Below are 55489 nucleotides of genomic sequence, written 5' to 3' on the forward strand. Positions count from 1 at the left end.
CAGGGGGGACCCTGTGGGAGAGTAGGACGCCGCCGAACAATTATTGGCCTCAGGCCCTGGACTTCGTGTCCGGGGCCTGAGGCTTTTTTGCGTTCCAAGGACGGTGGTCACCCCCTGTGCGCCGGCCCGAGTCGGCTGACGGTAAAGTCAGGGGGCATCGTTGGCACGTTTCCACAGGAGGCCCCCGGGTGGAGGTTCAGGAGACTCGCGTTCAGACGGACCGGGTCCTCACCATCCCCAACATCCTCAGCATGGCCCGCCTCGCAGGCGTGCCGCTGTTCCTGTGGCTGATCCTTCGCCCCGAGTTCGGCGGGCCGAACAGTGACGGCTGGGCGTTGCTCGTACTCATGCTCAGTGGTGTCAGCGACTACCTCGACGGCAAGCTGGCCCGGCGCTGGAACCAGATCAGCAGCTTGGGGCGCCTCCTGGACCCGGCCGCCGACCGCCTGTACATCCTTTCCACCCTTGTCGGTCTGACATGGCGTGAGATCCTGCCGCTCTGGCTGACCGTGGCCCTATTGGCTCGCGAGCTGATGCTGCTGGTGATGGTGGGAATCCTCCGCCGGCACGGGTATCCGCCTCCGCAGGTGAACTTCCTGGGCAAGGCGGCGACGTTCAACTTGATGTACGCCTTCCCGCTCCTGCTGCTCAGTGACGGCCGCGGTTGGCTTTCGTCACTCGCTGAAGTTTTCGGGTGGGCCTTCGCCGGATGGGGTACAACTCTGTATTGGTGGGCAGGGATCCTCTATGTGGTCCAGGTCCGCCGACTTGTCAAGGCGGATACCGCGGCCGATTGAGCCCGTCTGTCCGGTGCCGTGCAGTGATTGCCGGCGCCTGCGCCTGTTTGTCCAAAGAGGGACGCTGTCCCGGACGGGTGAAGTCGGCTTGACCGTCGTCTCTGCAAGGAGGACGCTTCCGACATGAAGGCCGTCGTTATGGCCGGTGGCGAAGGAACTCGACTTCGCCCCATGACCTCGAGCATGCCCAAGCCGCTCCTGCCGGTGGCCAACCGGCCGATCATGGAGCATGTGCTGCGGCTGCTCAAGCGGCACGGGCTCAATGAGACCGTCGTGACCGTGCAGTTCCTCGCCTCACTCGTTAAGAACTACTTTGGTGACGGCGAAGAACTCGGCATGGAACTGACCTATGCCAACGAGGAGAAGCCCCTCGGTACTGCGGGAAGTGTCAAGAATGCCGAGGAGGCACTGAAGGACGACGCCTTCCTCGTCATCTCCGGTGATGCGCTCACGGATTTTGATCTGACCGACCTCATCGCGTTCCACAAGGAAAAGGGCGCGATGGTCACGGTGTGTCTGACCAGGGTGCCGAATCCGCTGGAATTCGGCATCACCATCGTGGACGAGGAAGGGAAGGTCGAGCGCTTCCTGGAGAAGCCCACCTGGGGGCAGGTCTTCTCCGACACGGTGAACACCGGCATCTACGTGATGGAGCCCGAGGTCTTCGACTACGTCGAGGCGGATGTTCCGGTGGACTGGTCCGGGGACGTTTTTCCGCAGCTCATGAAGGAAGGCAAGCCGATCTACGGCTATGTCGCCGAGGGCTACTGGGAGGACGTCGGCACCCACGAGAGCTACGTAAAGGCGCAGGCCGACGTGCTCGAGGGGAAGGTCGATGTCGAACTCGACGGGTTCGAGATCTCGCCGGGTGTGTGGGTCGCGGAGGGTGCCGAGGTGCATCCGGACGCGGTGCTGCGTGGCCCCCTCTACATCGGGGACTACGCCAAGGTCGAGGCGGGCGTGGAGATCCGCGAGCACACGGTCGTCGGCTCGAACGTGGTCGTGAAGAGCGGCGCTTTCCTGCACAAGGCGGTTGTTCACGACAACGTCTACATCGGGCAGCACAGCAACCTTCGCGGCTGCGTGATCGGCAAGAACACCGACATCATGCGGGCGGCGCGGATCGAGGACGGGGCCGTCATCGGCGACGAGTGCCTCGTCGGTGAAGAATCGATCGTCCAGGGCAACGTCCGGGTCTATCCCTTCAAGACCATCGAGGCCGGTGCCTTCGTCAACACGTCGGTGATCTGGGAGTCCCGTGGGCAGGCGCACCTCTTCGGGGCGCGCGGTGTCTCCGGGATCCTGAACGTCGAGATCACGCCGGAGCTGGCGGTACGGCTGGCAGGTGCGTACGCGACGACGCTCAAGAAGGGGGCGACGGTCACCACTGCCCGTGACCACTCCCGGGGCGCGCGGGCGCTCAAGCGGGCGGTGATCTCCGCGCTCCAGGCCAGCGCCATCGACGTACGCGACCTGGAGAACGTGCCCCTGCCCGTCGCGCGCCAGCAGACGGCTCGGGGAAGCGCCGGCGGCATCATGATCCGGACGACGCCCGGCGTGCCCGACTCGGTGGACATCATGTTCTTCGACGAGCGGGGCGCCGACCTGTCGCAGGCGGGGCAGCGGAAGCTGGACCGGGTGTACGCGCGCCAGGAGTACCGTCGTGCGTTCCCGGGCGAGATCGGCGACCTGAGCTTCCCGTCCAGCGTCTTCGACTCGTACACCGGGTCCCTGCTGCGGAACGTCGACACGACCGGCATCTCGGAAGCCGGGCTGAAGGTCGTCGTGGACGCGTCCAACGGAAGCGCCGGGCTCGTTCTGCCCAGCCTCTTGGGGCGGCTCGGGGTGGACTCGCTGACGATCAACCCCGGTCTGGACGAGTCGCGGCCCACCGAGTCCGCCGAGTCGCGGCGGGCCGGGCTGGTGCGGCTCGGCGAGATAGTGGCGTCGGCGCGCGCGGCGTTCGGGGTGCGGTTCGACACGGTCGGTGAGCGGCTGTCGCTCGTCGACGAGCGGGGCCGGATCATCGAGGACGACCGGGCGCTGCTGGTGATGCTGGATCTGGTGGCCGCTGAGCGGCGCAGCGGGCGCGTGGCGTTGCCGGTGACGACCACGAGGATCGCCGAGCAGGTCGCGGCGTACCACGGCACGCAGGTGGACTGGACGACGACGTCTCCCGACGACCTGACCCGGGTCGGGCGTGAGGAGTCGACGATCTTCGGCGGGGACGGCCGCGGTGGTTTCATCGTTCCCGAGTTCAGCAGCGTCTTCGACGGTACGGCGGCGTTCGTGCGGTTGATCGGGCTCGTGGCGCGTACCCAGCTCACGCTCAGCCAGATCGACGCGCGCATTCCGCGGGCGCATGTGCTGAAGCGGGACCTGGCGACGCCGTGGGCGGTCAAGGGCCTGGTGATGCGCCGGGTCGTGGAGGCGGCCGGGGACCGGCACGTGGACACCACCGACGGCGTGCGCGTCGTCGAGGCCGACGGCCGGTGGGTGATGGTGCTGCCCGACCCCGCCGAGGCCGTCACCCACCTGTGGGCGGAGGGCCCGGACGACGCGTCCGCGCAGGCACTGCTGGACGAGTGGGCCGCCGTGGTGGACAGCGCGGGCCGCTGAGCCGCTGAGCCGCTCAGCACGGCGGCCGTGGAACGGTGTGCCGGGAGGCGTCGTCGGGCGCCTTCCGGCAACACCGGTGGGGCCATTCGGCGGTAGCCGCTCCGACGTGCGACGATGTGCGGCATGTCGCAGCAGCCCCCCGTTCGGAGCACCGGCTCCCCGCCTCCGCGTCCCGATGCGTCCATGTCGCTGCTGACCAATGTGATGGACCACGCGCTCGACGACGGGTACGCGGAGGCGTCCGCCCGCCGCGCCGCCGAGGGCGGCGGCCTGCCCCGCACACTGCGCGCCAAGCTCGGGCTGGCGGCCGGACTGGTGCTGGCCGCCCTGGTGGTCACGCTCGGTGCCGCGCAGGCGCAGATATCGGCACCGGTGGTGGCGAAGGAGCGCGAGGAGCTCATTGACCGCATCGAGTCGGAGACCTCGGCGGCGGACGCGCTGGAGAAGCAGATCGAGGTGCTGCGTACCGAGGTGGGGGAGCGGCAGCGCAAGGCGCTGGAGCAGCACGGCGGGGACCAGGGGCAGCTCGTGGCGCTGCTGTCGGGGGCGACGCCGGTGCGGGGGCCGGGCGTCAAGCTCGTCGTCGATGACGCCAAGGACACCGACGAGGGCGGCGGCGGGCCACGGGAGAGCAGCGGGTTCGCCGATACGGGGCGGGTCCGGGACCGTGACATGCAGCGGGTGGTGAACGGGCTGTGGCAGTCCGGTGCGGAAGCCATCGCCATCAATGGACAGCGTCTGACCGCCCTGTCGGCGATCCGTGCGGCGGGCGACGCCATACTGGTCGACAACAAGCCGCTGGTGCCGCCGTACACGGTGCTGGCGGTGGGGGACGGAAAGAAGCTGAGCACGACGTTCCAGGACAGCGCCGACGGGCAGTACCTGCACGTGTTGCAGGAGAACTTCGGTATCCGCACCAGCATTTCGGATCAGGCCGAGGTGCGCCTGCCGGCCGCGCCGAGCCTGATCGTACGTACAGCACAGCCGAGCAACGCCGGCACCGGAACCGGAACGGGTGACGGGCAGGGCGGGGCCGACACAGGGAAGGGCACATCTTGATCGCCGTACTGGGCCTCGTCGTGGGAGTCGTGGTCGGACTGTTCATCCGGCCCGAGGTGCCGGCGGTGGTCGAGCCGTATCTGCCCATCGCCGTCGTGGCGGCCCTGGACGCGGTCTTCGGCGGGTTGCGGGCGATGCTCGACGGGATCTTCGTGGACAAGGTCTTCGTCGTCTCCTTCCTGTCGAACGTCGTCGTGGCCGCGTTGATCGTGTTCCTCGGCGACAAGCTGGGCGTCGGCGCGCAGCTCTCCACGGGTGTGGTGGTCGTGCTCGGCATCCGGATCTTCTCCAACGCCGCCGCGATCCGGCGGCATGTGTTCCGGGCGTGAGGCCGATGAGCAACGAAGAGACACCGAACCCGGCCCCCGAGCCGGAGCAGGGGCGAGAGCCCGAGCAGCGGCCTGAGCCGGAACGGCACGGGCCCGAGCAGCAGACCGGGCGGCAGCGGTTGATGGCCGGCCTGTGGCCGCCGCGCGTCACACGGGCGCAACTCATCGTGGCCGTGCTGCTGTTCGGGCTGGGCCTGGGCCTCGCGATCCAGGTCCGTTCGACCAGCGACACCGGCGCCCTGCGCGGTGCGCGTCAGGAGGACCTGGTGCGCATCCTCGACGAGCTGGACGACCGTACGCAGCGCCTGGAGGACGAGAAGGCGCGCCTGGAGGACCAGCGCACGGAGCTGGAGAACAGCTCCGACCAGGCGGAAGAGGCGCGCAAGCAGACGCTGGAAAAGGAGCGGCAGCTCGGCATCCTGGCCGGTACGGTGGCGGCGCAGGGGCCCGGCATCACGCTGACCATCGACGACGGCGCCGGCGCGGTCGAGTCCGACATGCTGCTCGACGCGATCCAGGAGCTGCGGGCGGCCGGCGCCGAGGCGATCCAGGTCAATGGCGTCCGGGTCGTCGCCGACTCTTACTTCTCCGGTGACGCCGGTGACATAGAGGTGGACGGGCGGAAGATCAAGGCCCCGTACCGCTTCAAGGTCATCGGCAAGCCCCAGGACCTCGAACCGGCGCTGAACATCCCGGGAGGCGTCGTACAGACGCTGGAGAAGGAGCAGGCCACCGCCACGGTGACCCGGTCGCAGAAGATCGTCGTGGACGCCTTGCGACCGGCGGAGCGGCCTGACTACGCTCGGTCGTCATCGCAGTGAGGCGGGGGTACATGGGGGTTGCGGGGGGTCGACGCATCAGACAGGTGGTGCGTGATGGAAACTGTCCGGAGGATACGGACGTTGTGATGATGTCCGGGTCGGCAGGTGTGGTCATTCAGGGTTCGTCCTGCCCCACGGGCGGGTCTGTTTCGTTCAAGGGGAATCGCCCGTGAAGTTGTTTGCGAAGTTGTTCGGCAAGAGCGCACGCGAGGACGGCGGCAACGCCGCCAGGCACCGCGCGCCGCGCCATGGCGAGAGTGAGGAGCAGGGCGGCGAGCGCCCGCTCTTCCGTGATGAGGTCGCGGGTCCGGGCGGTGACATTCCGGGGGGCCAGGGCGCGTCTGTTGACCCTGCCGGTCCCGGCCGCATAGGTTTCGGGGAACCATCAACCTCGAGTACGGGTGGAGGGTTTACGCCCGACCCGTACGCGACGAGCGCCCACGCGGGCCAGCCGCGGCAGGAGGATTCGTCCATGCCGGTGTGTACGAGGTGCGGGCACCGCAACGCCGAGGCGAGCCGGTTCTGCTCCAACTGCGGTGCGCCGCTGCGGGCGGGCGTCCCCGCCGAGCGCGCGTCCGAGACGACGTCGACGATCTCCATCTCCGGCCTGGAGGCGTACGACTCCGAGGTCACCGGCCAGACGCAGTTGCCGTCGCTGTCTCCCGAGGCACAGGCGGCCGTCGAGGCGCTGCCGCTCGGTTCGGCGCTCCTGGTGGTGCGGCGCGGTCCGAACTCGGGCAGCCGTTTCCTGCTGGACAGTGACCTGACCACGGCGGGTCGGCACCCGCAGAGCGACATCTTCCTCGACGATGTGACCGTGTCGCGCCGTCACGTGGAGTTCCGCAGGTCGCCCGACGGGACGTTCACCGTCTCGGACGTCGGCAGCCTGAACGGCACCTACGTCAACCGTGAGCGGATCGACTCGGTTCCGCTGGCGAACGGCGACGAGGTGCAGATCGGCAAGTACCGGCTGGTCTTCTACGCGAGCCAGCGGGGCGTGTGACCCGGCAGGGGAGGCCCATGCTGCGAACCACGACGGGCGGTGCCGGCGACGGCACCGCCGGCGCGGGCGGTCGGCTGGTGAGCATCGGGACGGTGCTCAACCAACTGCGCGAAGAGTTTCCCGAGGTCACGATCTCCAAGATCAGGTTCCTGGAGGCGGAGGGGCTCGTCGAGCCGCAGCGGACGGCTTCCGGATACCGGAAGTTCAGCCCCGGGGACGTGGAGCGGCTGGCGCGCATCCTGCGGATGCAGCGGGATCACTATCTGCCGCTGAAGGTGATCCGCGAGCACCTGGACGCGGTCGAGCGGGGCGAGCAGGTGGAGCTGCCGCCCGCCCCGGGGCCGCAGCGCGACCCCCTGGACGGCGAGCCGTGGGAGCCGGCCGGGCAGGACCGTCCGACGGCCGCCCGGGTCGGCAGGGCGGAGCTGCTCGCGGCCGCGGGGGCCGGCGAGGAGGAGCTCGCCGAGTGGGAGTCGTACGGGCTGGTCGTGCAGCGCGTGGACGGCGGGTACGACGCCGAGGCGGTGACGGTCGCGAAACTTGTCGCGGATCTGGGGAGATTCGGTCTGGAGCCGCGACATCTGCGGGCGGTGAAAGCCGCCGCCGAGCGGGAGGCGGGACTGGTCGAGCAGGTCGTCGCGCCGCTGCGCAGGCACCGTAATCCGCAGACCAGGGCGCATGCCGAGGCGACCGCGAAGGAGCTGGCGGCACTGTCCGTACGGCTGCATGCCGCGCTGGTGCAGACGGCCCTCGGCATCCGCTTGCACTGATCTTGACACGGGCCCGACTATCCAAACCGGTCCGGCACGTCCTAGGGTTGCAATGTGAACGAGCTCGATGTTGTCGGTGTCCGGGTGGAAATGCCGTCCAACCAGCCGATCGTGCTCCTGCGTGAAGTGGGAGGCGACCGGTACCTCCCGATCTGGATCGGTCCGGGGGAGGCGACGGCGATCGCCTTCGCGCAGCAGGGCATGGCTCCCGCCCGGCCGCTCACTCATGACCTTTTCAAGGATGTGCTCGAGGCCGTGGGCCAGGAGCTGACCGAGGTCCGCATCACGGACCTGCGGGAAGGGGTCTTCTACGCGGAGCTGGTCTTCGCCAGCGGAGTCGAGGTGAGCGCCAGGCCCTCCGACGCCATAGCGCTGGCCTTGCGCACCGGGACCCCGATCTACGGGAGTGACGGCGTGCTCGATGACGCGGGAATCGCCATCCCCGACGAGCAGGAGGACGAGGTGGAGAAGTTCCGCGAGTTCCTCGACCAGATCTCTCCCGAGGACTTCGGCACCAGCAGCCAGTGAGGCCGGTGGGACATCGCAGCCGGCTCGGTGTGAGCCGGCTGGTGATGCCCGTCGGCCGTTCGCTGACGCCCGCCGGCGGGCCGCCGGGCTTCGGGCCGCCGGGGCCGGCCGCCGGGGCGGCGGCGAGGGGCGTTGTTCAGAGGCGCGGCTGAGGGCTTTGGGCCCATTCGAGTAGCCTTTCCCGGTTTCTGGATACGGGAAACCACTCTCAGGGTGATTATCACTCGGCGTGCCGAGTGTGGCGATCGTTGACGCACCCCGGGTGACTGCCTACCGTCGAGATGGCAGGTCAAGGACGGAGGGTCGGCGTGATGAGCAGCGGCGACGGTGCGACTGGGGGCCTCCCCGGACGAAGTCTGGGGAAGAGCGGGCCGTATCCGCTTCACGGCAGTGCGGCCGACCCGGCTCACGCGGGTGTGACCGGCGCGGGTGTCGGCGCGGGGCAGGGGCAGCCGGTCGATCCGGCCGACCCGGTCGCCGAAACGATCGGCTATCGCGGGCCGACGGCGTGCGCGGCCGCCGGGATCACGTACCGGCAGCTCGACTACTGGGCCCGTACCGGGCTGGTCGAGCCGAGTGTGCGGCCGGCGTACGGGTCGGGAACGCAGCGGCTCTACAGCTTTCGCGACGTGGTCGTCCTCAAGATCGTCAAGCGCTTCCTGGACACGGGCGTCGCCCTCCAGAACATCCGCACGGCCGTCCAGCACCTGCGTGCGCGGGGCTTTCGGGACCTGGAGCGCATGACGCTCATGAGCGACGGTGCGACGGTCTACGAGTGCTCGTCGCCGGACGAGGTCGTCGATCTGCTCCAGGGCGGCCAGGGGGTCTTCGGGATCGCCGTGGGCGTGGTGTGGCGGGACGTCGAGGCGGCGTTGTCGCAACTGCACGGCGAGCGCATCGACACCGGCGAGACGCTGGTCGGGCACAACCCGTCGGACGAGCTGGCGCGGCGGCGGCGGGACAGGGCCGTCTGAGCCGCGTTCCGTACGTGTGTGCGGGCGATTGTCAGTGGCGTAGGGCAGCATCGTTGGTGTGAGAGCCGCGCCGACGATCCTGCATCTGGACATGGATGCCTTCTTCGCCGCCGCCGAGCAGGCGGCGAAGCCGAGTCTGCGCGGAAAGCCGGTGGTCGTCGGGGGGCTGGGGCCGCGTGGGGTGGTCGCCACGGCGTCGTACGAGGCGAGGCGGTTCGGGGTGCATTCGGCGATGCCGATGGCGCAGGCGCGGCGGCTGGCGCCGAACGCCGCGTATCTGGTGCCGCGGTTCTCGTTGTACCGCGCGGTCAGTGAGCAGGTCATGGAGCTGCTGCGCGGGCTGTCGCCCCTCGTCGAGCCACTGAGCCTGGACGAGGCCTTCGTGGACCTGGAGGCTGGGGACGCGGCGCATGACGCGGCCACCGCGCGGGCGGCCGGGGAGCGGCTGCGCAGGGACATCCACGCGGTCACGGGGCTGACTGGGTCGGTGGGTCTGGCCGGCTCCAAGATGCTCGCGAAGATCGCCTCGGAGGAGGCCAAGCCCGACGGGCTGGTGCTGATCGAGCCCGGTACGGAGCGGGAGCTGCTGGGTCCGAAGTCGGTGCGGATCCTGCCGGGGGTGGGGCCGGCGACCGGGGAGCACCTGCGGCGGGCCGGGATGACCACGGTGGCGGACCTGGCGGCCGCGGGCGAGGACGAGCTCGTACGGCTGCTGGGGAAGGCGCACGGGGAGTCGCTGTACCGGATGGCCATGGGGTACGACGACCGGCCCGTGGTGGCGGAGCGCGACGCCAAGTCGGTGTCGGTGGAGGACACCTTCGACGTGGACCTGCACGACCGGGTGCGGGTGCGGATGGAGGTGGAGCGGCTGGCCGAGCGGTGCGTGCAGCGGCTGCGGGGTGCGGGGCGGTCGGGGCGGACGGTGGTCCTGAAGGTACGGCGGTACGACTTCTCGACGCTGACCAGGTCCGAGACGCTGCGTGGCCCTACGGACGATCCCGTGGTGGTGCGGGAGGCCGCGGCGCGGCTGCTGGAAGGCGTGGACACCACGGGCGGGGTGCGGCTCCTCGGCGTGGGCGTCTCGGGGCTCGCGGACTACACCCAGGAAGACCTGTTCGCCCAGGCCGCCGCGGAGGGGGTGGCGGGCGTGGACGGTACGTCGGCCGGCCCGGCTCCCGGCTCCGGGCAGGGGTACGTGGTCGGCGCAGGCGAACCCGCGGCGGGGCCGGGCACCCATGCCCCTGTGCGGGACGCGGCCGGGACGGCCGGGCCTGAGGTGGCGGGAGCCGTCGGGGGCGGTGGCTCGATGGGCGGTGCGGGCGTTTTGCGTGGCGGTGATTCAGTGGGTGGTACGGGTGCCCCGGGCGGTGGTGGCCCCGCCGGTGGTGCGGGCCCCGCCTCTGGGGTGGGCGCCCTCGGCGGCGGTGGCGTCCGTGGTGGCGCTGGCGGAGACGCCGGTGCGGGGGTGGCGGATGGTGCGGGGGTAGCCAGGGGCGGCGGCGTACCCGTCGCGGGCGCACGCGGTGGCGGTGGCCTGGCCGGGCGTGTCGGCCCAGCCGGTGGTGGGGGCGTACCTGGGGGTGCCGACCTGGCCGACGGTGGTGGCCCTGCCGGTGGCGCGGGCATCCCGGGCGGTGGTGGACCGGCGTCTGGCGTGGGCGTCCCGGGCGGTGGCCCAGCGGACGGTGGTGGACCGGCGTCTGGCGCGGGCGTCCCGGGCGGTGGCCCAGTGGCTGGTCCGGGCGCACGTGGTGGTGGCACGGCTGGGGGTGCGGGTTCGGCAGGGGGGCCTGGGGGTGGGGGTGAAGGGCGGCGGTGGTTGGCGGGGGAGGACGTGCGGCACGCCGCGTATGGGGCCGGGTGGGTGCAGGGCAGTGGGGTGGGGAGGGTGACCGTGCGGTTCGAGGTGCCCGGGTCGGCGCCGGGGCGGGTGCGGACGTTCTGGGCGGACGACCCCGACCTGGAGCCGTCGGAGCCGTTGCCGCTCGTACCGGGTCAGTCGTCCTGGCCGGCGACCTTGCCGAAGTCGCGGTCGGGGGACTCAGCGGAGGGAGGTGGCGGGAGCGCGAGACCGTAGTGGTGGTAGAGCTGGAGCTCCTGCTCGGGTGAGAGGTGGCGGCCGACGCCGAAGTCGGGGGCGTCCTTGATCAGGGCGCGGTCGTACGGGATGTGCAGGCCGTCGTCCGCGAGGTCGCTCGGCTCCAGGGGTACGAAGGCGTCGCGGCTGAACAGGCCCGTGCGGACGGCGGCCCACTCGGGAACGCCCGTCGCGTCGTCCAGGTACACCTCGTCGATGGTGCCGATCTTGTGGCCGTTGCGGTCGAAGGCCTTGCGGCCGATCAGGCTGCGCGGATCGATATCGGTCTGCACGGTCCCTCCAACTGGTCGCAACCGCTCTGTAAACACTACGAAAGTGCACATCGGTGACGTCGGCCACTCGAGGGATCGGGCGGGGACCGCGCTGGTAGGCTGGCAGACGGCCGCTGACCCCGTGCGGGAGAGTCCTCCGGAGAAACCTTTCGGAGGCGCCGAAGGAGCAAATCCTCCCCGGAATCTCTCAGGCACCCGGTACCGCACGGACGAGGTCACTCTGGAAAGCAGGGCGGGCGTTCGACGGCATCCGCTCTCACCGACGGTGAAAGCCGGTCCGCCCCGACCCGGGGAGGTCCGGTGAAGCTCTCAGGTTGAGATGACAGAGGGGGAGGCCGTCCGGGCACCCGCGCCGTGGTGCCCCTCGCAGGTCGTATCGACCAGGAGGCCTCCGCAATGACCGCCAACCGCATTCCGCTCTCCGTACTCGAACAGGGAACCCCGTTCGAGCAGCGGCACATCGGGCCCGACGACGAGGCCCGCGCCAAGATGCTCGCGCAGGTCGGCTACGGTTCGCTCGACGAGCTCACGGCTGCCGCGGTGCCGGATGTGATCAAGAGCGCCGAGGCTCTCGGGCTGCCCGACGCCCGCACCGAGGCCGAGGTCCTGGCCGAGCTGCGCTCGCTCGCCGAGCGCAACCAGGTGCTCGCCCCGATGATCGGCCTCGGCTACTACGGCACGTTCACGCCGCCGGTCATCCTGCGGAACGTCATGGAGAACCCCGCCTGGTACACCGCGTACACGCCGTACCAGCCGGAGATCTCGCAGGGCCGCCTGGAGGCGCTGCTCAACTTCCAGACCATGGTCGCCGACCTGACCGGCCTGCCCACCTCCGGCGCCTCGCTGCTCGACGAGGGCACCGCCGCCGCCGAGGCCATGTCGCTGGCCCGCCGCGTCGGCAAGGTCAAGGGCGGCGTCTTCCTGGTCGACGCCGACGCCCTGCCGCAGACCATCGCCGTCATCGAGACCCGCGCCGAGCCGACCGGTGTAGAGGTCGTCGTCGCCGACCTGAGCGGCGGCATCCCGGCCGAGGTCGCCGAGCGCGGCGTGTTCGGCGTGCTGCTCCAGTACCCCGGTGCCTCGGGTGCCGTACGGGACATCAAGCCGGTCATCGACCAGGCCCACGAGCTCGGCGCGATCGTCACCGTCGCCGCCGACCTGCTGGCGCTGACCCTGCTGACCTCGCCCGGCGAGCTGGGCGCCGACATCGCGGTCGGCACGACCCAGCGCTTCGGTGTGCCCATGGGCTTCGGCGGCCCGCACGCCGGCTACATGGCCGTGCGCGACAAGTTCGCCCGCTCCCTGCCGGGCCGGCTCGTCGGCGTCTCCGTCGACGCCGACGGCAACAAGGCGTACCGGCTCGCCCTCCAGACCCGCGAGCAGCACATCCGCCGCGAGAAGGCCACCAGCAACATCTGCACCGCGCAGGTGCTGCTCGCCGTCATGGCCGGCATGTACGCCGTCTACCACGGCCCCGAGGGGCTCAAGCAGATCGCCCAGCGCGTCCACCGGTACGCGGTCGTCCTCGCCGAGGGCCTGCGCGCCGGCGGCGTCGACGTCGTCCACGGCACGTTCTTCGACACCGTGACCGTCCGGGTGCCCGGCAAGGCCGCCGAGGCCGTCGCCGCCGCCCGCGAGAACGGCGTCAACCTCCGCCTCGTCGACGCCGACCACGTCTCGGCCGCCTGCGACGAGACGACCGGCCGCGCCCAGATCGTCGCCGTGTGGGACGCCTTCGGCGTGCGCGGCGACATCGAGGAGCTGGACGCCGCCACCGCCGACGTCCTGCCCGAGGCGATGCTGCGCTCCGACGCCTACCTCACCCACCCCGTCTTCCACGCGCACCGCTCCGAGACGTCGATGCTGCGCTACCTGCGCAAGCTCGCCGACCGCGACTACGCGCTGGACCGGGGCATGATCCCGCTCGGCTCCTGCACCATGAAGCTGAACGCGACGACCGAGATGGAGCCGGTGACCTGGCCCGAGTTCGGGCAGATCCACCCCTTCGCGCCGGTCGACCAGGCGCAGGGCTACCTCACCCTGATCCGTGAGCTGGAGGAGCGCCTCGCCGAGGTCACCGGCTACGACAAGGTGTCCATCCAGCCCAACGCCGGTTCGCAGGGCGAGCTGGCCGGTCTGCTCGCGGTGCGCGCGTACCACCGCGCCAACGGTGACACGCAGCGCACGGTCTGCCTGATCCCGTCGTCCGCGCACGGCACCAACGCCGCCAGCGCCGTGATGGCCGGGATGAAGGTCGTGGTCGTCAAGACCGCCGACGACGGCGAGATCGACGTCGAGGACCTGCGCGCCAAGATCGAGCAGTACCGCGACGAGCTGTCCGTGCTGATGATCACCTACCCGTCCACGCACGGCGTGTTCGAGGAGCACGTCGCCGACATCTGCGCCCAGGTGCACGAGGCGGGCGGCCAGGTGTACGTGGACGGCGCCAACCTCAACGCGCTGGTGGGCCTGGCGAAGCCGGGCGAGTTCGGCGGTGACGTCTCGCACCTGAACCTGCACAAGACCTTCTGCATCCCGCACGGCGGCGGCGGCCCCGGCGTCGGCCCGGTCGGTGTCCGGGCGCACCTCGCCCCGTACCTGCCCAACCACCCGCTCCAGCCGAGCGCCGGCCCCGACACGGGCGTCGGCCCGATCTCGGCCGCGCCGTGGGGTTCGGCCGGCATCCTGCCGATCTCCTGGGCGTACGTCCGCCTCATGGGCGGCGAGGGCCTCAAGCGCGCCACGCAGGTCGCCGTCCTCGCGGCCAACTACATCGCCAAGCGCCTGGAGCCGCACTACCCGGTGCTGTACACCGGCCCGGCCGGGCTCGTCGCCCACGAGTGCATCGTGGACCTGCGCCCGATCTCCAAGGCGACCGGCGTCAGCGTCGACGACATCGCCAAGCGGCTGATCGACTACGGCTTCCACGCCCCGACCATGTCCTTCCCGGTGGCCGGCACGCTGATGATCGAGCCGACCGAGAGCGAGGACCTGACCGAACTCGACCGCTTCTGCGACACGATGATCGCGATCCGCGCCGAGATCGAGAAGGTCGCGTCGGGCGAGTGGCCCTCCGACGACAACCCGCTGTGCAACGCCCCGCACACGGCGGCCGCGCTGGGCGGCGAGTGGACGCACGCGTACAGCCGTGAGGAGGCGGTCTTCCCGGCCGGCGTCTCGGCCGCGGACAAGTACTGGCCGCCGGTTCGCCGCATCGACGGCGCGTTCGGCGACCGGAACCTGGTCTGCTCCTGCCCGCCGCTGGACGAGTACGACAACTGAGTACCACAACCGAGTACGACAACTGAGTACGGCCACTGAGTACGACCACTGACGGTCATGACGAAGGGCCGGTACGGAGGTGATCTCCGTACCGGCCCTTCGTCGTGCGGTTGTGTGCCGTGCCTCAGGCGGCCGTCACGACCTTCGAGGCGCTCAGCGGCCGGTGCGGCGCGATGATCTGGCCGTCCGGCAGCAGCTCACCGGTGTCCTCGAAGAGCAGGACGCCGTTGCACAGCAGGCTCCAGCCCTGTTCCGGGTGGTGAGCCACCAGGCGGGCCGCCTCCCTGTCGGCGGAGTCGGCGGTCGGACAGGCTGGCTGGTGCTGGCACATGGGTCGGTTCTTTCGCTGCGGTGTGGTGTGTGTCCTGCGGCTCGATGCGGTGTTCATGGCCGCCCCCCGTTTGTCGGTCGGTCCGTTCCCAGTGTTGCCCCACGGGCGTCAATCCGCAGGGATTTCGCGGCAGCGCTTCCTACTGCTTAATGACGTGTCACCCGCGCGGATGGTTCAGCTCAACCGCACTGTCCCTTCGGGTGGTTCGTGGTGGCCGCACCGGGCTAGTCCGATCGGACCGGGGGAGTCATCAGGCCGTTGACTCCAGCAACGGTGGCGGCACCAGTCGCAGCGTCAGCACAGGCAACAGATCGGCGACCCGGTACGGCAGGTGCGAGGCGATTCCCGGCGGCGCGGGGGCCAGCGGGATCAGCAGGTCCGTGGGGGCCGGGGCGCCGGTCGCCGGGTCGGCCTCGGTGTCCCCGTGCAGCCACAGCGTCAGCATGTACAGATCGGGTACGGACAGCAGACGCGGCTGGTGGCGGGTGGCCATGGCGTCGGCCTGCCGCAGCGCGCGCTCCGTCGAGGCCAGATAGGGGCCCTCGAAGAAGTGCGAGAACGCCCAGCCGTCCGGGGTGAGGATGGTGTCCGCGGCGGCGACCGGGCGGTCGCCGCCGCGGATCAGGAACCGCCAGCCGGCCAGTCGGGTACGCGGTGCACCGGCGGGCGGAACGACGTGATCGCGGACGTCCAGCACGTGGACGGGGAGCGGGACTTCGGGGCTCAGCGGTCCCTGGACGGACCGGAGAGCGGGCGTGTGTGCCTCGCGGACGGCGGGGGAACCGAGCGCCGCGAGGACACTGCGCAAGGCAGGCGCGGGGGCGGGGGAGACGTGGAGCGGCATGGTGGGTCGCCTCTCAGTCAAGAGACAGGGTGATGCGAGGGAAGGTGCGGACGACAGTGTCAGCTTCGGGGTCAGAGGGGGCCGGAGGGGGCCGCTGGGCCGTGGCCGGGCGCGACTCTCTGCCTCGTTCGCGGAGTTTATACGACACGTGTTCACGTAATGTTTCCGCTAGCCGTCGGCGATATTACCGGCAAGGCCGAATCAGGTCTTTGGTTTGCGGAGTTTCTGTGGATTTCCCGCGCACGCGAGGCCGCTGCCTGCGGTGTTGTCCGGCGTGCGGTAGGCCGAATGCCGCCGCTGTTTCGACCGGCCCACGCCGCCCCTGCCGTTCGGTCGTGTCGGGCACTGGCACCCGGTAACTGCCCGGTGTCCCATGCCTGCGGAATGTGCCGCGCAAACAACGTATCCAGCCTACCGTCCAAGCACTGTCCATGGGGGAGTTACAGATCAGCCCGACTGGGCATTATCGTCCGTGACGCGAGCGACGATGCCGCGCGCCACCCACTCGAGGAGGGACGCTTCGATGGGGGAGAAGATCGCGGCAGGCGGCTTCGACCTGTCCGATCGGCAGAGGTACCGCAGGAAACTTCAGCAGTGCCTGACAGGACTGGAGCGACTCCTTGCCGACAAGAGGTTCGACCGGCCACGCAATCTCGTGGGGCTGGAGATCGAGCTGAATCTCGCGGGTGCGGACGGCATGCCGCGGATGATGAATGCCGAGGTGCTGGAGCGCATCGCAAGCCGGGATTTCCAGACGGAACTCGGAATGTTCAACCTCGAAGTGAACATTGCCCCGCACCGGCTCGGCGGGCGCGTCTTCGACCAGCTCGCCGAGGAGTTGCGCACCGGGCTGGCGTACGCGCACCGCAAGGCCCAGGAGGTCGACGCCGGCATTGTGATGATCGGAATTCTTCCGACCCTCTCCCAGGACGATCTGGTGTCCGGGAACCTCTCGGACGTCGACCGGTACATGCTGCTCAACGACCAGATCGTCGCGGCCCGGGGCGAGGAGTTCACCCTCGACATCGACGGCGTCGAGCGGCTCGACTGCACCGCGAGCTCCATCGCGCCCGAGGCGGCCTGCACCTCCGTACAACTGCACCTCCAGGTGACGCCCGAGCGCTTCGCGGACGTGTGGAACGCCGCCCAGGCCATCGCCGCCGTACAGATCGCGGTGGGCGCCAACGCCCCCTTCCTCTTCGGTCGCGAGCTGTGGCGCGAGTCCCGCCCGCCGCTGTTCACCCAGGCCACGGACACCCGCCCGCCCGAGCTCCAGGCGCAGGGCGTGCGGCCGCGCACCTGGTTCGGGGAGCGGTGGGTCTCCTCGGCGTACGAGCTCTTCGAGGAGAACGTCCGCTACTTCCCCGCCCTGCTGCCCATCTGCGACGAGCAGGACCCGCTGCGGGTCCTCGACGAGGGCGGCGTGCCGTCCCTCCAGGAACTCGTCCTGCACAACGGCACGATCTACCGCTGGAACCGGCCGGTGTACGGCGTCGTGGACGGTGTGCCCCACTTGCGGGTGGAGAACCGGGTGCTGCCGGCCGGGCCGACCGTCGACGACGTGCTCGCCAACGCCGCCTTCTACTACGGCCTGGTGCGCGCGCTCGCCGAGGAGGCCCGGCCCGTGTGGCGCCGGCTGCCGTTCGAGGACGCCGCCGCGAACTTCGACGCCGCCTGCCGCTACGGCATCGACGCCGAGCTGCGCTGGCCGCGGCCCGGGCGGAGCGGCGGGGTCACCACCGTGCCGGCGGTGAAGCTGGTACGGGACGAGCTGCTGCCGCTCGCCGCGGCGGGCCTGGACGCGTGGGGCGTGGAGCGCACAGACCGCGAGCGGTACCTGGGGATCATCGAGGAGCGGTGCAGGCGCCGGGTGAACGGCGCGTCGTGGCAGGTGGAAACGTTCCACCGGGCACTGGAGGCGGGACTGGGACGCGAGGCGGCGCTGGCCGCCACCACCCGCCAGTACTGCCGGCTGATGCGTCAGGGGCAGCCGGTGCACACCTGGCCGGTCGGCTTCCCGGGGCGGCCGTCGGAACAGCGGCGGGGGTGATGCCCGGGCGGCCGGTGTGCCGCCCCGGCTGGGTTCCTGGTGCGATCGTCGGGCAAGCTGTGACGTCCCAGGGCGGTCGAACCGAGGCAGGTGTGCGCGTACGTGGCTGGAACTCTTCCCGCGGAGGGCGTTGGGCGCAGGACCTTGCGGTCCGAGACGCTGCTCGTCCTGGCGCTGTCCCTGGGCGCGAGCGGCGTCTCCGCGCTGATCAGCTTCGTGGGCTCGCTGACCAAGCCGGGCGGGCTGAAGGAGCAGGCGGCGACGCTCAACGGCTCGTACGCGCCGGGGCGGCCATGGCTCGACCTGGCCTGGCAACTGTTCGGGATCGCGACCGCGCTGGTGCCCGTCGCACTGGTGGCGCACCTGCTGATCCGGGAGGGCGCGGGGCTGCGGGCGATCGGCTTCGACCGCCGCCGGCCCTGGCCGGACCTGGGGCGCGGGGCGCTGGTCGCGGCCGGTATCGGCAGCGCGGGCCTCGCCTTCTACCTCGTGGCGCGGGCCGTGGGGGCCAACCTGACGGTGGTGCCCGAGGCGTTGCCCGAGGTGTGGTGGAAGTACCCGGTGCTGATCCTGTCGGCGGTGCAGAACTCCGTGGTGGAGGAGGTCATCGTCGTCGGCTATCTGCTGCGCAGGCTGGACCAGTTGGGCTGGAGCCCGATGGCGGCGCTGGCGACCAGCTCGGTGCTGCGCGGTTCGTACCACCTGTACCAGGGCATCGGCGGGTTCATCGGCAACATGGTGATGGGCGTGGTGTTCGTCCTGCTCTACCGGCGGTGGGGGCGGGTGGGGCCGCTGGTCGTGGCGCACGCGCTGCTCGACATCGTCGCGTTCGTCGGGTACGCGCTGCTCGCGGGCCGGGTGGGGTGGCTGCCCACGCCGTGAGGCGGTCGGGGCGGAGCTGAGGCGGAGTCGGGCCGGAGTCGGGGGTGGAGTCGGGCCGGAGTCGGGGGTGGTGGAGTCCGTGTGAAGGGGCGTACGGAGGGTTCCGTACGCCCCTTCGTCGTGCCTGCCGGCGTCACGCCAGCAGGTCGCCCTCGATGACCGTCACCGCGTGACCGGTCAGCAGCGTCCGCTCGCCGCGCAGGGCGGTACGCACCAGGCCGGTGCGGGCACCGCCTTGCAGACCGGTCAGCTCGTCGCGGCCGAGGCGGGCCGACCAGAACGGTGCCAGGGCGGTGTGCGCGCTGCCGGTCACGGGGTCCTCGTCGATACCGAGGGCGGGGAAGAAGCAGCGGGAGACGAAGTCGTACCCGCGCCCGGGCTCTCCGGCGGCGGCGGTGGTGATGACGCCCCGGTCCGACATCGTCGCCAGGGCCGCGAAGTCCGGCGCGAGGGACCGCACGGCCTGCTCGTCCGCCAGCTCGACCAGCAGGTCACCGATGTGCGCGGCGGTGTCGTGCACGGAGACGACGTCTGCGCCGAGCGCCTTCGCGAGCCCGTCCGGCACCGGGACGGGTGCCAGTGAGGAGGTCGGGAAGTCCAGCGTGATGGAGCCGTCCTCGGCAGCGCTGGCCGACAGGATGCCGCACCGCGCGGCGAAGCGGACCGTGCCGGCCGCGCGGCCCGTGGTGTGCAGGACGTGCGCGGTGGCGAGGGTGGCGTGGCCGCACATGTCGACCTCGGCGACCGGCGTGAGCCAGCGCAGCGCCCAGTCGGCCTCGCCGCCCGGCGGCAACGGGTGGGCGAAGGCCGTCTCGGAGAGGTTGACCTCCGCGGCGACCTTCTGGAGCCAGTGGTCGTCCGGGAAGGCGTCCAGGAGCAGGACCCCCGCCGGGTTGCCGGAGAAGGGGCGGTCGGTGAAGGCGTCGACGATTCGAATCCGCATGGCACCGACCGTAGGCGCGGCGTCACGCCCCGGGCCAAGGCCAATTCGGTGCCTCTGGCCTGGGCTCGGATCGGACGATTGCTCAACGAGCGGTTCCGATATATCGTTGAAGCATCGCGACCGATCAACGATGGAAGGAGCGTGCGGGATGCGTGCGCATGGGAACTGCGGACCCGGCCATCGCGGCTGGGGCGGCGAGCGACAGGGGGACTTCGAGGGGCGGCGAGGCGCCTTCGGCCCGTTCGGGCCGGGATTCGGCGGCGGACCGTTCGGTGGTGGGCCGTTCGGGGGAGGGCCCTTCGGCGGTGGGCGTGGACGCGGAGGCGGCCGGGGGCGGGCGCGGCGCGGTGACGTGCGCGCCTCGATCCTCGCGCTGCTGAAGGACCGGCCGATGCACGGCTACGAGATGATCCAGGAGATCGCCGAGCGCAGTGGCGGTGCCTGGCGGCCCAGCCCCGGCTCGGTCTACCCGACCCTCCAGTTGCTGGAGGACGAGGGTCTGATCGCCAGCAGGAGCGAGGGCGGCAAGAAGCTCTTCACGCTCACCGACGCCGGACGCGCCGAGGCCGACGCGGGACCGGACGCCCCGTGGGAAGAGGCGGGGCGCGGGGTCGACTGGGAGGCCATGAACGAGATCCGGCAGGCCGGTTTCGGACTGCTGGAGGCCTTTGGGCAGGTGTGGAAGACCGGGGACGCCGACCAGCGGCAGAAGGCGCTGGCCGTCATCAACGACGCCCGCAAGAAGCTCTATCTGATCCTCGCCGACGAGCACTGAGTCGACGCGCATCGTGTCGGCCGGGGTTGAGTCGACGCGCGCTGAGTCGACCACGGCTGAGCCGACGAGGACCGCGTCGACGAGGGCCGCGACCGCGTCGGCCAGGGCTGAGATACGGGACCTGGGCGGTCCGGTGGCGTCACGTCACCAGGCCGGCCAGTCTGCGCAGCGACTCGTCGAGCGCGATGGTCGCCGAGTCCCTGAGCTTGCCCGCCATCAGGGACACGGCCGCGCCGGTGAACTCGCCGTCGACGCGGACGGTCGTGGCGCCCCCGTCCGGCGTGAGCGTGTAGCGCATGCCGAGCGTCACGCCCATCGGGCCCTTCCCCCGGGTGGCCAGCAGCCGCTCGGGGGTCAGCTCGTCCACGGTCCAGGTGACCTCGGCCGGGAACCCCATGAGCTTCATGTTCTCCTGGTACGCCGTGCCCACCGCAAGGGGTTCCGGGCCGCCGCCGGGGAAGCTGGTGTGGGTGGCGTTCCATCGGCCGTACGACGTGAAGTCCGTCAACTGCGCCCAGACCTTTCCGGCCGGTGCCTCGATGCGTGCCTCCGCGCTGACCTCGGCCATGCGACCACCCCTTCTCGGCGGGTTACGGTGTCGCGGAACGTAGTCGCGAGGTCATGAACAAGCAATACTGACGGGCCATCAGGTCTTGGTGTCCCTCTCATCCGTGAGGAGGAGAAGGCGGCCGTCCGTGCCCACCTTCCGTGGGATGCGCGAATGCTCCTGGGCGGGGATGTTCCGGCCCCCGGCGGCTGATGAGGTGGAAGGGTGCGAAGCCCCACCCCGCGAGTGCCCCGGCAGGCCGGCCGTCCGGACATTGAGGCCGGACTCACCGTCGAACTGGCCTCCGTCGTCGCGGGCGCGCGGCGCAGGGCACTGCGGGACGGTGACCGGCAGATCGACACGGCCCACCTGCTGCACTCACTGCTCGAATCCGATCCGGACGTCCGGGCCGCCTTCGACGGCGGCGAGCAGGTCGCGCGGGTGCTCGGCTACCTCGTGCAGCGGAGCATCGGGTACGGGCTGCGCTGGCAGGGCTCCGTCGAGGACACCGGCGCCATGCCCCTGCCGGCGCGGGCCGGTGTACCGGGGTGGTCGCCCGCCGCCGTCGCCGCGATGGAGGGTGCCCGCGAACGGGCCGGACGGCGCAGTGCCCCACGGGCGGGCGGGCTCGACCTGCTCGCCGGGCTGGCCGCCGACCGCGAGTGCCGCGCCGTCGAGGTACTGACCCGCGCCGGGGTCGACGCGGCATCGCTGGCCGCGCGGATCGGCGAGCCGTCTCAACAGGTGTAACGGCTCTTACGCTCCTGACGTGGTGCTGTCATGATGTGCCGATGCACGCGTCTCAGGGGAGAAGCGCCGGCCTGGGACTCGCCCTGGCCTCGGCCTTCGCATTCGGTGGATCAGGTGTCGCGGCCAAGCCGCTGATCGAGGCGGGGCTCGACCCGCTGCACGTGGTGTGGCTACGGGTGACCGGCGCCGCGCTCGTCATGCTGCCCGTCGCCTGGCGCCACCGTGATCTGCTGCGCCGCAAGCCCGCCCTGCTCGCCGGCTTCGGCCTGCTCGCCGTCGCGGGCGTCCAGGCCTGCTACTTCGCGGCCATCTCCCGCATCCCCGTCGGGGTCGCGCTGCTCATCGAGTACCTCGCCCCGGCGCTGGTCCTCGGCTGGGTGCGGTTCGTGCAGCGCAGGCCGGTGACGCGGGCCGCCGCGCTCGGGGTGGTGCTCGCGGTCGGCGGACTCGCGTGTGTCGTGGAGGTGTGGTCGGGGCTGAGCTTCGACCTCGTCGGACTGGTGCTCGCCCTGGGCGCCGCCTGCTGCCAGGTGGGCTACTTCGTGCTCTCCGACCAGGGCAGCGACGAGGCACGGCCGGCCGATCCGCTCGGCGTCATCGCGTACGGCCTGCTCTTCGGTTCCGTCGTCCTCACCGTCGTCGCGCGCCCCTGGGGCATGGACTGGTCGGTGCTGGGCGGCAGTGCCGACCTGGGCGGAACGACGGCCCCGGCGTGGCTGCTGCTCTCGTGGGTGGTCCTGATCGCCACCGTCCTCGCGTACGTCACCGGTGTCATCTCCGTGCGCAGGCTGTCCCCGCAGGTGGCCGGTGTGGTCGCCTGCCTGGAGGCGGTCATCGCGACCGTACTGGCGTGGGTGCTGCTGAAGGAGCACCTGTCCGGGCCTCAGATCCTGGGCGGGGCGGTGGTGCTCGTCGGGGCCTTCATCGCCCAGTCGTCGGCGCCCAAGGCGCCGTCGGGGCCGGTGGCCGGGTCGGAACCGGCACTTCCGGAAGAGCGGTTGTCGTCCGGACAGGCCGCAACGTAAGGTGACGATCATGCATTCGACCGTACTTCCGCCGCCCGCCGCGTAACGCGGGCGGCACCCCACTCCTGACGAAGACCGGCCCGGGCAGTCCCCGGGCGGTTCGTCGCTGCCCGCGTGCGGAGTCGAGCGGCCAACCATCTGTCTGTCTTCGTGCGGAGAAGTCACGTGTCGAATTCCCCTGTTCCGTCCGCTGTGCCCGGTGCGTCCGGCGTGCCCATCGGGCGGAGCCTCTTCTATCTGATCGTCGCCGGGATCGCCTGGGGTACTGCCGGGGCGGCCGCCTCGCTGGTGTTCCTGGTCAGCGACCTCGGCCCACTGGCCCTGTCGTTCTGGCGCTGCGCCGGCGGCCTCGTGCTGCTGCTCGGCGCGCTGGCGGTGCGGCGCCGTCGCACCTCGCGGGCGGTGGAGCCCCGGCGGCGGCGGTTGCTGCGCATCCTCGGTACGGGCGTCGGGCTCACCGTCTTCCAGAGCGCCTACTTCGCCGCCGTCGAGCTGACCGGCCTCGCGGTCGGCACGGTCGTCACGCTGGGCGCCGGACCCGTGCTGATCGCGCTGGGCGCGCGGCTGACCATGGGGGAGCGGCTCGGGCGCGGCGGAGTCGTCGCGGTCGCGGGCGCGCTGGCCGGACTCGCCGTGCTGGTGCTCGGCGGCGGGGGCGCGGCGGTGCACCCCGCGGGGGTGGCCCTCGCGGTGCTGTCCGCCGCCGCGTACGCCGCGCTCACCCTGCTGACGCGGTGGCTCGGGCGGGACGGTGGCGGCGCGGCCGCGCTGACCACGACCACCTGGGCCTTCGCGGTCGGCGCGGTGGGCCTGCTGCCGATGGCGGTGGCCGAGGGACTGGTCCCGCACACCGCCGAACTCGCGAAGGTGGCGGGGCTGATGCTGTACGTGGCGGCCGTCCCGACCGCGCTGGCGTACGCGCTGTACTTCGCGGGCGCGGCCGTCGTCCGGGCCGCGACCGTCTCCGTGATCATGCTCCTGGAGCCGGTCAGCGCGGCGGTCATCGCGGTCACGGTGCTCGGTGAGCGGCTGACCGGCGCGACGGTGGCCGGGACGCTGCTGCTGCTCGGCGCCGTCGCGGGGCTGGCTGCCGCGGAGGCGCGGGTCGCGGTGGGGCGGCGCCGGGTGACGGCACCGGCCGCCTGAGGGGTGTGGGGCGGGGAAGCGTCCCCGCCCCACCTCTCGGGCTGCCGGGCGTCTGGCTCCTCGACTCAGAGCTCGGTGACGTAGTCGGGGACCGGGACGGTCGGGGCCAGGTCGGATGCCGGGACGGGGGTGCCGTAGGTGGTACGGACCGGGACGACGCCCGTCCAGTGGGGGAGGGCGAGGTCCTCCGGGTCGTCGTTGGGGCCGCCCGTGCGGAGCTTGGCGGACACCTCGGCGAGGTCCAGGCGCAGGACGGCGGTCGCCGCGAGCTCCTTGGCGTTGGCCGGGCGGGAGTCGGCGGAGCGCCCCGGGACCACGTGGTCGACGAGGGCGTCGAGCGCGGTGCGCTTCTCCTCCGGGTCGGTGACCTGGTGGGCGATGCCGTGGACGACGACCGAGCGGTAGTTGATCGAGTGGTGGAACGCCGAGCGGGCCAGGACCAGGCCGTCGACGTGCGTGACGGTCAGGCAGACAGGAAGCCCCGGGTCGGCCTGGCCCGCCATGCGCAGCGGGCGCGAGCCGGTGGAGCCGTGGACGTAGAGGCGGTCGCCGACCCGGCCGTACAGCGTGGGCAGGACCACGGGCGCGCCGTCGCGGACGAAACCGAGGTGGCAGACGTACGCCTCGTCGAGTATCGCGTGCACCAGCTCGCGGTCGTAGGAGGCGCGTTCCCGGGAGCGGGTGGGGACGGTGCGCTCGGTCGGCTGGTACTCCGTGGCGTCCTGCGACGTCGAGTCCTGCGGCATTGCGTACTCCATTGCACTAGTGCATAATCTGGTTTGTGCTAGGAGAGTATCGGATCGTCGGTCGGCGTGCATCGGAGATTGCCGCGAGCGTGGAGCGGGGCGTCGGCTCGGGAGAGCTGGAGCCGGGCCAACTGCTGCCGCCCATGCGGGAGTTGGCGGCACGCCTGGGCGTCAATCCCAATACGGTCGCGGCCGCCTACCGGACCTTGCGCGAGCGCGGGGTGATCGAGACGGCCGGGCGCAGGGGCAGCCGGGTGCGCCACCGCCCGGCGACCACCGCGCGCGGGTCCATCCGGATCGAGGCGCCCGAAGGCGTACGGGACGTCGGGAAGGGCAACCCCGACCCGGCCCTGCTGCCGCCGCTCGGCGAGGCGCTGGCGGCCGCGGCGCACCGGGATGCCGAGGAGCGGGGGCTCTACGGGCAGGCCCCCGTGGACGAGGACTTCGCACGGCTCGCCCGAGCGGCGCTGGACGCCGACGGCGTGCCGGACGGGCCGGTCGCCGTCACGTCCGGTTCGCTGGACGCCATCGAGCGCGTGCTCTCCGCCCACCTGCGCCCCGGTGACGCCGTGGCCGTCGAGGACCCCGGCTGGGGCGCCCTCCTCGATCTCGTACCGGCCCTGGGGCTGAAGCCCGTGCCGGTCGCCCTCGACGACGACGGGCCGCTGCCGGATGAGGTGGAACGGGCGCTCGGCGACCTCGGGGCGCGGGCTCTCATCGTGACCGACCGGGCGCAGAACCCGACCGGCGCGGTGGTGGGCGCCGAGCGGGCGGCGGAGCTGCGGCGGGTGCTGGCCGCGCACCCGGGTGTGCTGGTCATCGAGGACGACCACGGGAACGGGTTCGTGGACGAGCCGCTGCACCCGCTCGCGGGCGTGACGGACCACTGGGTGCTGATCCGGTCGGTCGCCAAGGCGTACGGCCCCGATCTGCGGGTCGCGGCGCTGACCGGCGACCCGGTCACCGTCGACCGGGTGCTGGGCCGGCAGCGCCTGGGGCCGGGCTGGGTGAGCCGCCTGTTGCAGCGTGCCGTCGCGCACCTGTGGCGGACCGGCGCGGTGGACGCGCGGGCGGTCGCCGCGGCGTACGCCGAGCGGCGCGACGCGCTGGTGGCGGCCCTGGCGCGGCGGGGCGTGGAGGCGCACGGGCGAAGCGGCCTGAACGTGTGGGTGCCGGTGGCCGACGAGACCGGGGCGGTGGCGCGGCTGCTGCACGCGGGGTGGGCGGTGGCGCCCGGAGCCCGGTTCCGGATGGCGACCGGACCGGGCGTGCGGATCACCATCTCGGGCCTGGCGACGGCGGACCTGGAGCCGCTCGCCGACGCGATCGCCGCAGCGGCCGGCCCCCTGGAGGCGCGCAGCTACGGCTGAGGGGTTTCGGGGGCGGGGCCGGGCCGGGTTACGGCTGGCGGGGCGTTCCGGGGCGGGGGCGGCTGCGGCGGGTCCGGCGGGTCCAGCGGCGCTGGGTCCCGGAGCGCTGGGTCCCGCGGCGGTTCTGGCGGGTCTGGCGGGCCTGGCGGCTTTGGGTGAGGGCCGCGCCGGCCAGGACGATCAGGGCTCCGACGGGGGTGTTCCAGGTCAGGGCCTCGCCCAGGAGTGTGACGCCCGCGGCGGTGGCGATGACCGGGATGAAGTAGGTGACCATCTGGCCGGTCGTCGGGCCGACCTCGGCGACGATCCCGTACTGGATCAGGACCGCGAACCCCGTGCCCAGCGCGCCGAGCGCGACCACCGCGAGCACCGGTACGACCGGGAAGGCGGTCGGCCACGTGGTGAACAGCGGGGTGACCACGGCGAGTTGCAACGTGGCGAGGAAGAGCTGCGCACCGGTCAGGGACAGGTGCGAGTCACCGTGGCCCGCGAGCGTACGGCGGACGTAGATCCAGCCGATGGGATAGCTGAGCGAGGCCAGCAGTGCCATCGCGGTGCCCGTGACGTCCAGCCCGGAGAACCCCTGCCAGGCCCCGAGCACGGTCAGCACGCCGATGAAGCCGATGCCGAGGCCCGCCACCCGGCGGCGCGTGGGACGGTCCTCCGACAGGGCGACCAGGGACAGGGCCATGCCCCACAACGGGGAGGTGGCGTTGCAGATGCCGGCGAGCGTCGAGGGGATCGTCAGCTCGGCGTACGCGAAGAGCGAGAACGGCAGGGCGTTGAGGAGGAACGCCGCCACCGCCAGATGGCCCCACGTCCGGACGCCGCGCGGCAGTCGCGCGCGTCTGACCGCCATGGCGACGGCGAGCACCGCGGTGCCGAACAGCAGCCGGCCGAAGGTGACCTGGAAGGGGGCGAAGGCATGGGTGCCCACCTTGATCAGCAGGAAGCTGAAGCCCCACACGAGGGAGAGCAGCGCGAAGCGGAGGCGCCAGTCGAGGGTGCGGCGGGGTGCGGGGGGTGCCGTCGACGTGGTGGACGGCGTGGGCAGCGAGCGGCGGGAGGTCGGGGTTGCGGTGCTCATGACGGACACGATGGCCGACGCGACCTCGTAGGACAAGCGAGATTTCGTGGTCCGGTTCGCTTAGCATTGCTTACATGTTGAACCTGGAGCGCCTGCGTACCCTCGACGCCCTCGCCCGCCACGGCTCCGTCAGTGGCGCGGCGGACGGGCTGCACGTGACGACATCGGCGGTCTCGCAGCAACTGGCCAAGCTGGAACGGGAGGTCGGGCAGCAGCTCGTCGCCAAGAACGGGCGCGGTGTGCGGCTGACCGACGCGGGCCTGCTGCTGGCCGATCACGCGGCGCGCATCCTGTCCCAGGTGGAGCTGGCCCAGGCGGACATCGAGGCGCAGCGCGGCCAGGTGGTGGGCGAGGTGCGGCTGGCCGGGTTCCCGACGGCGGCGCGCGGGCTGTTCCCGGCGGCGATCTCCGCGCTGCGGCGGGACCACCCCGACCTGGTCGTACGCACCAGCGAGCTGGAGCCGGAACACGGCATACGCCACGTGATGCGCGGCGACATGGACCTCGCCGTGGTGCTCGACTGGAACAACAAGCGGCTGCCCGTCCCGGCGGGGCTGGCCAGGGCGCAGTTGCTGGACGACGCCGCCGACGTGGCGCTTCCGGCCGGTCATCCGCTCGCCGGGCGGGCGGAGCTGGACCTGGAGGACCTCGCGGACGAGGACTGGGTGTCCTGGCCGGAGGGCGAATTCTGCTACGAGTGGCTGATGTTCACGCTGCGCGCCAAGGGCGTCGAGCCCCGTATCGCCCACCTGGCGGGGGAGCACCACACGCAGCTCGCGCTCATCCAGGCGGGCCTCGGCGTGTGCGTCACGCCCCGCCTGGGGCGCGGTTCCGTGCCGGAGGGCGTCGTCCTCGTGCCCGTACGCCACCGGATGCTGCGGCACATCTACGCGGTGTGGCGCTCGGACGCGGACCGGCGGCCCTCGATCAGGGCGGCGGTGGAGGCGCTGCGAGAGGTGGGGCGCGCGGTGAGTAGTTGACGGTCAGGGGTTGTGGCTTTGCTTGGGGCTCGGGCCGGGGCCGGCTTGGGGCTCGGGTCGGGCCTCACCCGGGGGCCGGCTCGGGGCTCGGCTTGGGGCTCGGGTGGGGGCTTCACTCGGGGTCGGCTCGGGGGCTCGGCTCGGGGCTCGGCTTGGGGCTCGGGTCGGGGCTTCACTCGGGGCCCGGCTCGTGGCTCAGCTTGCGGAAGTCCCAGGACGCGACGGCGTCCGGGGTCAGCCGCAGCCAGGCGTGACGGCCGTCGTGGGGCATCGCGTCCAGGCCGAAGTTCTTGGCGGCGAACAGCCGCTCGGCCGCCTCCAGTTCGGGGCACGGCTCTCCCGTGCGCGGCGCCTCGCCGACGAAGACCGCCGTGCCGGACAGCTCGACGCCCCGCAGCTCGCCGTACTCCTCGCCGTCGTCGACCACGACGGCGATCCGCGGGTCGCGGCGCAGGTCCGCCCAGCGCCGGCTGCGGGTGAGGGAGTACAGCCACAGCGACGTCCCGTCCCATGCGAACCACAGGGCGCCGACGTGCGGCCGGCCGTCGGGCGAGACGGTCGCCACCCGGCAGGTGCGCTGCTCGGTGAGGTACGCGTCGAGCTCGGACTCCGACATCATGATGCGCCGGCCCCGGCGCTGGGTGACCGCCATGGCGCTCGCCTCGCTTCCTGATGGAGTGTCAGAAAGCATGGAGTGTCTTCCCCGTCCGCGCAATGGGTCTCTTCCGTCCCCGTCCAATGGGGGCTACCCTCCCGCCGCATGCCGACGTTCGAACAGCTCCGCGAGCAGCTCGACCCCGCCCGTACGGTGCTGCTCACCGTCGAGTGCCAGCGCGGCGTCGTGGGCCCCGGCAGCGCCCTGCCCGAACTCGCTGCCGAGGCCCGGTCGTCGGGCACCCTGCACCGGGTGGCCCGGCTGGTCGCCGCCGCGCACGAGGCCTCCGTGCAGGTGCTGCACGCGGTGGCGGAGCGGCGCCCCGACGGGCGGGGAGCGAGCCGCAACGCCCGGCTCTTCCGGGCGGCCGAACGGCTCCCCGTACAGCAGCACACCGGGTCCACCGCCGTCCGGATCGCCGAACCCATCGAGGTGGCCGACGAGGACATCGTCGTACGCCGACTGCACGGACTGTCGCCGATCGCGGGCACGGACGTCGACGCGCTGCTGCGCAACCTGGGCTGCCGGACCCTGCTCGTCACCGGCGTCTCCGCGAACGTCGCGATACCGAACGCCGTCTTCGACGCCGTGAACCTCGGCTACACGGCCGTGGTTCCGGCGGACGCCATCGCGGGGCTCCCCTCCGACTACACCTCCGCGATGGTCCGGCACACGCTCGCGCTGGTCGCCACGGTCACCACCACCGACGACGTGCTCGCCTGCTGGAAGCGGCCCTGGCGTGGCGGCGCCGGCGGCACCGGCTACCTCGGCGGCAACGGCACCGGCGTCGGCACCGGCGGAAGCGGCACCGGCGGCGTCACGCGAGCGTGATCGAGTCGCCCTGGACCGTGATCGACGCGGTGGGCAGCGGGGTGGTGGCCGGGCCCGCCTTGACGCTGCCGTCCGTCGCGTCGAACTTGCTGCCGTGGCACGGGCAGTTGATGATGCCGTCGGCCACGTCCTTGACCGCGCATCCCGCGTGCGTGCACTTCGACGAGAACGCCTTGAACTCGCCCGCCTTCGGCTGGGTCACCACGACGTCGCCGAAGACCTTGCCGCCGCCCTCCGGGATGTCCGTCGTCTTGGCCAGCACCTTGCCCCCGGAACCGGAACCGGAACCGGAGCCCGAACCGGAACCGGCTGCGCCGCCGGTCGTCGCTCCGGTGGTGCCACTGCCCGCGGGGGCGTCGCCGGCGGACCCGGCCGGGCTGTCCGATCCTCCGCACGCGGTGAGTACGGCGGCCAGGCCGGCCCCGCTCGCCGCCGCGACGACGGTACGGCGCGCCACTGCCTTGCTGGTCCCCTGCGATCCGGTCATTCCGGCATCCCTTCCGTGGAGGTCACGTGGAGGTCATGACGACGTCAACGCGTCACCGGGGAGTACGACGGGACGGCACGGGGTGTTCAGTCGCCCAACGACCTTTTCAGGAACTCCACTTCCGCCACCAACTGGCTGCTCGCCACATCCTCCCTGGTCACCGTGTGTGTCGCGCCCGGCAGGGACAGCACACTGTGGGGCCGCCCGGCCGCCAGCAGCGCGGCGGAGAACCGCAGGGTGTGGGCCACCACCACATTGTCGTCGGCGAACCCGTGCATCAGCAGCAGCGGCCGGGTCAGCAGATGCGCGTACGACAGGTGGGAGGACCGTTCGTAGTTCTCCGGCCGGACGTCCGGGTGGCCAAGGAAGCGTTCCTCCCAGTGCGTGTCGTAGAGCCGCCGGTCGGTCGGCGCGGCGCCCGCGACGGCCGCGTGGAACACGTCGGGGCGGTGCAGTACGGCACCGATGGCGAGGTAACCGCCGTACGACCAGCCCCGGATGCCGACCCGGTCCGTATCCAGGTCCGGGTACCGCTCGGCGGCCGCGTGCAGCGCGTCCACCTGGTCCTCCAGCGGAGCGGTCAGCCGGTCGCCGTGGATCGCCGTCTCCCACGCCCGGCCGCGCCCCGGTGTGCCGCGTCCGTCCGTGACCAGCACCGCGAAGCCCTGCTCGGCGAACCACTGGGCCACCGCGCCGTACCAGCCGGCCGCCCGCACGGCGAGCTGGATGCCGTAGCCCGCGTACGGGCTGAGCAGCACGGGCAGTCGGCCGGAGCCCGGTTCGTACCAGGACGGCAGGTGGAGGTGGCTGCGCAGTTCGCGGGCGCCCAGCGACAGATGGACGGGCCGTGCTGTCACGAGGGGCGTCTCGGCCAGTACGGCGATGCTCCCGGCGGGCTTTCCGCCGCGCAGGACGGTCACCGTCCGTCCGCTCTCCGTCCGGCTGTCCAGGACGACCGTGTCGCCGCCGACCGCGGCCGCGTGGACGCCCGGCTCCCGGCTCACCCGGTTGAACCCGTCCGCCGGGTCGTACGCCCACACATGGACCTCGGTGGGCTCCTCGCCCGCGGTGAAGTACACCCGCTCGCCGGCCGTGCCGAGGACGGCGCGCACCTCGAGCCCGGGCGGGCTCGCCACCCGCCCGACGCGCAGGCCGCGGACGTCGTCGCGTACGACGGTCACGACCGGCGTCCCGGCGGCGGTGCGGGCCGGGACGCCCGGTGTGAGCTCCACCCAGGCCCGGTCGCGGCGGTGGACCAGCGCGCGGGTCGCACCCGTGTCCGGATCGATCGCCAGCAGCTCGGCCGACCGCTGGTCCCGCGTCTGGACCTCGACGAAGGGCCCGCACCCGTCCCAGCCGGCGGCGGTGACGTACTCGAACCGGGTGTCGGTCCACGCGCCCGACGGATGGGCATCCGGATCGGTCCGCGCCGGTGTGCGCACCGGTATCCGGACGGGTGTCCGGCCGCCGTCCAGGCGCAGGACGTGAAGCGACACCTCCGCGTTGGCCGTACCGGCCGCCGGGTAGCGCACCGCGCGCGGCGGCTTCGACGGATCGGCCGGGTCGGCGAGGTACCACCGCCCCACGCGCGCGTGATCCGTCCGTGCCACCAGCAGGGCGTCCCCGTCCGGCGACCACCAGTGGCCGCGAGGCCGCCCGATCGACTCGGCCGACACGTGGTCCGACAGCCCGTAGGCGACGTCCGGCCCTTCCGGTGCGGCCAGCAGCCGGTCCTCGGTGCCGTCCTCGGCGCGTACGACCCGGAGGGCACCCCCCGTCACGTAGGCGACGAGCGAACCGTCCGGCGACGGCCTCGGGTCCACGGCCGGCCCCGCCGTCGGGACGCGCCACGGGGCGCCGCCATCGGTCCGTACCGCCCACACCGCACCGCCCAGCGCGAACACCGCCACGCGAGCGTGCCGGTCGGTGGCGTAACCGACCACCCCGGTCGCCGTCACCCGGTCGCGCTCCCGGCGCACCCGCTCCGCCTCCGGAACGTCCTCCTCCCGGTCACCGCCCAGCCCGGACGGATCGGCCAGGAGCCGTTCCTCGCCATCCTCGTACAGCCACAGCCGCGCGACCGTGTCGGAGCCCGAACCCGTCCGCACGAACAGCACCCGGTCGCCGTCCGGGGAGACGGTGAACGCACCCGGAACGCCGAGCGAGAAGCGGCGCGTACGGGCGAACTGGCGGGGAAAACCGGGCACATGGAGGCGGGGGTGGATATTCATGGGGCAGATCATGACAGGCACGTAATGTGGGGGGATGCTCCCCGAAGTCACAGCGACCCGCTATGTCACGCCCTTGCGTGAGGGCGGCTCCCTCCCCGGCATCGTCGAGGCCGACGATCTGGGCACGTACGTCATGAAGTTCACCGGCGCCGGGCAGGGCCGCAAGACCCTCGTCGCCGAGGTCATCTGCGGGCAGCTCGCCCGCCGGCTCGGCCTGCGCGTCCCCGAGCTGGTCACCATCCAGCTCGATCCCGTCATCGGACTGGGCGAGCCCGACCAGGAGGTGCAGGAGCTGCTCAAGGCGAGCGGCGGGCTGAACCTCGGCATGGACTACCTCCCCGGATCGATCGGGTTCGACCCGCTCGCCTACGCGATGGACCCGGAGGAGGCGGGGCGGGTCGTCTGGTTCGACGCGCTCATCAACAACGTCGACCGTTCCTGGCGCAACCCCAACATGCTCGTCTGGCACGGCGAGCCGTGGCTGATCGACCACGGCGCCACCATGATCTGGCACCACAACTGGCCGGGCGCCCGGGCCTCCGCCGCCAAACCCTACGACGCCTCCGACCACGTCCTCGCGACCTTCGCGCCCGACGTCGCGGCCGCGGCGGCCGAACTGGCCCCGCTGGTCACCGAGGAGCTCCTGACCGAGGTGGCCGCCGACGTGCCCGACGAGTGGCTGGTCGACGAGCCGGGCTTCGACACGTCCGACGCACTGCGCCGCGCCTACGTGGACGCCCTGCTGCCGCGCGCCGCGACCATCCACGAGCGGATCACGCTGGGGGAGCGTACGGGGGACAAGCCGTCCCAGGCCCCCGGGTGGCTGACCCACCACCTGGCACCCTGGCCGCACCCCACCAAGCACGACCGCACGAAGGACAGCAGCGAGTGACCGACCGGGACGTCTTCGAGTACGCGCTGCTGCGCGTCGTACCGCGTGTCGAGCGCGGCGAGTGCTTCAACGCGGGCGTGGTGGTCTACTGCCGCGCCAAGGCCTTCGTGTGCGCCCGCACGCACCTGGACGAGGCGAAGCTGCTGGCGCTGGACCCGGAGGCCGACGTGACCGGCGTACGGGCCGCCCTGCGCGCCGTGGAGGGCGTGTGCGAGGGCGGCGAGCACGCGGGCCAGGCGGCCCGCGACGACGCCGGGCGCCGCTTCCGGTGGCTGATCGCGCCGCGCTCCACGGTCGTCCAGCCCGGGCCCGTGCACACCGGGCTGACCGCCGATCCGGAGGGCGAGGCACAGCGGCTGCTCGACCTGCTGGTGCGCTGAGTGACCTGGTGCACCCGGTCGGCCGTTGACACCGGGTGCCAGGGTCTCTAGCGTCTCGTCTGCTGAAGGTACTAAGCGGTCGCTCACCGGCATGGACGTGTCGGCCGAGCCGCTTATCCGGGATCCAAGGGCGAGGAGAACCAGCATGTCCACCACCGAGCAGCGCGTCGCCGTCGTGACCGGGGCCGCGCGGGGCATTGGCGCCGCCACCGCGGTCCGGCTCGCGGCCGAGGGCCGCGCCGTCGCCGTACTCGACCTCGACGAGGCGGCCTGCAAGGACACCGTCGAGAAGATCACCGCGGCGGGCGGCAGGGCCATCGCCGTCGGCTGCGACGTCTCCGACAGCGCCCAGGTGGAGGCCGCCGTCGCGCGCGTCGCCACCGAGCTCGGCGCGCCGACGATCCTCGTCAACAACGCGGGCGTGCTGCGCGACAACCTGCTCTTCAAGATGAGCGAGTCCGACTGGGACATCGTGATGAACGTGCACCTCAAGGGCGCGTTCCTGATGGCCAAGGCCTGCCAGAAGCACATGGTCGACGCGGGCTTCGGCCGGATCGTCAGCCTCTCCTCGTCCTCGGCGCTCGGCAACCGCGGCCAGGCCAACTACTCCGCCGTCAAGGCCGGACTCCAGGGCTTCACCAAGACCCTCGCCAAGGAGCTCGGCAAGTTCGGCATCACGGCCAACGCCGTGGCGCCCGGCTTCATCGTTACCGAGATGACCGCGCAGACCGCCGCGCGCGTGGGCATGGGCTTCGAGGAGTTCCAGGCCGCCGCCGCCACCCAGATCCCCGTCCAGCGCGTCGGCCGGCCGGAGGACGTCGCCAACGCCATCGCCTTCTTTGCGGGTGACGACGCCGGGTTCATCTCCGGCCAGGTCATGTACGTGGCCGGCGGCCCGCTCAACTGAGGACCGAGGCGAGAGGAACGACGGACATGACCACCGAGGAACTTCCCCCACTGTCCGGCAAGGTCGCCCTCGTCACGGGCGGCAGCCGGGGCATCGGCTACGGCGTCGCGGAGGCGCTCGTGGCCCGCGGCGACCGGGTGTGCATCACCGGCCGCGGCGAGGACGCGCTCAAGGAGGCCGTGGAGCGACTGGGCGCCGACCGCGTGATCGGCGTCGCCGGCAAGGCACACGACGAGGCGCACCAGGCGCTCGCCGTGGAGCGCACCATGGAGGCGTTCGGCCGCGTCGACTTCCTGATCAACAACGCGGGCACGAACCCGGTCTTCGGCCCGATGGCCGACATGGACCTGAACGTCGCGCGCAAGGTGTTCGAGACCAACGTCATCTCGGCGCTCGGGTTCGCCCAGCTCACCTGGAAGGCGTGGCAGAAGGAGAACGGCGGTGCGATCGTGAACATCGCGTCGGTCGCCGCCCTCGCCCCCTCGCCCTTCATCGGCGCCTACGGCATGAGCAAGGCCGCCATGGTCAATCTGACCCTCCAGCTCGCCCATGAATTCGCCCCGGTGGTGAGGGTCAACGCCATCGCCCCTGCCGTCGTGAAGACGAAATTCGCCCAGGCCCTCTACGAGGGCCGGGAAGCGGAGGCCGCGGCCGCGTATCCGCTGGGCAGGCTCGGCGTGCCCGAGGACATCGGCGGAGCCGCCGCATTTCTCACCTCCGGCCAGTCGGACTGGATCACGGGCCAGACCCTGGTCGTCGACGGCGGAATTTTCCTCAATGCCGGAGTCGGCTGATCCCGATTTTCCCGATTGACCGCTGATTGCCGCAAGCGCCCCGCCCGGCCACCACATTGACCCGGCGGGGCGCTGCGGTATGGTCGGCCGACCCATGGCTGAACGAGGAGCGTGCGCACGTGTTCAACCGGACCAGTCTGCAGGCGGCTGCAGCCCTTGCGTCCATATCCCTGCTGGCGGGATGCAGTCTCTTTTCGGGGGATGACGCCGATGGGGAGAACAAGATCGTAGTCGGTACGACGAGCGCCCCCAGCACGCTCGACCCCGCCGCTGCTTGGGACGGCTCCTGGGAGCTGTACCGGAATGTCTTCCAGACCCTTCTGAGCTTCCCGACCGGGAGCGCGGCGCCCCAGCCGGACGCGGCGGAGTGCAAATTCACGGACACCGTGAGCAAAGTCTTCGAATGCCGGCTCAAGGAAGGGCTGGCCTTCTCCGACGGCGGGAAGCTCGACGCCCGGGCCGTGAAGCATTCGATCGACCGGATCCGGACGATCAACGCCAAGGGTGGCCCCGCTCCTCTGCTCGGTTCCCTCGACAAGATCGTGACCACCGGCGACAGGGTCGTCACGTTCCACCTGAAGGAATCGGACGCCACCTTCCCGTTCATCCTGGCCACCCCTGCCATGTCCATCGTCCCGCCCGAGAAGTACCCGGCGGACGCGCTGCGCGAGGACGGCAAGCTCACCGGCTCCGGCCCGTACGTGCTCAACTCGTACGAGGAGGGCGCCAAGGCCGAGCTCACCAAGAACCCCACCTACAAGGGTTTCGCCAACCGCAAGAACGACGGCGTCACCATCCGGTACTTCCAGGACTCCGAGGCGATGGTCGGCGCGCTGCGGGAGAAGGAGATCGACGCCACCTACCGAGGTCTGACCGCGGAGGAAGTCGTCCAGCTCCGGGAGAAGAAGCCGGAGAACGAGGGGCTCCAGGTCGTCGACTCGACCGGCGCGGACATCCGCTACCTGGTGTTCAACGCCCAGGACCCGTCCGTGAGCAAGCTCGCGGTACGGCAGGCGATCGCCCAGGTCGTCGACCGTGAGGCGCTGGTCGCCAAGGTGTACCAGGGCACCGCCGAGCCGCTGTACTCGATGGTCCCGAAGGGCATCGCCGGGCACACCACCGCCTTCTTCGACCGGTACGGCGAGCCGGACGTCGACAAGGCCAGGAAGCTGCTGAGCGAGGCGGGCGTCGACGGCCCGGTGGCGCTGACGCTGTGGTACACCACCGACCGTTACGGCTCCTCCACCGAGGCCGAGTTCAAGGAGCTCAAGCGGCAGCTCGACGCGTCGGGGCTGTTCAAGGTCACGCTGAACGGCAAGCCCTGGAAGGAGTTCCAGGCGGGCTACCAGAAGGGCCAGTACCCGGTCTTCGGGCGAGGCTGGTTCCCCGACTTCCCGGACCCCGACAACTTCATCGCCCCGTTCGTCGGCAAGGAGAACGTGCTCTCCACGCCGTACGTGCGGCCGGAGATCACCGACCAGCTCCTGCCCAAGTCCCGCAAGGTCAGCGACCGGGGGGCGGTCACGGAGGAGTTCGAGCGGGCGCAGGAGATCCTCGTGGACGACGTGCGGCTGCTGCCGCTGTGGCAGGGCAAGCTCTACGTCGCGGCGAGTGAGGAGATCGCCGGCGGTGAGCGGGCGCTGGACCCGCAGACGGTCATGCAGATGTGGGAGTTGCAGCGCAAGACCAGTTGGTGAGGACCGGATCGGTCTTCGTCGGACCGGCTCGTCTTCGTCGGGCCGGATGTTCTTCGTCGGGTCGGCCGGTCCTCATCGGGCCGCATGGTCTTCGTCGGGCCGGCTCGTCTTCGTCGGACCAGTTCGTCTTCGTCGGGCCGGCCGGTCCTCATCGGGCCGGCCGGTGAAGACCGGGTGTGATCGGTTCGACGATCGGTTGGAAGATCGGCTGGTAGGGCCGGTTGTCAGTGGTCACCGGTAAGTTCTGGGAACAGAAAAGGCGATCACCCACCGGAGGTTGTTCACGTGACCGACACCGACATGCTGCCCGAGTCCTGGCGCGGCGTCCTCGGCGACGAGCTGCAGAAGCCGTACTTCAAGCTGCTCACCGAGTTCGTCGAGGAGGAGCGGGCCAAGGGGCCGGTCTACCCGCCGCGCGAGGAGGTGTTCGCCGCCCTCGACGCCACTCCGTACGACAAGGTCAAGGTCCTCATCCTGGGCCAGGACCCGTACCACGGGGAGGGCCAGGGACACGGCCTGTGCTTCTCGGTGCGGCCGGGCGTCAAGACCCCGCCCTCCCTGCGCAACATCTACAAGGAGATGCAGGAGGAGCTCGGGCACCCGGTGCCGGACAACGGGTACCTGATGCCGTGGGCGCAGCAGGGTGTCCTGCTCCTCAACGCGGTGCTGACAGTCCGGGCCGGCGAGCCGAACTCGCACAAGGGCAAGGGCTGGGAGAAGTTCACGGACGCGGTGATCAGCGCGGTGGCCTCCCGGCCCGACCCGGCCGTCTTCGTGCTGTGGGGCAACTACGCGCAGAAGAAGCTGCCGCTGATCGACGAGACGCGGCACGTGGTGGTCAAGGGTGCGCACCCCTCGCCGCTCTCCGCGAAGAAGTTCTTCGGCTCCCGCCCCTTCACGCAGATCGACAAGGCCGTCGCCGACCAGGGTCACGCCCCCATCGACTGGCGCATCCCGAACCTGGGCTGACGCGGGGCTCGGCGGGCCGACGAGGGGGCGGGGTCGCGGGCCCGGGCCGCCCGATGGGGTGGCGGCCTCGGGGCCTCCCGGCGGTGCTCCGGAGCGGGCACGTGGTTGCCGCGCCATCGAGCCTGACCGGGAATGCCGGTGAGTGCGGCTAGCGTCGGAACACCGGCCCGGGGACCTCGCCGGTCCCGGGGCCGGGACGCCGACGGACGAGTGGAGGCCGCAGTGTGGGAGCACCAGCAGGACGTGTCCGGGGACGCCGTGATGACCAGGATCGGGCAGACGAGGATGCTCCTCCACGGAGGGGACCGGGAGGAGGCCCGCAACCGGTTCGGTGAGCTGTGGGAGCGGCTCGGGGCGGACGGCGACCCGCTCCACCGCTGCACGCTCGCGCACTACATGGCCGACGCCCAGGACGACCCCTACGACGAGCTCGCCTGGGACCTGCGGGCCCTGACCGCCGCGGAAGGTGCGGACGGCCGCCACGTGGCGCTGCGCGCCCTGTACCCGTCCCTCCACCTGAACCTCGCCGCCGACTACGTCAAGCTCCGGCGCCCGGACGCCGCGCGGATGCACCTGGACCGCGCCCGCGCCGCCTCGGACGCCCTCGACGACGACGGGTACGGAAACGGCGTCCGCGCGGCCATCGCCCACCTGGCCGAGCGCCTCGGCGCGGAGTGACGCCGGGGCGCCCGGACCGGGCCCCGCTGACGGGTCAGTGCCCGTAGGCCTCGCGGCAGATCCTGGCCTGGCGGCTGTCGGGGTTCCAGTCGCCGTAGCTGCGGCCGAGCGCGCATACGTCGGGGACGGTGTCCGGGAGGGGCGGCACGGCGGGGCGCTCGATACGGGGGAGCCGTTCGCGGATCCGTTCCGACGAGGGCAGCCGTACCGGCTGGTCGGCGCGCGGCGCGGTGGGCGGGGTGGCGGGCGGCGCGGGGGCCGGTGCGCGCCCGGCGTCGTCGCCCGGGACCGGGGACGAGGGGGGCGCTGACGGGGATCGGGGGGCGGGCGCCGTGGTGGGCGGCAGGGCGGCCTCCAAGGCCTCCCGCGCGGGGCCCTCGAGGATCTGCGGTACGACGTCCTGGCCGGCCGGGTGGCTCGCCTCCGGGGCGGTCGGTACGGGGGCGGCGCCCGGGTCCACCGACACGCAGCCGGAGACGGCCGCCACGGCCACGGTGGCCAGGACCTTCGCTGTGATTCTCGTTCGATGCACCCCGTAACTCTGGTCGTTGACCGGCCCTTTGGGGATTGCTACCCGCGGTTATTGGTCCGCACGGGTGATGGGTGTGACCGCCTGATGATCACTCCGGGGCCGTGGGGCGGGTGCCGAGCATCCCGCTCAGCAACTCCCCGAAACCGGCACGCAGTTCCTCACGGCTCGGTACGGCGGAGTGGAACGCCCCCACCGCGCAGGAGAACATCAGCCCCTCGCACCAGGCCACGAGGGACAAGGTGTGCCATTCGGGCCGCGCCGAACCGGCCCCCCTCATCAGTGCCGTCAGCGGCTCCCGGAACCGCCGCCCCGTCTCGTCGTAGAAGGTGCGCAGCTCGGGGCGGCGGGTGGCCTCCAGCCCCAGTTCGTACCGCGCGACGAGCAGGTCGCGGTGGCTCGTCAGGTAGCGGTGCAGCGCCAGGGACAGGGCGTCCACCAGTGCGTCGAGGCCATCACCCGGCGCCGGCATCTCCTCCATGGCCAGGACCTGCGCCTCTCGGTCCGCGAGCCGCCGCACCGCCGTCTCCAGCAGTGCCTGCCGGGTGCGGGCGTAGTTGGACGTCGAGCCCTGGGGGAGCCCGGCGGCCTCGTCCACCGCGCGGTGGGTCAGTCCTCGCATGCCCCGCTCGACGAGCAGGGTCAGCGCGGTGTCGGCGATCAGCTCGGCACGTGCGGTCATGGGGACCAACCTACCGGCCCCACTACATCCGTAGTACGGTAAAAGTGTCACTACAGATGTAGTTCGGCTTCCCGGAGGAGTCATGGACAACCGCACCGCCGCGCCCCGAGCCGTCGTCATCGGGAGCGGAATCGGCGGACTGACCGCCGCCGTCGCCCTGCACCGGAGCGGCTGGCACGTCACCGTCCTGGAACGCGCCCCTTCGCTCCAGCCCGTCGGCGCCGGCATCGGCCTCGCCCCCAACTCGCTGCGGGCCCTCGACGTCATCGGCCTCGGCGACGAGATCCGCGCCCTCGCGACCTGGCAGGGCGACGGAGGCATGCGCACGCCCGACGGCCGCTGGCTGTCCCGTACGGACGCGCAGGCCGCCGCCGACCGGTTCGGCGACCCGCTCGTCCCCGTCCACCGGGCCACCCTCATCGACGCCCTCGCCGCCCGGCTCCCGGACGGAGCCGTCCGCACCGGCTCACCCGCCACCCTCGCCGACCCGGGATCCCCCACAGGGCACCGCCCCGCCGTGGTCACCACCCCGGACGGCGACATCGAGGCCGACCTCGTCATCGGCGCCGACGGCATCAACTCCGCCGTCCGCCGCGCCCTGTTCCCGCGGCACCCGGAGCCCGAGTACGCCGGTTTCACCACCTGGCGCGTACTCATCCCGGCCCCCGAACAGCCCTTCCAGCCCCACGAGACCTGGGGCCGGGGCGCCCTGTGGGGCACGCAGCCGCTCAAGGACGGCCGCGTCTACGCGTACGCCGCGGCCGCCGCCCCGCCCGGAGGCCGCGCCGCCGACGACGAACGCGCCGAACTCCAGCGCCGCTTCGGGACCTGGCACGACCCCATCCCCACGATCATCGCCGCCGTCGCCCCCGACCAGGTCCTCCGGCACGACGTCCGCCACCTGACCACCCCGCTGCCCGCCTTCCACCGCGGCCGGACCGTCCTGCTGGGCGACGCCGCCCACCCCATGGCACCCAACCTCGGGCAGGGCGGCAACCAGGCCATCGAGGACGGCGTCGTCCTCGCCCACCACCTGCCACCGCACCACGACCTGGGCGCCGGCCTCGCCGCGTACTCCGCCGCCCGCCTGCCGCGCACCACCCGCATCGTCCGCAAGTCCGCGCGCGTGGCCAGGCTGCTGACGCTCACCAGCGCACCCGCCGTCGCCGTCCGCGACACTCTGATGGCCCTCTCCCGCTTCGGCCCCGGCCTCGCGCTGCGCACCTTCGACGGAATCGCCGACTGGCGGCCGCCCCAGCACACGTATTCTGACCGGGCACACCAGCGCGACGAGGGTGGCGCCCGGCGATAGGGAGAGCGTTGTGAAGATCGGCTGCATCGGACTCGGCGACATCGCGCAGAAGGCGTACCTGCCGGTGCTCGCCACCATCCCGGGCGCCGAACTGCACCTCCAGACCCGGACCCCGGCGACCCTCAACCGGGTCGCGGCGACCTACCACGTGCCCGCCGACCGGTGCCACACCGACCTGGACGCGCTGCTCGCCACCGGCCTCGACGCCGCGTTCGTGCACGCCCCGACGTCCGTGCACGCCGAGATCGTCGGACAACTGCTGGCGGCGGGCGTGCCGACGTACGTGGACAAGCCCCTCGCGTACGAACTCGACGACTCCCGCCGCCTCGTGGAGCTCGCCGAACTGCGCGGCGTCAGCCTCGCCGTCGGCTTCAACCGCCGCCTCGCTCCCGGTTACGCCCAGTGCCTGGACCACCCGCGCGACCTGATCCTGATGCAGAAGAACCGGATCGGCCTGCCCGAGGACCCGCGCACCCTCGTGCTGGACGACTTCATCCACGTCGTCGACACCCTGCGCTTCCTCCTGCCCGGGCAGGTCGAGCACACCGACGTACGCGCCCGGGTCCAAGGCGGCCTCCTGCACCACGTCGTGCTCCAGCTCTCCGGCGACGGCTTCACCGCCATCGGCATGATGAACCGGATGAACGGCTCCACCGAGGAGATCCTCGAAGTGTCCGGACAGGAGACCAAGCGCCAGGTCCTCAACCTCGCCGACGTCATCGACCACAAGGGCCAGCCCAGCATCCGGCGGCGCGGCGACTGGGTGCCGGTCGCCCGCCAGCGCGGCATCGAACAGACCGTGCACGCCTTCCTCGACGCCGTACGGGCCGGGAAGACGCTCAGCGCCCGGGACGCACTCGCGACCCACGAACTGTGCGAACGGGTGGTACGGGAGTGCCTGGAGCAGAGCGCCGCCTGACCGTCCGTACGCCCTCAAGGGCACCGAGCACGGCCAGCACCGCCACGGCCCCGTACACCGGCCAGTCACCGAACCGGACGTACGGGGTCGTCCCGCCGGCCAGCGGAACCTCGTACACGGCGGCCGTACTCGCCTCCGTACCGAGCGGGGAACCGACGCGGCCGCCGTCCGGGCCGTAGACCGCGCTCACGCCGGTCAGCGTCGCGTGCACCATCGGCCGCCCCGTCTCGGCCGCCCGCAGTGCCGCCAGCGACGCGTGCTGCCCCGGCGCCCAACTGTCCTGGAACGTCGACGTCGCCGACTGCGCCACCAGCACCTGCGCCCCCTCCCCGGCCAGGTACCGGCTCATGTCGGGAAACGCCGACTCGAAGCAGACCAGCGGGCCCAGCCGCAGCCCCCGCTCCCCGACGGTCATCACCACCGGGCCCTCGCCGCGCCGGCGGTCCTCCGTCGCCGCCTTGCCGACCGAGGTGGCCCAGCCCAGCACCGACCGGAACGGGACGTACTCGCCGAACGGCACCAGCCGCATCTTGTCGTAACGGTCACCCGTCGTGCCCTCGGGCCCGACGAGCACGCTGCTCTTGTAGATGCCCGGCCGGTCCGAGCGGCGCGCGTCCACGTTGACCAGCACCTCGGCGCCGACGTCCCGGGACAGCGCCGCGAGCCGCCGCGTGAACTCGGGCCGAGCCGTCAGGTCCGCCCCGACGCTGCTCTCGCCCCACACCACCAGGTCCACGTCCTCCCGGCCGGCCAGCTCCCGGGTCAGCTCCACGCCCCGCGCGAACCGCCGTTCCGCCCCGCCCACCCCGTTGATGACCCCCGGCTGTACGACGGCCACACGGACGTGCCCGGTCGGCTGTGGGGCCTGCACCCACCACGCCGCCGCCCCGATGGCGACCGCGCACACCGCGAGGCCCGCCACCGCCGTCGTACGCAGGGAGCGCACCGACACCAGGAGGGTCACCACGGTGTTGACCGCCACCACGAGCAGCGTCACCAGCCACACGCCGCCGAGCGACGCCACCCGCAGCGCGGGCGACACCTGCCACTGGCTGGCCCCCAACAGCCCCCATGGTCCGCCCAACCCCTCCCAGGAGCGGACCAGTTCGACCATCAGCCAGCCCGACGGCACGACGACGAGAGCGCCCGCGGCACGCGCGCGTGACGGTGTCCCCGCCAGCATCCGCCGCACCAGCGGCCCCCACGGCGCCCACAACAGCCCCACCAACGCGGCCAGCAGCAGGATGAACACATGGAGGCTCGGCATCAGCCAGTGATGGACCGCGAGCATGAACCCGAGGCCGCCCAGCCAACCGTCCAGCACCGCCCGGCGACCCGTGCGTGCCGTACGGATCAGCAGCATCCACGGCACCAGCGCGACGTACGCCCACCACCACAGGGACGGCGCCGGAAAGGCGAGCGCGGGCAGCGCCCCGGCCGCGACCGCGGCGGCGCCCCGCCACCACGGGGACGTCAGCAGGGGCCTTCCGTCACCCCGCCGGCCGACCGGAATCCGCATACCGCGCCTCCTCGCACTGGGGCCCTCATGACGCCTCCAGTGTGCTGGAGCGGGTCATTCCGCCGACAGTACGCCGCCCGGAGCGCGCCGCCACTTCTCGTGCACCACCACCGTGCGCAATCGCCAGCCGCCGTCCGTGCGCGACAGCGCGAACGCGTACCGCCCGCCCGAGACGAAGTCGTCCCCCGCCGCCATCCGCATCGGGTTCACATAGTCGGCCAGCGCCTCCGCGCTGTCGCCCGGATACCCGCCCAGATCCTCGATCCGGACCCGCCGGTTGACGATCAGGTGCTGGCGCACGGGAAACAGCTTCATCGTCTCCGCCAGCCAGCCGGCGACCTCGCCCGCCGCGCCGGCGACTCCGCCCGCGCCCCGGTAGTCGGCCTGCCCGTCCGCTGTGAACAGCTCCCGGTACGCGGCCCAGTCCGCGTCGTCCACCGCCACCGCGTACCGGGTGATCAGCTCGTCGATGGCCAGCCGGTCCATCACGGTCGCGAGGTCCACGCGCTGCGTCATCGCTTCAGTGTCGGGCAGCGGGAGCCGCGGGCCAAGAGCCCTGCACGCACCGCCCCCGCCCACCCGTCCCTCATGCCCGTCCGCATGCCCGTCCTCAGGCCTGCCCCCAGGCCTGTCCTCACGTTCGTCCTCACGTCCGCCCTCGTTCCGGCCCTCACGCGGCTTCCCACTGGTGGGCCCGGCCGCCGCGCCACTCCACCAGATGCGGGTCGTCCAGTGAGATGTCGGCCTCGTCCAGCCCCGCCCGACGCAGGAACTCGATGAGGTCCGCGTCGTTGTGGGCGAGCCCCACAATCTGCCCGCGTATGGTCACGCGCCGCCCGCCGCCGGGGGAGGGGCGGTGCACGACGATGGGTGCCTGCCAAGCCATGGGACCAGGGTGCGCCGCCCGCCGCGTGATCGCAGCCGGGGCCCGCCCGAGCCAGGCTGGGAGCCGATTCACACGGGGTGTGAATGGAATACGTGCATATATGCGTCGCGCGCCCTCGCGCCGAGCCGCCCGGCGCGGGAGGCTCTCAGTGCGTGTTCGGGACGGAGGACCCGGGCATCGGGCCGCCGGTCACCCCCCCTGCCGGCGGCCCCCGCCCATGCCCCGAGCCCGGAGGACCGGGCCAGCCCGGTGCGCCAGGGCGGGCCGGGTGCGCCAGGTGATGCGCCAGGGGTGGGGTTTACCCCCGTATGAGGACGCCTGTCAGCCGGATACCGGGCCGAGGTCATGCCGGAGATCATGGTTGGTCGGAGTTCACACGCGCCCGCAACCACCCCGCGGACCCCAGCCGTTTCACCCGCCCCCAGTCGATACGTGTCCAGCCCGCACCGGGCCGGTTCCGGTACACCGGCCCGGTCGCGGTCCTCACCGGCGGCGAGACGTACAGCGCCGGCGAGACCCTCACCCAGGCGCATCCGCACGGGCAACTTCATCTGGGAGGTCACGGAGGGCACCCACAACTCGGCCTTCACGCAGGCGCTGCGGTCCCTACGGCGCCACGCCCGGTGAGGCCGAGACAACAGCGGGCGGACGCCAGGAAGCCGGTCACGTCGCAGTTCCCCACGCCGAAGGTCGGCGTCCGGGCCTGGGGGCCAAGGCCCGAAGGGCCGATTGGCGAAGGCCCAGGCCTGAGGGCGCGCGGCCGGCCAGGCCCCGGTCCTGAGGGCGCGCGCCGAGGACGCCGGGGCGCCGGGGATGCCGGGGCGCCAGGGACGGGGGGTGCCGAGGACGCCAGACGCGCCGGGGACGGGCGCGCGCCGAGGACGCCGGGGCGCCAGGGACGCCACGCCAGGGGTGGCGAGGACGCCGGGGTGCCGGGGACGCGGGGGACCGGTGGTGCCGGGGGTGCCTAGGACGTCGGGCCGCTAGGGGTACTGGGACGGGTGGGCGCCGGTGACGCCATGCCGGGCTCCGGGCACTGGGGCCGCCGAGGATGCCGGGCCGCCGACGACGTCGGGGCTCCGGCGCCGGGGGCGCCAAGGGCGGCGGGGCGTGCCCGCCTGGGCTTACGCGGCCCTCTCGACGTCGCCCTGCTGGGAGGTCCGGGCCCACTGGAGAACCAGGGCGCTGTAGATCCGCTGTTCGTCCGCCGAGAGCTGCCCGCCGGAGCGCACCCACAATTCACGGATCGCCGCGTTGAGAGCGTCGGCGTCCGGGGTGGGCAGCTCGGCAGGGGGTCTGGTCATGGCAACCAGCGTAGGCGGACGGGTCGACGATCCGGCTACTCATCGGGCCGTTTTGTGACGAAGCTCCCCCGGCCCGCGCTCCGCGTGGAGGGCCCTTCAGCCCCTGGAGCACCGGGCCGGGAAAGCGGGCGGTCAGCCGCCCGATTCGCCGGCGTGGGGGCTGAGGACACCCATCCCGACCAGGGCGAACAGCACCAGGCCGAGCAGGATCCGGTAGATCACGAACGGCATGAAGCTCTTCGTGGTGATGAACTTCATGAACCACGCGATCACCGCGTAGCCCACGCCGAAGGCGATGATCGTCGCGAAGATCGTCGGGCCCCACGACACGTGACCGCCCTCACTCGCGTCCTTCAGTTCGAAGAGGCCGGAGGCCAGCACCGCCGGAATGGCCAGCAGGAAGGAGTACCGGGCCGCCGCCTCGCGGGTGTAGCTCATCAGCAGGCCGCCGCTGATGGTGGCGCCGGACCGAGACACGCCCGGGATCAGCGCCATAGCCTGGCACATGCCGAAGATCAGGCCGTCCCTGACGCCCAGGTCCTTGAGCGTCTTGCGCTCCGGGGCGGCGCGGTGCCGGCCGCCCTCCTCGACGCGGGCCGCCAGCCGGTCGGCGATGCCGAGGACGATGCCCATCACGATCAGGGTCGTCGCGATCAGGCGCAGATCACGGAACGGGCCCTCGATGTGGTCCTTGAGCGTCACGCCCAGCACACCGATGGGGATCGAGCCCACGATGACCAGCCAGCCCATCTGGGCGTCGTGGTCGCTGCGCATCGCCTTGTTCGTCAGCGAGCGGAACCAGGCCGAGACGATCCGCGAGATGTCCTTGCGGAAGTAGATGAGTACGGCCGTCTCCGTACCGATCTGGGTGATCGCGGTGAACGCCGCGCCCGGGTCGTGCCAGCCCGCGAAGGCCGCGGTGAGACGCAGGTGGGCGCTGGAGGAGATGGGGAGGAACTCCGTCAGCCCCTGGACGAGTCCGAGGATGAGCGATTCGAACCAATTCATGGGGCTAGGGCCGTCCCGAATGTGCTCGTGCGGTCAATGGGGGCGGCCGTTGATCGACGGCCGGTCGGTGCGCAGCGTACAGCCCTTAGGTGAATGGACCGGCCTCAGCCCTCGACGGGGCCCGCCGTCGTCCAGCCGGGAGCCCGTACGTGCGGGGTCAGGCTGTCGCCCCGGGCCTCCTCGCCGCAGCGGCCGCACACCACGACCGGGGTGAGCGGAGCGCCGCAGGAGTGCTCGACCACGGTCGGCGGCTCGTCGTTGAGGTGCCGGTCGCCCCAGGCCATGAGGGTGAGCAGGACGGGGTGGAGCTCGCGTCCGGCGTCGGTGGGGTGGTACTCGAAGCGGCGCGGTCGCTCGCTGTACGGGACCTTCTCCAGGATTCCCGCGTCGACGAGGCGGCGGAGGCGGGCGGTGAGGATGTCGCGGGGGGCGCCGGTGTTGCGGGCGATCCGGTCGAAGCGGCGTACGCCCAGGAACACCTCGCGCAGCACCAGGAGCGAGTACTTCTCGCCGACGAGCGCCAGGGTGTCCGCGATCGAACAGGGGCGGGGGTCCTTCACCCGTACGTCTCCTTGATCCGCGCGGTCGCGTCAGTGGGCGGCCGGGGGCCGTCCTGAGGGCCACCCTAAAGGGTTGAGGGTTGGATTTCCCAACCCACTGCGTTACGTTACCGATGAGTCAAGGTCCAGTTTTCCAACTCACCTCCCCTGAGCGAGGAGACGTACCCATGCGCGACGCCGTCATCGTCGAGGCCGTCCGGACCCCCATCGGCAAGGGCAAGCCGAACGGAGCCCTGGCCGGAACCCACCCCGTCGAGCTGCTCTCCCACACCCTCCGCGCCCTCGTCGAGCGCAGCGGCATCGACCCCGCCCTCGTCGACGACGTCATCGGCGGCTGCGTCGACCAGGTCGGCGAGCAGGCGATGAACACCACGCGGTACGCCTGGCTCGGCGCCGGGCTGCCCGAGCACGTGCCCGCCACCACCGTCGACCGGCAGTGCGGCTCCTCCCAGCAGGCCGCCCACTTCGCCGCGCAGGGCGTGCTGTCCGGCGCGTACGACATCGTCGTGGCGTGCGGCGTCGAGTCGATGAGCCGCGTCCCGATGTGGTCCAACGTGCCGCCCGGTGCCGACCCCTTCGGCCCCGGCGTCGCCGCCCGCTACCCCGAGGGCCTGGTCCCCCAGGGCATCAGCGCCGAGCTGATCGCCGCCAAGTGGTCCATCGGGCGCACGGCCATGGACGAGTACGCGGTGATGTCGCACCGGCGCGCCGCCCGGAGCTGGGCGGACGGGTTGTTCGACGCCGAGGTGGCGCCCCTCGGGGACCTGCGGCGCGACGAGTGCGTCCGGCCCGGCACGACCACGGAGATACTGGCCGGGCTGCGGCCCGCTTACCACGACCCGGCCTTCGCCGAGCGGTTCCCGCAGATCGACTGGTCCGTCACCGCCGGAAACGCCAGCCCCATCAACGACGGCGCCTCGGCCGTGCTCATCATGGCCGGCGACACCGCCCGAAAGCTCGGCCTCCGCCCGCTCGCGCGGCTGCACAGTTGCGCCGTCACCGGTTCCGACCCGCTGCTGATGCTGACCGGCGTGATCCCCGCCACCGAGAAGGTGCTGCGCAAGGCCGGGCTCCGGCTCGACGACATCGACCTCTTCGAGGTCAACGAGGCGTTCGCCGCCGTCGTCCTCGCCTGGCAGCAGGAGACCGGCGCCGACCTCGCCCGGGTCAACGTCCACGGCGGGGCCATCGCGCTCGGCCACCCGCTGGGCGCCAGCGGCACCCGGCTGACGACCACGCTCGTCCACGCCATGCGCGAGCGCGGCGCGCGTTACGGCCTCCAGACGATGTGCGAGGCGGGCGGCCTCGCCAACGCCATGATCCTCGAAGCGGTGTAAGAACCTACCGGCCGCTGCGCAGGCGGTGCCGCTTGCACCAGGCGACCAACGCCGCGCCCAACCCGCTCAGCACGATGAACCCCATCGCGAACAGGAAGGCGGGCGAGGTCGGCGACGCCGCCTCGCTCCCCGCCACCACGTACGCCGCCGTGTTCGGCACCGACCCGAGCCCGGTGGCCAGCAGGAAGGGCAGATACCCCATCTTCGACACGGCCGCGCAGTAGTTGGCGGCGGCGAACGGCACGCCCGGGAACAGCCGGATCGCCAGCATCGAACGGAACCCGTGCCGGCTCAACTGCCCGTCCGCCGCCTTCAGCCACCGCCCCCGCACCAGCGGCCGCAGCGCGTCCTGCCCCAGCACCCGCCCGAGCGTGAACGCGATCCCCGCACCCAGCACCGTCCCGGCGATCGCCGCGGCGAGCCCCGCCTGCGAGCCGAACAGCGCGCCCGCCGCCAGGTTCAGGATCGGCCTCGGCACGAACGCGGCCGTGCACAGCCCGTAGGCCAGCGCGAACAGCACCACGGAGGCCGCGCCGTTCACCTGCGGCGGCCAGCCCGCCGACAGCAGCCGCTGCGGCTCGTAGAGCACCACCGTCACCGCCGCGGACGCGAGGACCGCGAGGAGCAGCGACAGCCGCGACCAGGGCGACAGGAGGGCCCGGGAGCAGCGGACGGCGAGACCGGCCTGGGGCCTGGTGACGGGGTCGAGCATCCGGGGAGACTAACCGACGGCGCCCGGTGATCGCCGTAACGTCCGCCTCACCCCGTCCGCCCGCACCGGAAATTCGGTCGACGCGCCCGCCCGCGCCACGCCATGATCAAGGCATGTTCCGGTACGCCTTCCACGCAGCGCCGTCCGCAGTCGCGGACGCGCCGAAGGCTGCCGCATTCGCCTTCCCCGCCGTTCTCGACGGCGCCCGAAGCTGACCCTTCCCGGATCGTCCGGCGGACCCCACAGGGGGAGGGTCGGCAAGGCCCAGGGGTCCCCGTTCCACGCTTCGAGTTCCGGGAAGGAACCGCCACAGCCATGCCCAAGACGGCATACGTGCGCACCAAGCCGCACCTCAACATCGGCACCATGGGCCACGTCGACCACGGCAAGACCACTCTGACCGCCGCCATCACCAAGGTCCTCAGCGAGCGCGGGACCGGGACGTTCGTTCCCTTCGACCGGATCGACCGCGCTCCCGAGGAGGCCCAGCGCGGCATCACCATCAACATCGCGCACGTCGAGTACGAGACCGACACCCGCCACTACGCGCACGTCGACATGCCCGGCCACGCCGACTACGTCAAGAACATGGTCACCGGGGCCGCGCAGCTCGACGGGGCGATCCTCGTCGTCTCCGCGCTCGACGGGATCATGCCGCAGACCGCCGAGCACGTCCTGCTCGCCCGCCAGGTCGGCGTCGACCACATCGTGGTCGCGCTCAACAAGGCCGACGCGGGCGACGACGAACTCACCGACCTCGTCGAGCTGGAGGTGCGGGAGCTGCTCACCGCACACGGGTACGGCGGCGACGCGATCCCCGTCGTACGGGTGTCGGGGCTGAAGGCCCTGGAGGGCGACCCGCGCTGGACCGGCGCCATCGAGGCGCTGCTGGACGCCGTGGACACCTACGTGCCCATGCCGGTGCGGTACGTGGACGCGCCGTTCCTCCTGCCGGTCGAGAACGTGCTCACGATCACCGGCCGGGGCACGGTCGTCACCGGTGCCGTCGAGCGCGGCACGGTGCGGATCGGGGACCGGGTGGAGGTGCTCGGGGCGGAGACCGAGACGGTCGTCACCGGCCTGGAGACCTTCGGCAAGCCGATGGACTCCGCCCAGGCCGGCGACAACGTGGCGCTGCTGCTGCGCGGTGTGCCACGGGACGCGGTGCGCCGCGGCCACGTCGTGGCGGCGCCCGGCAGCGTCGTGCCGCGCCGCCGCTTCACCGCCCGGGTGTACGTCCTGTCGGCGCGCGAGGGCGGCCGCACCACGCCCGTGGCGACCGGGTACCGGCCGCAGTTCTACATCCGCACCGCGGACGTCGTCGGCGACGTCGACCTCGGCGAGGCGGCCGTCGCGCGCCCCGGCGACACGGTCACCATGACCGTCGAGCTGGGCCGTGACGTCCCGCTGGAGCCGGGCCTCGGCTTCGCGATCCGCGAGGGCGGCCGCACCGTCGGCGCCGGAACGGTGACCGAGGTCCTCTGACGCGCGCCGCCAGCCCCCGCCGGGTCAACACCCCGGCGGGGGCAGCCCGCTCCCCCGCGCGGAGGCCGCCGCCGCCGTATGGGCACAATGAAGCGGTGACCGAGCCCCTGCCCGTACTCCGTGAGGTCGACCACGGCACCGCGAAGCTCATGCCCGACGTCGACCGCGCCCGGGCCTGGCTGCTGACGATCGACGGCGCGCCGCAGTCGTACGTCGACCTCGACGACCCGACGCACCTGGAGTTCGAGTACGCGCGCCGGCTCGCCCACGCCGTGGACTGCGCGGCACCGGCGCCCGAGGGGGAGCCGCTCGACGTCCTGCACCTGGGCGGCGGGGCGCTCACCCTGCCCCGGCGGCTGGCCGTGACGCGGCCCGGCTCCCGGCAGGACGTCGTCGAGGCGGACCGGGGACTCATCGCGCTGGTGGCCGAGCACCTGCCGCTGCCGCCCGGCTCCGGGATCACCGTGCACGGCGCGGACGCGCGGGCCTGGCTGGAGGCGGCGCCCGAGAGGTCGGCGGACGTGATCGTCGCGGACGTCTTCGGCGGGTCGCGCGTCCCCGCGCACCTGACGTCCCTGGCGTACGCGGGGGCGGCGGAGCGGGTGCTGCGACCGGACGGGGTCTACGTGGCCAACCTGGCGGACGGCGCGCCCTTCGCGTTCCTCCGCTCCCAGCTCGCCACCTTCGCCGCCGTGTTCGAGCACCTCGCGCTGGTCGCCGAGCCCGCCGTGCTGCGCGGCCGGCGGTTCGGCAACGCCGTGCTCGTCGCCGCGCACCGGGAGATCGACACCGCGCGGCTGGCCCGGCGGACCGCCGCCGACGCCTTCCCCGCGCGCGTGGAGCACGGTCCGTCGCTGGCCCGGTTCATGGGCGACGCGCGACCCGTGCGGGACGAGGACGCCGTCGCGTCACCCGAGCCGCCCGACGGGGCCTTCGGCATCGGCTGACCCCCGGGCCGCCGGCTGCGCGGTGACCTCCTTCGTACGCCGCGTCAGATTCCGTACGTCGGGCACCAGCAGCACCAGCGCCGTCATCAGCACCACCAGCGCCGCGCACCCCCACAGGGCCTGCGACCGCCCGAACGCGCTCTCCACCGGACCCGCCAGCGCCGTCGACAGCGGCAGCATCGCGGTCGAACCGAACCAGTCGTACGCCGAGACCCGCGACAGCTTGTCCTCCGGGATCTCCTGGTGCAGCGCCGTCATCCACGCGACGCCGAACACCTCCAGCGTGACGCCGCAGACGAACATGGCCGCGATCAGCCCGCCCACCGGGAGCGGCACGGCCAGCGCGGCGGACGGCAGCGCCAGCGGGAAGACGCACAGCGTGCCGACGAGGAGCATCCGGCGCGGTTTCCAGCGCATCGACAGCAGCGCGCCGCACACGGTCCCCGCGCCGAACGCCGCGAGCGCCAGGCCCCAGGGCCGCGCGCCGCCCAGCTCCTCCTTGGCGACCAGCGGCCCGTACACGGACTCGGTCGCGCCGACCACCGCCACCACGACGGAGAACTGCGCCACGATCGACCACAGCCAGGGGCGCCCCGTGAACTCCTTCCAGCCGTCCCGCAGATCGGCCAGCAGCCCGCCCCCGGCCTCCCGCTCCGCGATGTGGCTGACGTCCAGGAAGGCGCGCAGCGCGCCCGCCACGGCGAACGCCGCCGCGTCGACGGCGAGCACCCAGCCGGGCCCGAGCGCCGCGATCATCGCACCGCCGAGCGCCGCGCCGCCGATGCTCGCGCCGTTCATGGCCATCCGGAACAACGCGAAGGCGCGGCTGGCCTGTTCGCCGCTCACGCTGGACATGAGCATGCCCTCGGCGGCCGGGTTGAAGAAGGCCTGCCCGGTGCCGCACAGGGCGGTGAGCAGCATCATCTGCCACAACTGCGGTTCGCCCGCCAGGACCAGGACGGCGAAGACCGCCTGCGAGGCGCAGTTGAGGGCGTTGGCGGCCACCATGACCCGGTGGCGGGGCAGCCGGTCGGCGATCGCCCCGCCGATGAGCAGGAACAGCACGAGCGGGAGAGTCCGGGCCGCGGCGACCAGGCCCACGTCGCCGCCGTCACCGCCGGCCTCCAGGACCGCGAACGCCGCCGCGATCAGCGCACCATGGGTGCCCAGGTTGGTCACGACCGCGGCGGCGGTCAGCAGCGTGTAATTGCGCCCGGCCCACTCGGGGCGCCGGGGGCGGAGGCGCCGGCGGGGCGCGGCGGCGGGAGTACTCACTCCCGGACTATCCCCGCCGACACGCCCCCGTGCCAACCGGATTTCGGTGCGGGGACCGGCCCGGACGGCCCGTCAGGAGCCGCCCTCGGCCAGCCGTACCGTGGCGAGGATCTTCTGGATGGTGGCGTCGTCCACCTCGTCCGGGATGCCGGCGTTGGCGTACAGCACCCAGCTCACGAAGTCACCCTTGGAGTTCTTGAAGGAGAAGGCGATGGACTTGCCGTCGGTGTCGCACTTGCCCTCCTTCTTGGTGTTCAGGGCGGTCGCCGTGGCGACGTGCCCGGTCAGCCCGGAGGTGGTCGTGTACGGCTTGGCCTTGGTCACCTTGACCGTGCCCTTGGGCTCGGTCTGGGCGTAGCCCGCCCACACCCAGTTGCCCGCCTCGTTGTAGGCCGCCTCCGCGGTGTTCTTGGCACCCTGGCCGCCCTTGGTGCCGACCATGGCCAGGCCGTGCTCCTCCTGGCGGCCGTCCTTGTTGGCGTCCTCGGTGCACCACTTGCTCTTGTACTCGGCCGGCGCGGACATCATGACGACGGAGCTGCCGTCGCCCTTCTTCTCGTCCTCGAAGCCGACGCTGGTCCCCGCGCCGACGACCTCCCAGTCGGCGGGCACGTCGAACTGGGCGCTGCGCTTGGGGTTGAAGACGACCTTCCAGCCCGGGATGGTCGGCTTGGCCTCGCCCGCCGCGTCGCGCGGGTTGTCGGCCGGGGACGGGGAGGTCTCGGCGGGCGTGGAGGCGCTCTGGGAGGGCTTGGAGTCCCCGCCCGCCGTCGTCTTGTTGTCGTCGTCCTTGTCCAGCACCAGGAAGCCGGTGACACCGGCGGCGACGACCACGGCGGTCGCCGCGGCGATGGCGACGATGGTCGTCTTCCGCTTGTCGTCGGCGTTCCGCGGCGGAGGCACGGGCGCGCCGGGCTGGCCGGGCACCGCGTACTGCGGCACGGTCGGCTGCTGGTACGGGTTCGGCTGCGCGTAGCCCGGCTGCGGCACCGGCTGCTGGCCGGAATGCGGCGGGAAGCCGGGCTGCTGCGGCGGAGCGCTCGGCGGCGGCGGAGTGCCGGGCTGCTGGTACGGGTTGGGCTGTGCGTACCCCGGCTGCTGGTACGGGTTCTGGTCCTGCGGGTTCTGCTCGCCCCCGGGCGGCTGCTGTCCTGGCCACATGGCGAGTAACCATAGAGGGGCGTCGTGACGGGTGCCACGCCCGCCCCCATGACCAGGGGCCCGCGAAGACTTCCCGCGCTTGCTACTGCCTGGTAACTTCGGGGTATGTCCGAGACCCTGCCGAACATCGGCGACATGCTGCTGGCCACCGTCCCCATGGCCAAGACCCTGAACCTGGAGGTCGTCGAGGCGACCGCCGAGCGTGCCGTGCTCCGCCTCCCCGATCAGGGCGCCTTCCACAACCACGTCGGCGGCCCGCACGCGGGCGCGATGTTCACGCTGGGCGAGTCCGCCAGCGGCGCCATCGTCATCGGCGCGTTCGGCGACCAGATGAACCGGGCCGTGCCCCTCGCCGTCAAGGCCGAGATCGGCTACAAGAAGCTCGCGATGGGCCCCGTCACCGCCACCGCCACGCTCGGCCGCACCAAGGCGGAGGTCGTCGCCGAACTGGACGCCGGACAGCGCCCCGAGTTCCCCGTGAACATCGAGATCACGCGCGAGGACGGCGCCGTGACGGGCGAGATGACCATCATCTGGACCCTGCGTCCCAACGCCTGACGGACACGTCGGCACAAGCCACGCGCGCGTGGTCGGACGCGCGTGTGACGGCCGCCCCCGCACCCCTCTTCGGGTGTGGGGGCGGCCCCGTCTGACGGCATGTCACGCACAAGGGCCCGTTCGGTGCGCATAGTGCGCGTATGTCAGAACTGTCGGAAAACGTCTCACGGCGGACCACGCTCCGCCTGCTCACCGGAGCCGCCGCCGCGGCGGCGGCCGCCACCGGACCGACCCCCGCCCAGGCCCCCGCCCAGGCCGCCGCCCCGCCCGCCACCGGCGGCCGCGTCGACGACCTGCTCGCCCGGCTCACCCTCGACGAGAAGCTCACCCTCCTCCACGGCGCCAAGGACCCCAGCGGCCTCGGCCAGGCCGGCTGGATCCCCGGCGTACCCAGGCTCGGCATCCCGCCCCTCCGGCTCGCCGACGGCCCCGCCGGCGTACGCGTCCGCGCCCACGCCACCGCCCTGCCCGCCCCCGTGATGCTGGCCAGCGCCTTCGACCCCGCCCTCGCCCGCGAGTACGGCCGGGTCATCGGCCACGAGGGCCGGGCGCTCGGACAGGACGTCCTGCTGTCCCCCATGGTCAACCTCATCCGCACCCCCTACGCCGGACGGAACTTCGAGACCTTCAGCGAAGACCCGCTCCTCACCTCCGACCTCGTCGCCGAGGAGATCCGCGGCATCCAGGACGAGGGCCTCATCGCCACCGTCAAGCACTTCGCCCTCAACAACCAGGAGAAGGACCGC

At 72.1% G+C, this 55489-nt stretch carries 55 protein-coding genes, 1 pseudogene and 1 riboswitch (1 of these 57 cut by a window edge); of the genes and pseudogenes, 35 read left to right on the plus strand and 21 right to left on the minus strand.

The window, feature by feature from the left end; translation table 11 throughout:
• The first annotated feature begins 188 nt into the window (after window positions 1-188).
• The 10 genes from ACZ46W_RS32950 to ACZ46W_RS32995 all read left to right on the plus strand — a co-directional run bounded on the left by ACZ46W_RS32950 (window position 189) and on the right by ACZ46W_RS32995 (window position 10977).
• The gene (locus tag ACZ46W_RS32950; RefSeq protein WP_468345616.1) at window positions 189-797 is read left to right on the plus strand and encodes a CDP-alcohol phosphatidyltransferase family protein; all 609 of its coding nucleotides are present in this window, start codon (window positions 189-191) and stop codon (window positions 795-797) included.
• Between the two features lie 123 nt (window positions 798-920).
• On the plus strand, window positions 921-3416 hold the full coding sequence (locus ACZ46W_RS32955) for a sugar phosphate nucleotidyltransferase (RefSeq protein WP_468345618.1): 2496 nt from the start codon (window positions 921-923) through the stop codon (window positions 3414-3416).
• Window positions 3417-3539: 123 nt separating this feature from the next.
• Window positions 3540-4475, plus strand: a complete 936-nt coding sequence (locus ACZ46W_RS32960; protein WP_468345620.1) for a DUF881 domain-containing protein — start codon at window positions 3540-3542, stop codon at window positions 4473-4475.
• Window positions 4472-4804, plus strand: coding sequence for a small basic family protein (locus tag ACZ46W_RS32965; protein WP_064068997.1), 333 nt, complete (start codon window positions 4472-4474; stop codon window positions 4802-4804). The genes ACZ46W_RS32960 and ACZ46W_RS32965 overlap by 4 nt, the downstream gene beginning before the upstream one ends.
• A gap of 5 nt (window positions 4805-4809) precedes the next feature.
• Window positions 4810-5625 carry a DUF881 domain-containing protein gene (locus ACZ46W_RS32970; protein WP_468345621.1) on the plus strand — a complete coding sequence of 272 codons (816 nt, stop codon included), beginning with the start codon at window positions 4810-4812 and terminating at the stop codon, window positions 5623-5625.
• Between the two features lie 61 nt (window positions 5626-5686).
• Entirely contained in the window at window positions 5687-6628 is a 942-nt protein-coding gene (locus ACZ46W_RS32975) for an FHA domain-containing protein (protein ID WP_468345998.1), read from the plus strand.
• 17 nt (window positions 6629-6645) lie between these two features.
• Entirely contained in the window at window positions 6646-7398 is a 753-nt protein-coding gene (ftsR, locus tag ACZ46W_RS32980) for a transcriptional regulator FtsR (protein WP_468345623.1), read from the plus strand.
• A gap of 54 nt (window positions 7399-7452) precedes the next feature.
• Window positions 7453-7926, plus strand: a complete 474-nt coding sequence (locus ACZ46W_RS32985; RefSeq protein ID WP_004002801.1) for a bifunctional nuclease family protein — start codon at window positions 7453-7455, stop codon at window positions 7924-7926.
• A gap of 311 nt (window positions 7927-8237) precedes the next feature.
• On the plus strand, window positions 8238-8900 hold the full coding sequence (locus tag ACZ46W_RS32990; RefSeq protein WP_468345625.1) for a MerR family transcriptional regulator: 663 nt from the start codon (window positions 8238-8240) through the stop codon (window positions 8898-8900).
• Between the two features lie 58 nt (window positions 8901-8958).
• On the plus strand, window positions 8959-10977 hold the full coding sequence (locus ACZ46W_RS32995) for a DNA polymerase IV (RefSeq protein WP_468345627.1): 2019 nt from the start codon (window positions 8959-8961) through the stop codon (window positions 10975-10977).
• Here ACZ46W_RS32995 and ACZ46W_RS33000 read toward each other — a convergent pair.
• Window positions 10896-11270: a PRC-barrel domain-containing protein gene (locus tag ACZ46W_RS33000; protein WP_468345629.1), complete on the minus strand. Its 375-nt coding sequence runs from the start codon at window positions 11268-11270 to the stop codon at window positions 10896-10898. The two genes, ACZ46W_RS32995 and ACZ46W_RS33000, sit on opposite strands and share 82 nt — an antisense overlap.
• Before the next feature lie 114 nt (window positions 11271-11384).
• A riboswitch (glycine riboswitch) is annotated at window positions 11385-11484 on the plus strand.
• 182 nt (window positions 11485-11666) lie between these two features.
• Here ACZ46W_RS33000 and gcvP point away from each other — a divergent pair.
• Window positions 11667-14552, plus strand: a complete 2886-nt coding sequence (gene gcvP / locus ACZ46W_RS33005) for an aminomethyl-transferring glycine dehydrogenase (RefSeq protein WP_468345631.1) — start codon at window positions 11667-11669, stop codon at window positions 14550-14552.
• Between the two features lie 124 nt (window positions 14553-14676).
• Here gcvP and ACZ46W_RS33010 read toward each other — a convergent pair whose 3' ends face one another.
• Entirely contained in the window at window positions 14677-14883 is a 207-nt protein-coding gene (locus ACZ46W_RS33010; protein WP_189551922.1) for a DUF5999 family protein, read from the minus strand.
• Window positions 14884-15133: 250 nt separating this feature from the next.
• Window positions 15134-15727: a hypothetical protein gene (locus tag ACZ46W_RS33015; protein WP_468345633.1), complete on the minus strand. Its 594-nt coding sequence runs from the start codon at window positions 15725-15727 to the stop codon at window positions 15134-15136.
• A 523-nt stretch (window positions 15728-16250) separates the two neighbouring features.
• Here ACZ46W_RS33015 and ACZ46W_RS33020 point away from each other — a divergent pair.
• A complete protein-coding gene (locus ACZ46W_RS33020) occupies window positions 16251-17777 on the plus strand; it encodes a glutamate-cysteine ligase family protein (RefSeq protein WP_468345635.1) in 1527 nt (508 codons plus the stop codon).
• A 102-nt stretch (window positions 17778-17879) separates the two neighbouring features.
• Entirely contained in the window at window positions 17880-18659 is a 780-nt protein-coding gene (locus ACZ46W_RS33025; protein WP_468345637.1) for a CPBP family intramembrane glutamic endopeptidase, read from the plus strand.
• 133 nt (window positions 18660-18792) lie between these two features.
• Here ACZ46W_RS33025 and ACZ46W_RS33030 read toward each other — a convergent pair whose 3' ends face one another.
• On the minus strand, window positions 18793-19602 hold the full coding sequence (locus ACZ46W_RS33030; protein ID WP_468345639.1) for a PhzF family phenazine biosynthesis protein: 810 nt from the start codon (window positions 19600-19602) through the stop codon (window positions 18793-18795).
• A 148-nt stretch (window positions 19603-19750) separates the two neighbouring features.
• On the opposite strand from ACZ46W_RS33030, the gene ACZ46W_RS33035 reads away from it, so the two are divergent.
• Complete coding sequence (locus ACZ46W_RS33035) at window positions 19751-20377, plus strand: PadR family transcriptional regulator (RefSeq protein ID WP_468345641.1); 627 nt, start codon at window positions 19751-19753, stop codon at window positions 20375-20377.
• 139 nt (window positions 20378-20516) lie between these two features.
• Here the strand turns inward: ACZ46W_RS33035 and ACZ46W_RS33040 are convergent, their stop codons facing one another.
• Entirely contained in the window at window positions 20517-20945 is a 429-nt protein-coding gene (locus ACZ46W_RS33040) for a type II toxin-antitoxin system Rv0910 family toxin (protein WP_468345643.1), read from the minus strand.
• 204 nt (window positions 20946-21149) lie between these two features.
• Here ACZ46W_RS33040 and ACZ46W_RS33045 point away from each other — a divergent pair, with 204 nt between their 5' ends.
• The 3 genes from ACZ46W_RS33045 (at window position 21150) to ACZ46W_RS33055 (ending at window position 23845) form a co-directional block, all read left to right on the plus strand.
• Window positions 21150-21674, plus strand: coding sequence for a peptidase (locus ACZ46W_RS33045; RefSeq protein WP_468345645.1), 525 nt, complete (start codon window positions 21150-21152; stop codon window positions 21672-21674).
• Window positions 21675-21715: 41 nt separating this feature from the next.
• Window positions 21716-22699 carry an EamA family transporter gene (locus ACZ46W_RS33050; protein WP_468345647.1) on the plus strand — a complete coding sequence of 328 codons (984 nt, stop codon included), beginning with the start codon at window positions 21716-21718 and terminating at the stop codon, window positions 22697-22699.
• A 165-nt stretch (window positions 22700-22864) separates the two neighbouring features.
• A complete protein-coding gene (locus ACZ46W_RS33055; protein WP_468345649.1) occupies window positions 22865-23845 on the plus strand; it encodes a DMT family transporter in 981 nt (326 codons plus the stop codon).
• A gap of 65 nt (window positions 23846-23910) precedes the next feature.
• Here ACZ46W_RS33055 and ACZ46W_RS33060 read toward each other — a convergent pair whose 3' ends face one another.
• Window positions 23911-24603: a pyridoxamine 5'-phosphate oxidase family protein gene (locus tag ACZ46W_RS33060; RefSeq protein WP_468345651.1), complete on the minus strand. Its 693-nt coding sequence runs from the start codon at window positions 24601-24603 to the stop codon at window positions 23911-23913.
• 23 nt (window positions 24604-24626) lie between these two features.
• Here ACZ46W_RS33060 and ACZ46W_RS33065 point away from each other — a divergent pair, with 23 nt between their 5' ends.
• Window positions 24627-25961: an aminotransferase class I/II-fold pyridoxal phosphate-dependent enzyme gene (locus ACZ46W_RS33065; protein WP_468345653.1), complete on the plus strand. Its 1335-nt coding sequence runs from the start codon at window positions 24627-24629 to the stop codon at window positions 25959-25961.
• 28 nt (window positions 25962-25989) lie between these two features.
• Here ACZ46W_RS33065 and ACZ46W_RS33070 read toward each other — a convergent pair whose 3' ends face one another.
• The gene (locus ACZ46W_RS33070) at window positions 25990-27048 is read right to left on the minus strand and encodes a DMT family transporter (protein WP_468345655.1); all 1059 of its coding nucleotides are present in this window, start codon (window positions 27046-27048) and stop codon (window positions 25990-25992) included.
• A 74-nt stretch (window positions 27049-27122) separates the two neighbouring features.
• Between ACZ46W_RS33070 and ACZ46W_RS33075 the strand changes: the two genes are divergently transcribed.
• A complete protein-coding gene (locus ACZ46W_RS33075; protein WP_468345657.1) occupies window positions 27123-28028 on the plus strand; it encodes a LysR family transcriptional regulator in 906 nt (301 codons plus the stop codon).
• 172 nt (window positions 28029-28200) lie between these two features.
• Here ACZ46W_RS33075 and ACZ46W_RS33080 read toward each other — a convergent pair whose 3' ends face one another.
• Entirely contained in the window at window positions 28201-28680 is a 480-nt protein-coding gene (locus ACZ46W_RS33080; RefSeq protein WP_468345659.1) for a pyridoxamine 5'-phosphate oxidase family protein, read from the minus strand.
• Between the two features lie 108 nt (window positions 28681-28788).
• Between ACZ46W_RS33080 and ACZ46W_RS33085 the strand changes: the two genes are divergently transcribed.
• Entirely contained in the window at window positions 28789-29514 is a 726-nt protein-coding gene (locus ACZ46W_RS33085) for a cysteine hydrolase family protein (protein WP_468345661.1), read from the plus strand.
• On the opposite strand, the gene ACZ46W_RS33090 is transcribed toward ACZ46W_RS33085, so the two are convergent.
• Both ACZ46W_RS33090 and ACZ46W_RS33095 read right to left on the minus strand, forming a co-directional pair.
• Window positions 29501-30001: a Rieske (2Fe-2S) protein gene (locus ACZ46W_RS33090; protein WP_468345663.1), complete on the minus strand. Its 501-nt coding sequence runs from the start codon at window positions 29999-30001 to the stop codon at window positions 29501-29503. The two genes, ACZ46W_RS33085 and ACZ46W_RS33090, sit on opposite strands and share 14 nt — an antisense overlap.
• 86 nt (window positions 30002-30087) lie before the next feature.
• Complete coding sequence (locus ACZ46W_RS33095) at window positions 30088-32232, minus strand: S9 family peptidase (RefSeq protein WP_468345665.1); 2145 nt, start codon at window positions 32230-32232, stop codon at window positions 30088-30090.
• A gap of 34 nt (window positions 32233-32266) precedes the next feature.
• Here ACZ46W_RS33095 and ACZ46W_RS33100 point away from each other — a divergent pair, with 34 nt between their 5' ends.
• The 7 genes from ACZ46W_RS33100 (at window position 32267) to ACZ46W_RS33130 (ending at window position 38549) form a co-directional block, all read left to right on the plus strand.
• Window positions 32267-33124 (plus strand): HipA family kinase, encoded by an 858-nt coding sequence (locus ACZ46W_RS33100; protein ID WP_468345667.1) that lies wholly within the window; start codon window positions 32267-32269, stop codon window positions 33122-33124.
• Window positions 33121-33504, plus strand: a complete 384-nt coding sequence (locus tag ACZ46W_RS33105; RefSeq protein ID WP_468345669.1) for a DUF3037 domain-containing protein — start codon at window positions 33121-33123, stop codon at window positions 33502-33504. Before ACZ46W_RS33100 ends, ACZ46W_RS33105 begins: the two co-directional genes overlap by 4 nt.
• A gap of 145 nt (window positions 33505-33649) precedes the next feature.
• The gene (fabG, locus tag ACZ46W_RS33110) at window positions 33650-34411 is read left to right on the plus strand and encodes a 3-oxoacyl-ACP reductase FabG (protein WP_468345671.1); all 762 of its coding nucleotides are present in this window, start codon (window positions 33650-33652) and stop codon (window positions 34409-34411) included.
• A gap of 26 nt (window positions 34412-34437) precedes the next feature.
• Window positions 34438-35205 carry an SDR family oxidoreductase gene (locus tag ACZ46W_RS33115; RefSeq protein WP_468345672.1) on the plus strand — a complete coding sequence of 256 codons (768 nt, stop codon included), beginning with the start codon at window positions 34438-34440 and terminating at the stop codon, window positions 35203-35205.
• A 119-nt stretch (window positions 35206-35324) separates the two neighbouring features.
• Window positions 35325-36902, plus strand: coding sequence for an ABC transporter substrate-binding protein (locus ACZ46W_RS33120; RefSeq protein WP_468345674.1), 1578 nt, complete (start codon window positions 35325-35327; stop codon window positions 36900-36902).
• Window positions 36903-37187: 285 nt separating this feature from the next.
• Complete coding sequence (gene ung, locus ACZ46W_RS33125; protein ID WP_468345676.1) at window positions 37188-37871, plus strand: uracil-DNA glycosylase; 684 nt, start codon at window positions 37188-37190, stop codon at window positions 37869-37871.
• A gap of 261 nt (window positions 37872-38132) precedes the next feature.
• Window positions 38133-38549: a hypothetical protein gene (locus ACZ46W_RS33130; RefSeq protein ID WP_468346000.1), complete on the plus strand. Its 417-nt coding sequence runs from the start codon at window positions 38133-38135 to the stop codon at window positions 38547-38549.
• 34 nt (window positions 38550-38583) lie between these two features.
• Here ACZ46W_RS33130 and ACZ46W_RS33135 read toward each other — a convergent pair whose 3' ends face one another.
• A complete protein-coding gene (locus ACZ46W_RS33135; RefSeq protein ID WP_468345678.1) occupies window positions 38584-39081 on the minus strand; it encodes a hypothetical protein in 498 nt (165 codons plus the stop codon).
• Between the two features lie 88 nt (window positions 39082-39169).
• Entirely contained in the window at window positions 39170-39760 is a 591-nt protein-coding gene (locus ACZ46W_RS33140; RefSeq protein WP_468345680.1) for a TetR/AcrR family transcriptional regulator, read from the minus strand.
• An 82-nt stretch (window positions 39761-39842) separates the two neighbouring features.
• On the opposite strand from ACZ46W_RS33140, the gene ACZ46W_RS33145 reads away from it, so the two are divergent.
• Both ACZ46W_RS33145 and ACZ46W_RS33150 read left to right on the plus strand, forming a co-directional pair.
• Window positions 39843-41072 (plus strand): FAD-dependent monooxygenase, encoded by a 1230-nt coding sequence (locus tag ACZ46W_RS33145; protein ID WP_468345682.1) that lies wholly within the window; start codon window positions 39843-39845, stop codon window positions 41070-41072.
• A gap of 10 nt (window positions 41073-41082) precedes the next feature.
• Window positions 41083-41991, plus strand: a complete 909-nt coding sequence (locus ACZ46W_RS33150; RefSeq protein ID WP_468345684.1) for a Gfo/Idh/MocA family protein — start codon at window positions 41083-41085, stop codon at window positions 41989-41991.
• Here ACZ46W_RS33150 and lnt read toward each other — a convergent pair.
• From lnt to ACZ46W_RS33165, 3 genes are all read right to left on the minus strand, one after another.
• Complete coding sequence (gene lnt / locus ACZ46W_RS33155) at window positions 41912-43510, minus strand: apolipoprotein N-acyltransferase (protein ID WP_468345686.1); 1599 nt, start codon at window positions 43508-43510, stop codon at window positions 41912-41914. The genes ACZ46W_RS33150 and lnt overlap by 80 nt on opposite strands.
• 54 nt (window positions 43511-43564) lie before the next feature.
• A complete protein-coding gene (locus ACZ46W_RS33160) occupies window positions 43565-44026 on the minus strand; it encodes a nuclear transport factor 2 family protein (protein ID WP_468345688.1) in 462 nt (153 codons plus the stop codon).
• A 154-nt stretch (window positions 44027-44180) separates the two neighbouring features.
• The gene (locus tag ACZ46W_RS33165) at window positions 44181-44396 is read right to left on the minus strand and encodes a hypothetical protein (protein WP_355368172.1); all 216 of its coding nucleotides are present in this window, start codon (window positions 44394-44396) and stop codon (window positions 44181-44183) included.
• A 377-nt stretch (window positions 44397-44773) separates the two neighbouring features.
• On the opposite strand from ACZ46W_RS33165, the pseudogene ACZ46W_RS33170 reads away from it, so the two are divergent.
• Window positions 44774-44926 (plus strand): annotated as a pseudogene (locus ACZ46W_RS33170) (S41 family peptidase); the annotation flags it as partial.
• 594 nt (window positions 44927-45520) lie between these two features.
• On the opposite strand, the gene ACZ46W_RS33175 reads toward ACZ46W_RS33170, so the two are convergent.
• From ACZ46W_RS33175 to ACZ46W_RS33185, 3 genes are all read right to left on the minus strand, one after another.
• Entirely contained in the window at window positions 45521-45700 is a 180-nt protein-coding gene (locus ACZ46W_RS33175; protein ID WP_468345691.1) for a hypothetical protein, read from the minus strand.
• Window positions 45701-45832: 132 nt separating this feature from the next.
• Window positions 45833-46708, minus strand: a complete 876-nt coding sequence (locus ACZ46W_RS33180) for an undecaprenyl-diphosphate phosphatase (RefSeq protein ID WP_366126519.1) — start codon at window positions 46706-46708, stop codon at window positions 45833-45835.
• A 104-nt stretch (window positions 46709-46812) separates the two neighbouring features.
• Window positions 46813-47268: a winged helix-turn-helix transcriptional regulator gene (locus ACZ46W_RS33185; RefSeq protein WP_468345693.1), complete on the minus strand. Its 456-nt coding sequence runs from the start codon at window positions 47266-47268 to the stop codon at window positions 46813-46815.
• A 167-nt stretch (window positions 47269-47435) separates the two neighbouring features.
• On the opposite strand from ACZ46W_RS33185, the gene ACZ46W_RS33190 reads away from it, so the two are divergent.
• A complete protein-coding gene (locus ACZ46W_RS33190; protein WP_468345695.1) occupies window positions 47436-48605 on the plus strand; it encodes a thiolase family protein in 1170 nt (389 codons plus the stop codon).
• Window positions 48606-48609: 4 nt separating this feature from the next.
• On the opposite strand, the gene ACZ46W_RS33195 is transcribed toward ACZ46W_RS33190, so the two are convergent.
• Window positions 48610-49317: a TVP38/TMEM64 family protein gene (locus ACZ46W_RS33195; RefSeq protein WP_468345697.1), complete on the minus strand. Its 708-nt coding sequence runs from the start codon at window positions 49315-49317 to the stop codon at window positions 48610-48612.
• 315 nt (window positions 49318-49632) lie between these two features.
• On the opposite strand from ACZ46W_RS33195, the gene tuf reads away from it, so the two are divergent.
• Together tuf and ACZ46W_RS33205 are read left to right on the plus strand one after the other, a co-directional pair.
• Complete coding sequence (gene tuf / locus ACZ46W_RS33200; protein ID WP_468345699.1) at window positions 49633-50802, plus strand: elongation factor Tu; 1170 nt, start codon at window positions 49633-49635, stop codon at window positions 50800-50802.
• A 95-nt stretch (window positions 50803-50897) separates the two neighbouring features.
• Window positions 50898-51749 (plus strand): spermidine synthase, encoded by an 852-nt coding sequence (locus tag ACZ46W_RS33205; RefSeq protein ID WP_468345701.1) that lies wholly within the window; start codon window positions 50898-50900, stop codon window positions 51747-51749.
• On the opposite strand, the gene ACZ46W_RS33210 is transcribed toward ACZ46W_RS33205, so the two are convergent.
• Window positions 51711-53024 carry an MFS transporter gene (locus ACZ46W_RS33210; protein ID WP_468345703.1) on the minus strand — a complete coding sequence of 438 codons (1314 nt, stop codon included), beginning with the start codon at window positions 53022-53024 and terminating at the stop codon, window positions 51711-51713. The genes ACZ46W_RS33205 and ACZ46W_RS33210 overlap by 39 nt on opposite strands.
• 72 nt (window positions 53025-53096) lie before the next feature.
• On the minus strand, window positions 53097-54185 hold the full coding sequence (locus ACZ46W_RS33215; RefSeq protein WP_468345705.1) for a DUF8017 domain-containing protein: 1089 nt from the start codon (window positions 54183-54185) through the stop codon (window positions 53097-53099).
• Window positions 54186-54290: 105 nt separating this feature from the next.
• Between ACZ46W_RS33215 and ACZ46W_RS33220 the strand changes: the two genes are divergently transcribed.
• Both ACZ46W_RS33220 and ACZ46W_RS33225 read left to right on the plus strand, forming a co-directional pair.
• Window positions 54291-54743, plus strand: coding sequence for a DUF4442 domain-containing protein (locus ACZ46W_RS33220; RefSeq protein WP_366126528.1), 453 nt, complete (start codon window positions 54291-54293; stop codon window positions 54741-54743).
• A gap of 140 nt (window positions 54744-54883) precedes the next feature.
• A protein-coding gene (locus ACZ46W_RS33225) for a beta-glucosidase (protein ID WP_468345707.1) crosses the window boundary here: on the plus strand, window positions 54884-55489 show its 5' end (the start). Its footprint extends 1875 nt past the window's final position; only the first 606 of its 2481 coding nucleotides appear in the window; the start codon lies at window positions 54884-54886; its stop codon lies off the right edge, out of view.

Source organism: Streptomyces sp. NPDC031064 (genome assembly GCF_055570965.1).

Excerpts from the sequence above, each read along its gene's own strand:
- ACZ46W_RS32955 (WP_468345618.1), top strand. The coding sequence starts at position 921 with ATGAAGGCCGTCGTTATGGCCGGTGGCGAAGGAACTCGACTTCGCCCC.
- ACZ46W_RS32960 (WP_468345620.1), top strand. The coding sequence starts at position 3,540 with ATGTCGCAGCAGCCCCCCGTTCGGAGCACCGGCTCCCCGCCTCCGCGT.
- ACZ46W_RS32970 (WP_468345621.1), top strand. The coding sequence starts at position 4,810 with ATGAGCAACGAAGAGACACCGAACCCGGCCCCCGAGCCGGAGCAGGGG.
- ftsR (WP_468345623.1), top strand. The coding sequence starts at position 6,646 with ATGCTGCGAACCACGACGGGCGGTGCCGGCGACGGCACCGCCGGCGCG.
- ACZ46W_RS32990 (WP_468345625.1), top strand. The coding sequence starts at position 8,238 with ATGAGCAGCGGCGACGGTGCGACTGGGGGCCTCCCCGGACGAAGTCTG.
- gcvP (WP_468345631.1), top strand. The coding sequence starts at position 11,667 with ATGACCGCCAACCGCATTCCGCTCTCCGTACTCGAACAGGGAACCCCG.
- ACZ46W_RS33010 (WP_189551922.1), bottom strand. The coding sequence starts at position 14,883 with ATGTGCCAGCACCAGCCAGCCTGTCCGACCGCCGACTCCGCCGACAGG.
- ACZ46W_RS33015 (WP_468345633.1), bottom strand. The coding sequence starts at position 15,727 with ATGCCGCTCCACGTCTCCCCCGCCCCCGCGCCTGCCTTGCGCAGTGTC.
- ACZ46W_RS33020 (WP_468345635.1), top strand. The coding sequence starts at position 16,251 with ATGGGGGAGAAGATCGCGGCAGGCGGCTTCGACCTGTCCGATCGGCAG.
- ACZ46W_RS33030 (WP_468345639.1), bottom strand. The coding sequence starts at position 19,602 with ATGCGGATTCGAATCGTCGACGCCTTCACCGACCGCCCCTTCTCCGGC.
- ACZ46W_RS33035 (WP_468345641.1), top strand. The coding sequence starts at position 19,751 with ATGCGTGCGCATGGGAACTGCGGACCCGGCCATCGCGGCTGGGGCGGC.
- ACZ46W_RS33040 (WP_468345643.1), bottom strand. The coding sequence starts at position 20,945 with ATGGCCGAGGTCAGCGCGGAGGCACGCATCGAGGCACCGGCCGGAAAG.
- ACZ46W_RS33050 (WP_468345647.1), top strand. The coding sequence starts at position 21,716 with ATGCACGCGTCTCAGGGGAGAAGCGCCGGCCTGGGACTCGCCCTGGCC.
- ACZ46W_RS33060 (WP_468345651.1), bottom strand. The coding sequence starts at position 24,603 with ATGGAGTACGCAATGCCGCAGGACTCGACGTCGCAGGACGCCACGGAG.
- ACZ46W_RS33070 (WP_468345655.1), bottom strand. The coding sequence starts at position 27,048 with ATGAGCACCGCAACCCCGACCTCCCGCCGCTCGCTGCCCACGCCGTCC.
- ACZ46W_RS33075 (WP_468345657.1), top strand. The coding sequence starts at position 27,123 with ATGTTGAACCTGGAGCGCCTGCGTACCCTCGACGCCCTCGCCCGCCAC.
- ACZ46W_RS33080 (WP_468345659.1), bottom strand. The coding sequence starts at position 28,680 with ATGGCGGTCACCCAGCGCCGGGGCCGGCGCATCATGATGTCGGAGTCC.
- ACZ46W_RS33085 (WP_468345661.1), top strand. The coding sequence starts at position 28,789 with ATGCCGACGTTCGAACAGCTCCGCGAGCAGCTCGACCCCGCCCGTACG.
- ACZ46W_RS33090 (WP_468345663.1), bottom strand. The coding sequence starts at position 30,001 with ATGACCGGATCGCAGGGGACCAGCAAGGCAGTGGCGCGCCGTACCGTC.
- ACZ46W_RS33095 (WP_468345665.1), bottom strand. The coding sequence starts at position 32,232 with ATGAATATCCACCCCCGCCTCCATGTGCCCGGTTTTCCCCGCCAGTTC.
- ACZ46W_RS33100 (WP_468345667.1), top strand. The coding sequence starts at position 32,267 with ATGCTCCCCGAAGTCACAGCGACCCGCTATGTCACGCCCTTGCGTGAG.
- fabG (WP_468345671.1), top strand. The coding sequence starts at position 33,650 with ATGTCCACCACCGAGCAGCGCGTCGCCGTCGTGACCGGGGCCGCGCGG.
- ACZ46W_RS33115 (WP_468345672.1), top strand. The coding sequence starts at position 34,438 with ATGACCACCGAGGAACTTCCCCCACTGTCCGGCAAGGTCGCCCTCGTC.
- ACZ46W_RS33130 (WP_468346000.1), top strand. The coding sequence starts at position 38,133 with ATGACCAGGATCGGGCAGACGAGGATGCTCCTCCACGGAGGGGACCGG.
- ACZ46W_RS33140 (WP_468345680.1), bottom strand. The coding sequence starts at position 39,760 with ATGACCGCACGTGCCGAGCTGATCGCCGACACCGCGCTGACCCTGCTC.
- ACZ46W_RS33145 (WP_468345682.1), top strand. The coding sequence starts at position 39,843 with ATGGACAACCGCACCGCCGCGCCCCGAGCCGTCGTCATCGGGAGCGGA.
- lnt (WP_468345686.1), bottom strand. The coding sequence starts at position 43,510 with ATGCGGATTCCGGTCGGCCGGCGGGGTGACGGAAGGCCCCTGCTGACG.
- ACZ46W_RS33160 (WP_468345688.1), bottom strand. The coding sequence starts at position 44,026 with ATGACGCAGCGCGTGGACCTCGCGACCGTGATGGACCGGCTGGCCATC.
- ACZ46W_RS33165 (WP_355368172.1), bottom strand. The coding sequence starts at position 44,396 with ATGGCTTGGCAGGCACCCATCGTCGTGCACCGCCCCTCCCCCGGCGGC.
- ACZ46W_RS33175 (WP_468345691.1), bottom strand. The coding sequence starts at position 45,700 with ATGACCAGACCCCCTGCCGAGCTGCCCACCCCGGACGCCGACGCTCTC.
- ACZ46W_RS33180 (WP_366126519.1), bottom strand. The coding sequence starts at position 46,708 with ATGAATTGGTTCGAATCGCTCATCCTCGGACTCGTCCAGGGGCTGACG.
- ACZ46W_RS33190 (WP_468345695.1), top strand. The coding sequence starts at position 47,436 with ATGCGCGACGCCGTCATCGTCGAGGCCGTCCGGACCCCCATCGGCAAG.
- ACZ46W_RS33195 (WP_468345697.1), bottom strand. The coding sequence starts at position 49,317 with ATGCTCGACCCCGTCACCAGGCCCCAGGCCGGTCTCGCCGTCCGCTGC.
- tuf (WP_468345699.1), top strand. The coding sequence starts at position 49,633 with ATGCCCAAGACGGCATACGTGCGCACCAAGCCGCACCTCAACATCGGC.
- ACZ46W_RS33215 (WP_468345705.1), bottom strand. The coding sequence starts at position 54,185 with ATGTGGCCAGGACAGCAGCCGCCCGGGGGCGAGCAGAACCCGCAGGAC.
- ACZ46W_RS33220 (WP_366126528.1), top strand. The coding sequence starts at position 54,291 with ATGTCCGAGACCCTGCCGAACATCGGCGACATGCTGCTGGCCACCGTC.